This window comes from Sphingobacterium lactis, assembly GCF_051951495.1.
GTDB lineage: Bacteria > Bacteroidota > Bacteroidia > Sphingobacteriales > Sphingobacteriaceae > Sphingobacterium > Sphingobacterium lactis_A.
This window is the reverse complement of the sequence record NZ_JBNHAS010000001.1, coordinates 1730146-1787816: the sequence shown is the minus strand read 5'-3', so window position 1 is coordinate 1787816 and position 57671 is coordinate 1730146. Positions and strand designations below refer to the sequence as shown.

The 57671-nt window shown below is 37.3% G+C and carries 57 protein-coding genes and 1 tRNA gene (1 of these 58 running past the window's edge); 27 read left to right on the top strand and 31 right to left on the bottom strand.

Translation table 11 applies throughout. The features are described from left to right. Positions 1 to 60: 60 nt before the first annotated feature. Positions 61 to 133 (bottom strand) — tRNA-Phe (locus tag ACP6L2_RS07705). 186 nt (positions 134 to 319) lie between these two features. On the opposite strand from ACP6L2_RS07705, the gene mnmA reads away from it, so the two are divergent. After that, positions 320 to 1420, top strand: coding sequence for a tRNA 2-thiouridine(34) synthase MnmA (mnmA, locus tag ACP6L2_RS07700; protein ID WP_440508670.1), 1101 nt, complete (start codon positions 320 to 322; stop codon positions 1418 to 1420). A gap of 64 nt (positions 1421 to 1484) precedes the next feature. On the opposite strand, the gene gap is transcribed toward mnmA, so the two are convergent. The 3 genes from gap to pfkA are packed head-to-tail and all read right to left on the bottom strand — an operon-like array spanning position 1485 to position 4325. Further along, positions 1485 to 2483, bottom strand: a complete 999-nt coding sequence (gene gap, locus ACP6L2_RS07695) for a type I glyceraldehyde-3-phosphate dehydrogenase (RefSeq protein WP_440508669.1) — start codon at positions 2481 to 2483, stop codon at positions 1485 to 1487. A 5-nt stretch (positions 2484 to 2488) separates the two neighbouring features. Then, positions 2489 to 3337: a hypothetical protein gene (locus ACP6L2_RS07690; RefSeq protein ID WP_344673739.1), complete on the bottom strand. Its 849-nt coding sequence runs from the start codon at positions 3335 to 3337 to the stop codon at positions 2489 to 2491. Positions 3338 to 3341: 4 nt separating this feature from the next. Continuing rightward, positions 3342 to 4325, bottom strand: a complete 984-nt coding sequence (gene pfkA, locus ACP6L2_RS07685) for a 6-phosphofructokinase (RefSeq protein WP_440508668.1) — start codon at positions 4323 to 4325, stop codon at positions 3342 to 3344. Positions 4326 to 4465: 140 nt separating this feature from the next. Here pfkA and ACP6L2_RS07680 point away from each other — a divergent pair, with 140 nt between their 5' ends. The 7 genes from ACP6L2_RS07680 to ACP6L2_RS07650 all read left to right on the top strand — a co-directional run bounded on the left by ACP6L2_RS07680 (position 4466) and on the right by ACP6L2_RS07650 (position 13280). Next, the gene (locus ACP6L2_RS07680) at positions 4466 to 5128 is read left to right on the top strand and encodes an NUDIX hydrolase (protein ID WP_440508667.1); all 663 of its coding nucleotides are present in this window, start codon (positions 4466 to 4468) and stop codon (positions 5126 to 5128) included. A 148-nt stretch (positions 5129 to 5276) separates the two neighbouring features. After that, positions 5277 to 5879, top strand: coding sequence for a TetR/AcrR family transcriptional regulator (locus tag ACP6L2_RS07675; protein ID WP_440508666.1), 603 nt, complete (start codon positions 5277 to 5279; stop codon positions 5877 to 5879). Positions 5880 to 5883: 4 nt separating this feature from the next. Continuing rightward, positions 5884 to 7221 carry a TolC family protein gene (locus ACP6L2_RS07670; protein ID WP_440508665.1) on the top strand — a complete coding sequence of 446 codons (1338 nt, stop codon included), beginning with the start codon at positions 5884 to 5886 and terminating at the stop codon, positions 7219 to 7221. A 14-nt stretch (positions 7222 to 7235) separates the two neighbouring features. Continuing rightward, on the top strand, positions 7236 to 8294 hold the full coding sequence (locus ACP6L2_RS07665; protein ID WP_344673744.1) for an efflux RND transporter periplasmic adaptor subunit: 1059 nt from the start codon (positions 7236 to 7238) through the stop codon (positions 8292 to 8294). Positions 8295 to 8320: 26 nt separating this feature from the next. Beyond that, a complete protein-coding gene (locus ACP6L2_RS07660) occupies positions 8321 to 11491 on the top strand; it encodes an efflux RND transporter permease subunit (RefSeq protein ID WP_440508664.1) in 3171 nt (1056 codons plus the stop codon). Positions 11492 to 11650: 159 nt separating this feature from the next. After that, positions 11651 to 12235, top strand: a complete 585-nt coding sequence (locus ACP6L2_RS07655) for a hypothetical protein (RefSeq protein ID WP_440508663.1) — start codon at positions 11651 to 11653, stop codon at positions 12233 to 12235. Positions 12236 to 12305: 70 nt separating this feature from the next. Next, on the top strand, positions 12306 to 13280 hold the full coding sequence (locus tag ACP6L2_RS07650) for a YihY/virulence factor BrkB family protein (protein ID WP_440508662.1): 975 nt from the start codon (positions 12306 to 12308) through the stop codon (positions 13278 to 13280). A 78-nt stretch (positions 13281 to 13358) separates the two neighbouring features. Here ACP6L2_RS07650 and ACP6L2_RS07645 read toward each other — a convergent pair whose 3' ends face one another. The 3 genes from ACP6L2_RS07645 to ACP6L2_RS07635 are packed head-to-tail and all read right to left on the bottom strand — an operon-like array spanning position 13359 to position 17020. Then, positions 13359 to 14387: a glutathione synthase gene (locus tag ACP6L2_RS07645; protein ID WP_440508661.1), complete on the bottom strand. Its 1029-nt coding sequence runs from the start codon at positions 14385 to 14387 to the stop codon at positions 13359 to 13361. Between the two features lie 28 nt (positions 14388 to 14415). Next, positions 14416 to 16248 carry a flavohemoglobin expression-modulating QEGLA motif protein gene (locus ACP6L2_RS07640; protein ID WP_440508660.1) on the bottom strand — a complete coding sequence of 611 codons (1833 nt, stop codon included), beginning with the start codon at positions 16246 to 16248 and terminating at the stop codon, positions 14416 to 14418. Continuing rightward, a complete protein-coding gene (locus ACP6L2_RS07635) occupies positions 16232 to 17020 on the bottom strand; it encodes an N-formylglutamate amidohydrolase (RefSeq protein ID WP_440508659.1) in 789 nt (262 codons plus the stop codon). Before ACP6L2_RS07635 ends, ACP6L2_RS07640 begins: the two co-directional genes overlap by 17 nt. A 207-nt stretch (positions 17021 to 17227) precedes the next feature. Between ACP6L2_RS07635 and ACP6L2_RS07630 the strand changes: the two genes are divergently transcribed. Both ACP6L2_RS07630 and ACP6L2_RS07625 read left to right on the top strand, forming a co-directional pair. Then, positions 17228 to 18637 (top strand): alpha-L-fucosidase, encoded by a 1410-nt coding sequence (locus tag ACP6L2_RS07630; RefSeq protein ID WP_440508658.1) that lies wholly within the window; start codon positions 17228 to 17230, stop codon positions 18635 to 18637. A 96-nt stretch (positions 18638 to 18733) separates the two neighbouring features. Beyond that, positions 18734 to 19180 carry a DoxX family protein gene (locus ACP6L2_RS07625; protein ID WP_440508686.1) on the top strand — a complete coding sequence of 149 codons (447 nt, stop codon included), beginning with the start codon at positions 18734 to 18736 and terminating at the stop codon, positions 19178 to 19180. 86 nt (positions 19181 to 19266) lie between these two features. On the opposite strand, the gene ACP6L2_RS07620 is transcribed toward ACP6L2_RS07625, so the two are convergent. The 10 genes from ACP6L2_RS07620 to ACP6L2_RS07575 form a co-directional block, all read right to left on the bottom strand. Beyond that, positions 19267 to 21573 carry a multicopper oxidase domain-containing protein gene (locus ACP6L2_RS07620; RefSeq protein WP_440508657.1) on the bottom strand — a complete coding sequence of 769 codons (2307 nt, stop codon included), beginning with the start codon at positions 21571 to 21573 and terminating at the stop codon, positions 19267 to 19269. A 45-nt stretch (positions 21574 to 21618) separates the two neighbouring features. Next, a complete protein-coding gene (locus tag ACP6L2_RS07615; protein WP_440508656.1) occupies positions 21619 to 22467 on the bottom strand; it encodes a DUF3347 domain-containing protein in 849 nt (282 codons plus the stop codon). Between the two features lie 87 nt (positions 22468 to 22554). Beyond that, positions 22555 to 22869 (bottom strand): hypothetical protein, encoded by a 315-nt coding sequence (locus ACP6L2_RS07610; RefSeq protein ID WP_440508655.1) that lies wholly within the window; start codon positions 22867 to 22869, stop codon positions 22555 to 22557. A 182-nt stretch (positions 22870 to 23051) separates the two neighbouring features. Continuing rightward, entirely contained in the window at positions 23052 to 23261 is a 210-nt protein-coding gene (locus tag ACP6L2_RS07605) for a hypothetical protein (RefSeq protein ID WP_440508654.1), read from the bottom strand. After that, positions 23248 to 23862, bottom strand: coding sequence for a methyltransferase domain-containing protein (locus tag ACP6L2_RS07600; RefSeq protein ID WP_440508653.1), 615 nt, complete (start codon positions 23860 to 23862; stop codon positions 23248 to 23250). The genes ACP6L2_RS07605 and ACP6L2_RS07600 overlap by 14 nt, the downstream gene beginning before the upstream one ends. Positions 23863 to 24006: 144 nt before the next feature. Further along, positions 24007 to 24609 carry a hypothetical protein gene (locus ACP6L2_RS07595; RefSeq protein ID WP_440508652.1) on the bottom strand — a complete coding sequence of 201 codons (603 nt, stop codon included), beginning with the start codon at positions 24607 to 24609 and terminating at the stop codon, positions 24007 to 24009. Between the two features lie 5 nt (positions 24610 to 24614). Next, entirely contained in the window at positions 24615 to 25091 is a 477-nt protein-coding gene (locus ACP6L2_RS07590) for a GNAT family N-acetyltransferase (protein WP_440508651.1), read from the bottom strand. Between the two features lie 3 nt (positions 25092 to 25094). Further along, entirely contained in the window at positions 25095 to 26174 is a 1080-nt protein-coding gene (locus tag ACP6L2_RS07585; RefSeq protein WP_440508650.1) for a DUF695 domain-containing protein, read from the bottom strand. Positions 26175 to 26390: 216 nt separating this feature from the next. After that, complete coding sequence (locus ACP6L2_RS07580) at positions 26391 to 26795, bottom strand: DUF5606 family protein (protein WP_344673762.1); 405 nt, start codon at positions 26793 to 26795, stop codon at positions 26391 to 26393. A 15-nt stretch (positions 26796 to 26810) separates the two neighbouring features. Next, complete coding sequence (locus ACP6L2_RS07575) at positions 26811 to 27269, bottom strand: peptidylprolyl isomerase (protein WP_344673763.1); 459 nt, start codon at positions 27267 to 27269, stop codon at positions 26811 to 26813. A 152-nt stretch (positions 27270 to 27421) separates the two neighbouring features. Between ACP6L2_RS07575 and radC the strand changes: the two genes are divergently transcribed. Both radC and ACP6L2_RS07565 read left to right on the top strand, forming a co-directional pair. Next, a complete protein-coding gene (radC, locus tag ACP6L2_RS07570) occupies positions 27422 to 28108 on the top strand; it encodes a RadC family protein (protein ID WP_440508649.1) in 687 nt (228 codons plus the stop codon). Between the two features lie 87 nt (positions 28109 to 28195). Continuing rightward, positions 28196 to 28906: a pirin family protein gene (locus ACP6L2_RS07565; RefSeq protein WP_440508648.1), complete on the top strand. Its 711-nt coding sequence runs from the start codon at positions 28196 to 28198 to the stop codon at positions 28904 to 28906. Positions 28907 to 29210: 304 nt separating this feature from the next. On the opposite strand, the gene ACP6L2_RS07560 is transcribed toward ACP6L2_RS07565, so the two are convergent. Continuing rightward, complete coding sequence (locus tag ACP6L2_RS07560) at positions 29211 to 29474, bottom strand: hypothetical protein (protein ID WP_344673766.1); 264 nt, start codon at positions 29472 to 29474, stop codon at positions 29211 to 29213. 282 nt (positions 29475 to 29756) lie between these two features. On the opposite strand from ACP6L2_RS07560, the gene ACP6L2_RS07555 reads away from it, so the two are divergent. Next, positions 29757 to 30119 carry a single-stranded DNA-binding protein gene (locus tag ACP6L2_RS07555; protein WP_440508647.1) on the top strand — a complete coding sequence of 121 codons (363 nt, stop codon included), beginning with the start codon at positions 29757 to 29759 and terminating at the stop codon, positions 30117 to 30119. 677 nt (positions 30120 to 30796) lie between these two features. On the opposite strand, the gene ACP6L2_RS07550 is transcribed toward ACP6L2_RS07555, so the two are convergent. Continuing rightward, complete coding sequence (locus ACP6L2_RS07550; protein ID WP_440508646.1) at positions 30797 to 32209, bottom strand: alkaline phosphatase; 1413 nt, start codon at positions 32207 to 32209, stop codon at positions 30797 to 30799. 137 nt (positions 32210 to 32346) lie between these two features. Between ACP6L2_RS07550 and ACP6L2_RS07545 the strand changes: the two genes are divergently transcribed. Further along, positions 32347 to 33684 (top strand): OmpA family protein, encoded by a 1338-nt coding sequence (locus ACP6L2_RS07545; RefSeq protein WP_440508645.1) that lies wholly within the window; start codon positions 32347 to 32349, stop codon positions 33682 to 33684. 227 nt (positions 33685 to 33911) lie between these two features. Continuing rightward, positions 33912 to 34199 carry a hypothetical protein gene (locus ACP6L2_RS07540; protein ID WP_440508644.1) on the top strand — a complete coding sequence of 96 codons (288 nt, stop codon included), beginning with the start codon at positions 33912 to 33914 and terminating at the stop codon, positions 34197 to 34199. On the opposite strand, the gene ACP6L2_RS07535 is transcribed toward ACP6L2_RS07540, so the two are convergent. Beyond that, on the bottom strand, positions 34174 to 34743 hold the full coding sequence (locus ACP6L2_RS07535) for a lipocalin family protein (RefSeq protein WP_440508643.1): 570 nt from the start codon (positions 34741 to 34743) through the stop codon (positions 34174 to 34176). The two genes, ACP6L2_RS07540 and ACP6L2_RS07535, sit on opposite strands and share 26 nt — an antisense overlap. A 90-nt stretch (positions 34744 to 34833) precedes the next feature. Here ACP6L2_RS07535 and ACP6L2_RS07530 point away from each other — a divergent pair, with 90 nt between their 5' ends. Next, positions 34834 to 35295 (top strand): DUF4268 domain-containing protein, encoded by a 462-nt coding sequence (locus ACP6L2_RS07530; RefSeq protein WP_440508642.1) that lies wholly within the window; start codon positions 34834 to 34836, stop codon positions 35293 to 35295. A gap of 10 nt (positions 35296 to 35305) precedes the next feature. Then, entirely contained in the window at positions 35306 to 36097 is a 792-nt protein-coding gene (locus tag ACP6L2_RS07525) for a S1/P1 nuclease (RefSeq protein ID WP_440508641.1), read from the top strand. Between the two features lie 89 nt (positions 36098 to 36186). Here the strand turns inward: ACP6L2_RS07525 and ACP6L2_RS07520 are convergent, their stop codons facing one another. After that, positions 36187 to 36555: a hypothetical protein gene (locus ACP6L2_RS07520; protein WP_440508640.1), complete on the bottom strand. Its 369-nt coding sequence runs from the start codon at positions 36553 to 36555 to the stop codon at positions 36187 to 36189. Then, positions 36548 to 37210, bottom strand: coding sequence for a hypothetical protein (locus ACP6L2_RS07515; RefSeq protein ID WP_440508639.1), 663 nt, complete (start codon positions 37208 to 37210; stop codon positions 36548 to 36550). Before ACP6L2_RS07515 ends, ACP6L2_RS07520 begins: the two co-directional genes overlap by 8 nt. Before the next feature lie 108 nt (positions 37211 to 37318). Here ACP6L2_RS07515 and ACP6L2_RS07510 point away from each other — a divergent pair, with 108 nt between their 5' ends. Further along, entirely contained in the window at positions 37319 to 38533 is a 1215-nt protein-coding gene (locus tag ACP6L2_RS07510) for an MFS transporter (protein WP_440508638.1), read from the top strand. 653 nt (positions 38534 to 39186) lie between these two features. Further along, entirely contained in the window at positions 39187 to 41190 is a 2004-nt protein-coding gene (locus ACP6L2_RS07505; RefSeq protein WP_440508637.1) for a M13 family metallopeptidase, read from the top strand. Between the two features lie 115 nt (positions 41191 to 41305). Here ACP6L2_RS07505 and ACP6L2_RS07500 read toward each other — a convergent pair whose 3' ends face one another. The 3 genes from ACP6L2_RS07500 to ACP6L2_RS07490 form a co-directional block, all read right to left on the bottom strand. Then, entirely contained in the window at positions 41306 to 41722 is a 417-nt protein-coding gene (locus ACP6L2_RS07500; RefSeq protein WP_440508636.1) for a hypothetical protein, read from the bottom strand. Between the two features lie 239 nt (positions 41723 to 41961). After that, on the bottom strand, positions 41962 to 42294 hold the full coding sequence (locus tag ACP6L2_RS07495; RefSeq protein ID WP_440508635.1) for a YegP family protein: 333 nt from the start codon (positions 42292 to 42294) through the stop codon (positions 41962 to 41964). A 77-nt stretch (positions 42295 to 42371) separates the two neighbouring features. Beyond that, the gene (locus ACP6L2_RS07490; protein WP_440508634.1) at positions 42372 to 42752 is read right to left on the bottom strand and encodes a YchJ family protein; all 381 of its coding nucleotides are present in this window, start codon (positions 42750 to 42752) and stop codon (positions 42372 to 42374) included. Between the two features lie 173 nt (positions 42753 to 42925). Here ACP6L2_RS07490 and ACP6L2_RS07485 point away from each other — a divergent pair, with 173 nt between their 5' ends. Together ACP6L2_RS07485 and ACP6L2_RS07480 are read left to right on the top strand one after the other, a co-directional pair. Continuing rightward, positions 42926 to 43450, top strand: a complete 525-nt coding sequence (locus tag ACP6L2_RS07485; protein ID WP_440508633.1) for a lipocalin-like domain-containing protein — start codon at positions 42926 to 42928, stop codon at positions 43448 to 43450. Positions 43451 to 43558: 108 nt separating this feature from the next. After that, complete coding sequence (locus tag ACP6L2_RS07480) at positions 43559 to 45469, top strand: amidophosphoribosyltransferase (RefSeq protein WP_440508632.1); 1911 nt, start codon at positions 43559 to 43561, stop codon at positions 45467 to 45469. A gap of 132 nt (positions 45470 to 45601) precedes the next feature. Here ACP6L2_RS07480 and ACP6L2_RS07475 read toward each other — a convergent pair whose 3' ends face one another. Beyond that, the gene (locus tag ACP6L2_RS07475; protein ID WP_440508631.1) at positions 45602 to 46390 is read right to left on the bottom strand and encodes a murein L,D-transpeptidase catalytic domain family protein; all 789 of its coding nucleotides are present in this window, start codon (positions 46388 to 46390) and stop codon (positions 45602 to 45604) included. 66 nt (positions 46391 to 46456) lie between these two features. After that, on the bottom strand, positions 46457 to 47497 hold the full coding sequence (locus ACP6L2_RS07470; protein WP_440508630.1) for a L,D-transpeptidase: 1041 nt from the start codon (positions 47495 to 47497) through the stop codon (positions 46457 to 46459). A 151-nt stretch (positions 47498 to 47648) separates the two neighbouring features. On the opposite strand from ACP6L2_RS07470, the gene ACP6L2_RS07465 reads away from it, so the two are divergent. Next, positions 47649 to 48062 (top strand): NUDIX domain-containing protein, encoded by a 414-nt coding sequence (locus tag ACP6L2_RS07465; protein WP_440508629.1) that lies wholly within the window; start codon positions 47649 to 47651, stop codon positions 48060 to 48062. Positions 48063 to 48148: 86 nt separating this feature from the next. On the opposite strand, the gene ACP6L2_RS07460 is transcribed toward ACP6L2_RS07465, so the two are convergent. Beyond that, positions 48149 to 48739: an outer membrane beta-barrel protein gene (locus tag ACP6L2_RS07460; RefSeq protein ID WP_440508628.1), complete on the bottom strand. Its 591-nt coding sequence runs from the start codon at positions 48737 to 48739 to the stop codon at positions 48149 to 48151. A gap of 383 nt (positions 48740 to 49122) precedes the next feature. Between ACP6L2_RS07460 and ACP6L2_RS07455 the strand changes: the two genes are divergently transcribed. After that, entirely contained in the window at positions 49123 to 50334 is a 1212-nt protein-coding gene (locus tag ACP6L2_RS07455) for an MFS transporter (RefSeq protein ID WP_440508627.1), read from the top strand. A gap of 51 nt (positions 50335 to 50385) precedes the next feature. Here the strand turns inward: ACP6L2_RS07455 and ACP6L2_RS07450 are convergent, their stop codons facing one another. Further along, on the bottom strand, positions 50386 to 53280 hold the full coding sequence (locus ACP6L2_RS07450) for a heavy metal translocating P-type ATPase (protein ID WP_440508626.1): 2895 nt from the start codon (positions 53278 to 53280) through the stop codon (positions 50386 to 50388). Positions 53281 to 53412: 132 nt separating this feature from the next. Between ACP6L2_RS07450 and ACP6L2_RS07445 the strand changes: the two genes are divergently transcribed. Continuing rightward, complete coding sequence (locus ACP6L2_RS07445; protein ID WP_440508625.1) at positions 53413 to 54705, top strand: Gfo/Idh/MocA family protein; 1293 nt, start codon at positions 53413 to 53415, stop codon at positions 54703 to 54705. On the opposite strand, the gene ACP6L2_RS07440 is transcribed toward ACP6L2_RS07445, so the two are convergent. Together ACP6L2_RS07440 and panB are read right to left on the bottom strand one after the other, a co-directional pair. Then, entirely contained in the window at positions 54702 to 55304 is a 603-nt protein-coding gene (locus ACP6L2_RS07440) for a hypothetical protein (RefSeq protein ID WP_440508624.1), read from the bottom strand. The two genes, ACP6L2_RS07445 and ACP6L2_RS07440, sit on opposite strands and share 4 nt — an antisense overlap. Before the next feature lie 6 nt (positions 55305 to 55310). Next, the gene (panB, locus tag ACP6L2_RS07435; RefSeq protein ID WP_440508623.1) at positions 55311 to 56126 is read right to left on the bottom strand and encodes a 3-methyl-2-oxobutanoate hydroxymethyltransferase; all 816 of its coding nucleotides are present in this window, start codon (positions 56124 to 56126) and stop codon (positions 55311 to 55313) included. 119 nt (positions 56127 to 56245) lie between these two features. Between panB and ACP6L2_RS07430 the strand changes: the two genes are divergently transcribed. The 3 genes in view from ACP6L2_RS07430 to pyrF are tightly spaced (at most 2 nt apart) and all read left to right on the top strand, a layout consistent with a single transcriptional unit that may run on beyond the window. Next, positions 56246 to 56989 (top strand): RluA family pseudouridine synthase, encoded by a 744-nt coding sequence (locus tag ACP6L2_RS07430; protein ID WP_440508622.1) that lies wholly within the window; start codon positions 56246 to 56248, stop codon positions 56987 to 56989. A 2-nt stretch (positions 56990 to 56991) separates the two neighbouring features. Further along, a complete protein-coding gene (locus tag ACP6L2_RS07425) occupies positions 56992 to 57591 on the top strand; it encodes a TlpA family protein disulfide reductase (RefSeq protein WP_440508621.1) in 600 nt (199 codons plus the stop codon). 2 nt (positions 57592 to 57593) lie between these two features. Beyond that, positions 57594 to 57671, top strand: the beginning of a protein-coding gene (pyrF, locus tag ACP6L2_RS07420; protein WP_440508620.1) for an orotidine-5'-phosphate decarboxylase. Its footprint extends 756 nt past the window's final position; 78 of the gene's 834 nt are visible here — the first part of the coding sequence; it begins with the start codon at positions 57594 to 57596; its stop codon lies off the right edge, out of view.

The window sequence follows — 57671 nt, the reverse complement described above, 5'->3', positions numbered from 1 at the left end:
ATACTAAATACTTACTACTATATACTAAAAAAAGCTTGTCCTTAGACAAGCTTTTTTCTGTGGTGCCAGCTGGATTCGAACCAGCGACACAAGGATTTTCAGTCCTTTGCTCTACCAACTGAGCTATGGCACCTTTTAATTGCTAATCCGTTACCGGACTTGCGATGCAAATGTACCGTCTTTTTTTGAATTCCAAAACTTTTGAAATAAAAAATTTCCTGCTTAAGGGCAATGTCTTGATTTTGATTGAGATAAAATTACATGAAATAAACATTGGGAATAGCTAATTAACGGTATCTTTGCATTTCAATAAAATACTATGAGTAAAAAGGGAAGAGTTTTGGTAGCCATGAGTGGGGGAGTGGATAGCTCCGTTGCCGCAGTCATGCTCCATGAACAAGGATATGAGGTCATCGGGATAACGATGAAAACTTGGGATTATGCAAGTTCTGGGGGCTCTTCCAAAGAAACGGGATGCTGTAGCCTAGATAGCATTAACGATGCACGTATGCTAGCGGTAAACTATGGTTTCCCACATTATATTCTTGATATCCGCGATGAATTCGGTGACTTTGTGATCGATAATTTCGTGGATGAATATATCGCTGGAAGAACGCCTAACCCATGTGTATTGTGTAATACCCATATCAAATGGGAAGCATTGATGAAACGTGCCGATAAATTGGATTGTGAATTTATCGCAACAGGACATTATGCCAATATCCGTTTGCATGATAACGGTCGCTATGTGATCTCCAAAGGTAAAGATGAACATAAGGATCAGTCTTATGTACTTTGGGGAGTATCTCAAGAGAATTTAGCAAGAACCCAATTCCCTTTGGGAAGTTTCGCTAAATCAGAGATTCGGCAAATGGCATTGGATATGGGACAAAAGGAATTGGCCAATAAATCGGAGAGCTATGAGATTTGTTTTGTGCCAGATAACGACTATCGCTCGTTTCTAAGACACAAACGCCCTACATTGGACCAAGAGATTGGGCCAGGTAATTTTATCCTCTCAGACGGCACCGTAGTGGGTCAGCACATTGGGTATCCGTATTTCACGATTGGACAACGTAAGGGATTAGGGATAGCGCTAGGAAAACCAATGTTTGTTATTCAGATTTTACCGGAGAGTAATTCGGTGGTTCTAGGTGAGGAGCATGAACTGGAAAGAACCCAAGCTTTTGTGAGAAATATCAATTTGGTAAAATATGCTTCATTGGAAGAACCAATGGAGGCTATCACCAAGATTCGTTACAAAGATCCGGGAGCTCTTTCAACGTTGACCCAACAAGGCGATATCATGAAGGTAGATTTTAGCCATCATGTAAAAGGAATTGCCCCTGGACAATCAGCTGTATTCTATGAAGGCGATGATTTGTTAGGCGGAGGGTTTTTAATGAAAGAAGCTCTATAATCAGCTTATTACTAGAAATAAAAAAGGGGATTTCAATTGAAATCCCCTTTTTATGTTTTATAACTTAGGAAAGTTTTGCAACTTCTTGCGCTAAGTCGATAATTTTATTGGAGTAACCCCATTCGTTATCATACCATGATACAACTTTCACGAAGTTATCGTTCAAGGAGATACCAGCTTTAGCGTCGAAGATAGAAGTACGCGCATCACCTAAGAAGTCTGTAGAAACTACATCATCCTCAGTGTATCCTAAAATACCTTTCAATTCACCTTCTGAAGCGTCTTTCATTGCTTTCTTGATGTCTTCATAAGAAGCACCTTTTTCCAAACGTACAGTTAAATCAACTACAGAAACGTCAGGAGTAGGAACGCGTAAAGACATACCTGTTAATTTACCTTTCAATTCTGGTAATACTAGACCAACTGCTTTCGCTGCACCTGTAGAAGAAGGGATGATGTTTTGGTAAGCACCACGTCCACCTCTCCAGTCTTTCGCTGAAGGACCATCTACTGTTTTCTGCGTTGCAGTAACCGCATGTACTGTTGTCATTAATCCTTCCACGATACCGAATTTATCGTTCAATACTTTAGCGATAGGAGCAAGACAGTTTGTAGTACAAGATGCGTTAGATACGATGTTGTATTCTGCTTTTAATTCTTTATGGTTTACACCCATTACGAAAGTAGGGGTGTCATCTTTCGCAGGAGCTGACATAATTACTTTTTTCGCACCAGCATCGATGTGTTTCTGTGCTAATTCTTGCGTTAAGAAGAAACCTGTAGATTCGATAATTACTTCTGCACCTACTTCGTTCCATTTCAAGTTTGCTGGATCTTTCTCCGCTGTGATACGGATCGTTTTTCCATTAACAACCAAGTTACCATCTTTTACTTCTACGGTTCCATCGAATTGCCCATGCGTAGAATCGTATTTCAACATGTATGCTAGGTAATCAGGTTCAACTAAATCATTAATACCCACTACCTCAATATCACTGCGTTTTACGGCAGCTCTGAATGCTAAACGGCCAATACGGCCAAATCCGTTAATTCCAATTTTCATTTTGACTAATTTTTATTTAAATAATATTTTAATAGGTTTTGTACAGGTTCCCGAATAATCGTCCCGATCGTAAGATGATGATCTTTTACAATCTGTCTTAACCAGTCGGCATAATTATTCGCAACAGAGCCTGTAAAGTTGATTGTTGCATCTGGGTATGCTTCGGAAAGCGGTACCAGATAAGTTTTTACATAGATCTCCAACCCCTTCTTGATGATGCCCTCCATGTACGGATCGTCCTTGTTTTCTAAAATGAAATCCGCAAATGATGTCAAGAAGATATTTGGATTAGGTGTATTATATGTTTTATCTAATATTGTTTTACGGTCGATGTTATGTTTTCGAACAAATTTATCACGGAATCCTGCTGGCATGGCTTCTGTCAGGAAATCTTTTAAAATCTGTCTTGCCTGCCAGTTGGTGGATGCTTCGTCCGCCAGAATATAACCTAGCCCGTAATTGTTCTCCATGATTTTACGTCCGGTATAATAAGCTGCATTGGATCCTGATCCAATAATACCTATGATTCCCTTTTCATTGCCGAAGGTAGAGATAGCTGATGCTAATACATCGTGGCTAGCCTTTACCTTAGCGTTTTTAAAGAACTGATTGAATGCTTTCTCAATTTTCTCCTGTCTTTCTTTAGAAGAAGCTCCCGCACCGAAGAAATAGATCTTGCGGATGCGTTCGGCATTGTTGATCAGTTGGGTGTTTTTGTTCAGTAGTTGTTGGATAAAACGCTCATCCTGGATATATGGATTTATTCCTGTTGTTCTAAAACCATGAAGGATTCTACCTTTTTCAGCCAAACGCCAATCAGCGTATCTGGATCCACTAAAAACTACTGCTATCATAGACTTAAATGTTCATTACTTGGGAAATGGTCACGAGTTCCTCATCCAATTTGAATTCTTTTCCACGTAGCGCCTCTTCTAGCGTTGTAGAAATAATCTTACTTCCTCGGATGCCTACTGTTGCACTTCTGTTACCTTTTAATAGTTCATTAACGGCGAAATATCCCATTCGGGTGGCAAGCACTCTATCGAAACTGCTTGGGGAACCTCCTCGTTGTAAATGTCCTAATATACTAACTTTTGTGTCAAAATAATCAAATTTTTCGTTGACACGCTGTGCTACATGGTAGGCTCCACCATTCTTATCGCCTTCTGCAACAATCACGATCATGGAGGTTTTATTTTGATCCTTTGCCGTCTCCAGCATGTCAATTAATTCATCGATTGCGGTGTCTTTTTCAGGTAGAAGGATGGCTTCTGCTCCACCAGCTACACCGGCATTTAATGCAATACAGCCAGAGTCTCTTCCCATGACTTCCACAAAGAATAGTCGATTGTGAGAAGCTGCTGTATCTTTTATTTTATCAATCGCGTCAATGACCGTATTGTTTGCTGTATCAAAGCCCAAGGTATAGTCGGATCCATAAAGATCATTGTCGATAGTACCCGGGATACACATCACTGGGATATCATATTCTTTCGAGAAAATATCCGCACCAGTAAAAGTACCATCACCACCAATGGCTACTAAGGCATCAATACCTGCTTCTTTCACATTATCGTAGGCTTTCTTCCGTCCTTCGGGTGTGCGGAATTCAGGGCAACGTGCCGATTTTAGAATGGTTCCTCCTTTCTGCAGAATGGAACTTACCGAACGGCTAACCATTTCTTTAAAGTCACCTTCGATCATTCCTTCGTAACCACGATAAATACCAGTTACTTTAATGTCATTATATAGGGCAGTTCTTACCACGGCTCGAATGGCAGCGTTCATTCCTGGAGCATCTCCTCCAGATGTATATACACCAATCCGTTGTATTTGCTTCATTAGGTTCTTTCGTTTTTGAAATACGAATATAATGTGTATTTCTTACACTATTAAATTTTTTTGGTAAATTATTTGTTTAATTAGTAATATTGTTGATAAATTCATATTACTATATTAATCAGTTAAATTAAAGAAAAGCTTTGCAGACTCATTTTACGATTGATTGCGTTATTCTAACCTTTGATGAAGGGAAGTTAAAGGTTCTATTAGCGGAGAGGAATGAATATCCATATAAAGATTGGTGGGCACTTCCAGGATATTTTGTGAACAAATATGAGGAGATGGAAGATGCTGTTGCGCGTATTCTTTTTGAGATGACTGGTCTTAAAGACATCTATATGGATCAATTGGCGGCTTTTGCAGGGGTAAAAAGACACCCCGAGGGCCGTATTCTTACCGTCGCCTATATGGCATTGGTGCAAATGGAAGAGGTAAAGAATAAGATTGCATCATTTACCAGCTATATGCGTCAATTGAAATGGTTTTCCGTAGATGAGCTCCCAGAATTAGCTTTTGACCATCGTGAAATTATCGATCTATCCCTAGACCGATTGAAAAAAACGATTTCATTTTCTACCACACCTTACGAACTATTGCCAAACAAATTTACACTTACCCAATTGCAACAAGTTTTTGAAGCACTTCTGAATAAGAAACTGGATAAGCGAAATTTCCGTAAAAAAATAAATAACCTAGGCTACTTGAAGGAACTTAATGAAGTTCAAAAAGGAGTTTCCTACCGAGCAGCTAAGCTGTACTCTTTCGATAAGAAAAAATTCCAAAAACAATTTAGTCAAGACTAATGATCCTGTAAAAGATCTCATAAAACCATTTAGCTATGTTAAGAAAGTGTTAATTATCACTTTTTTGACATGGCTGTGATATTATTTGCTATCAATTCTTTACTTTTGAACAATTTTTAGAAAAAGTCAGAAATAATAAAAGTAAAAAATGGAAAATCGTAAGGATCAAATCATAGAGGTTGCCTTAAAGCGTTTTGCTCATTTTGGTTTTCATAAGACCACGATGAATGAGATAGCTGATGATCTACGGATCACCAAGGCGAATCTTTATTATTATTATCCGGACAAACCTTCTTTGATTTTAGATGTTTTGTGCAAGATTGCAGCTGATCTAAATGGTGGAGAGGTAAAAATCGTAAATAAGTATAAGGATGATTTATTAAAGACGATAAATGAGATTATCGATCTGCGATCAAAGTTTATGCGTAAATATTATGTTTTCCACATCAATGAGAATTTGGATTGGATAAAGGGCATTGATTTGGCAGAAACGGTAGAGCAATTTTATAAACGAGATGTAGAAGTGATCAAAGTTCTTTTAAATAAGGCAGTCACTTCCGGAGAATTAACAATTTCAAATATTGATGAAGCGGCAATATCCTTAGCGGAAATCCAAAAAGGTCTTGGCTTGCTACATACGGTTTCGGATGTAATCACAGGCATTCCAAACGACAGTAATGTAGACAAGATTGTTGCGAGCCAAAAGCGCGTGACAAGGTTAATATTTGAAGGTAAATTAAATCGCATTTAACACAATGAGAAACATAAAAGTAATCGCACTAATGGTATCCGGTATCTTTACCGGTTCCTTATTACATGCGCAGGAAACCTTGACTTTGCAGGAGGCGGTCAAGTATGCGCTAGAGAACAAAGCGGAGGCTAAGAAGGCAAAATTGGATGTGGAGAATTCCCAGTACAAGATTGACGAAGTACGAGCAGGCGCTTTACCGCAGATCAATGGCTCGGGATCATTGACTTATAATCCGTTGATTCAGAAGAGTGCCTTGGACGGAGCTTTGATGGGTAAACCAGGTGAAACCATTATGGTAGCCTTTGGTCAGCCTTGGCAAGCCAACGCAGTGGTTCAGGTGAGCCAACAACTTTTCAACCAGTCTTTATTTACTGGTTTAAAAGCAGCCAAGTCAACTCGTGAATTTTACCAAATAAACAATCAATTGACCGATGAGCAATTGATCGAGAAAGTAGCGAATGCTTATTACGAAGTTTATCAATCGGATATGCAATTGCAAACCATTGATAATAACTTACAAAATACAACCAAGACAAGAGATGTTTTAAAAGGAATGGTTGAGGCAGGGTTGATGAAAAAGATTGACCTTGACCGTACTGAAGTAGCGATCAACAACCTATTGGCACAAAAACAACAAATAGTAAATGCGCAAGAGCTTCGTGAGAATGCCTTGAAATTTGCGATTGGGATGCCTATTCAAGAGGATATCGTGTTGCCTAAGGAAACTTTCGATGTGAATGCTAGAATGATTGCGGAGGAATTCAATGTGGAGAACCGCACGGAGGTTAAGCTACAGGAAAAACAAATTGAATTGTTAGAATTCAATAAGAAAGCCATGATATCGGCATATTATCCAAGTTTGTCTATGACTGGAAATTTAGGTTATATGGGATTTGGTCAGAAGTTCCCAATCTTTAATAAGGATGCAAACTATGCACCTTATTCGGCAATTGGTCTTAATCTGTCTATCCCGATTTTCAATGGCGGATCGACAAAAGCTAAGGTAAATCAAGCAAATGTTGCCATTTCCAAAGCTCGTGTAGACCTGGAGGATTCCAAATTAGGATTAAACTTAGCCTCTGAAAATGCGAAATCACAAATCAAAAACAGTTTGCTAACGGTAGACAACAACCGTCGTAACGTTCAATTGGCAAAAGAAGTGATGGACAATACCCAGAACAACTATAGAAATGGACTGGCTACTTTAACAGAATTGTTAGACTCTGAGAATGCTTATGCAGATGCTCAGAACAACTTAAACACTTCATTATTGAACTATAAAGTAGCAGAAATTCAATTGATAAAAGCAAACGGAAATTTAAAATCTTTAGTAAACGAATAATTAACAGAAACCAAATGAAACGCGCAATAATTATTATCCTCGTTATAGGCCTAGCATTAGCTGGTATAGTCTATAAATTAAATAAGAACAAGGCAGAAGTAGCTCAAGAGACTGCTATAGTAGCAGAGAAGAATGCAGCTGTAACTGTTCGTATCGATACTGCTAGAACACAATCCATGAATTTAGCATATCAAGCAAATGGTACGTTCATGCCTAAACAAGAAGTAACTGTAGCTGCTGAAACTGGTGGACGAGTTGTTCGTGTATTAGTAGATGAAGGTTCAAGAGTTGGTGTTGGTCAAACATTAGCTATCGTGGAAGGCGATAAATTAAATGTAAATGTATCCAATGCTCAAGCTGCATACGATAATGCCCGCACAAACTTACAACGTTATGAAAGCGCACTAGCTACAGGAGGTGTTACACAAGCACAAGTAGATCAGATGCGTCTTCAATTTGAAAATGCAAAGAACAATTTAAAAAGCGCTAAGCTTACAGCTGGAGATGTGACTATCAAAACATCCGTTGCTGGTATTGTAAATGCGCGTAAGATTGAGCCAGGAGCTTATGTAAGCCCAGGTACACCTGCGTTTGATATCGTGAATGTGAGCACGTTGAAGTTACGTGTAAATGTTGACGAGAAGAATGTAGCTACTTTACGTGTTGGACAGAATGTAGAGGTTTTAGCAAGTGTTTATAGCGATAAGAAATTCTCTGGTAGAATTACTTTCATTGCTCCTAAATCAGATGGTAGCTTGAATTTCCCAGTGGAAATTGAAATTGCTAATAACCCAAATAACGACCTACGTGCAGGTATGTATGGAACTGCTGTATTCGGTGGTTCAGGTACTGCGAATGCTTTAGTTGTTCCTCGTACAGCTTTTGTAGGGTCAATTTCTGATAACAAAGTTTTCATTCTTAAGAATGGAAAGGCAATTGAAACAAAAGTACAGTCAGGTAGAAGTTTTGGTGACTTGATCGAAGTAATCAGCGGTTTACAAGCTGGTGATCAGGTAATCATTTCCGGACAAATCAACTTAATGGATCAGACTCCAGTTGAAGTTATTAAATAATTTGTGCTAAGTACGACAATTCTATTATGAAGATTACTGAAATATCGATAAAACGTCCCAGTCTGATCATCGTATTATTTATAATACTGACATTGGGTGGGATATTCTCATATTCCCAATTGGGATATGAGTTGGTGCCTAAGTTTGAGGTAAATGTAATTACCATTCAAACGGTATATCCAGGGGCATCACCAACAGAGGTTGAAAATACCGTAACCAAGAAAATTGAAGATGCGGTTTCCTCGTTAGAGAGTATTAAAAAATTGGAATCTACTTCCATGGAAAACGTTTCTGTGGTCATGATCACCTTAAATGATGGAGCAGATGTGAACTTCTTGTTGACAGATGCCCAACGTAAGATCAATGCCATCTTAAATGACCTTCCAGATGACGTAGATGCACCATCTTTGAATAAATTCTCCTTAGATGATGTGGCCATCATGAGTTTGGCTGTAACATCAAACCTATCAGAGAAACAACTTTATGACCTATTGGACAATAAGATCCAGCCGATCTTTGCACGTATCAATGGTGTAGCAAAAGTTGACCTAATCGGGGGTGAAGAACGTGAAATCCAAGTAAGTGTTGATGCCGAGAAATTGGAAGGTTATGGCCTTTCTATTGGTCAAGTGCAACAAGTAATTGGTCAATCGAACTTAGATTTCCCTACAGGTAATGTTAGTACTCGTGAGAACAGGACGACTATTCGTCTTGCTGGTAAAGTAACGACAGTAGATGAATTAAGAAATTTACCAATTACAACCCCAACAGGAACAACTATTTTCTTACGTGATATAGCAGATGTTCAGGACGGTATCAAGGAAATTGAGAAAATCGCACGTTTAGATCAAAAGAATACCATCATGTTACAGGTATTCAAACAATCAGATGCGAATGCGGTAGAGGTTTCCAAATTGGTAAAAGAAACCATTACAACAGTTGAAAAGGATTATACCAAGGATAATGTAAAAGTATTATTAGCGAATGACTCGACTGACTATACCTTGAACGCAGCAAATAACGTAATGCACGATTTGATGATTGCGGTTGCTTTGGTAGGTTTCATCATGTTATTCTTCTTGCACAGTTTGCGTAATGCTGCAATTACGATGGTGGCTATTCCACTTTCCTTGATTGCTACATTTATCGGATTATTATTGATGGGTTACACCCTAAACTTAATGTCCTTATTAGGTCTTTCCCTAGTGGTAGGTATCTTGGTCGATGATGCGATCGTTGTAATCGAGAATATTCACCGCCACATGGAGATGGGTAAAAATAAGGTTCGTGCAGCTTATGACGGAGCAAAAGAGATTGGATTTACGGTTTCCGCTATTACCTTGGTAATTGTGGTGGTATTCTTACCTATTGCGATGTCCTCAGGACTTGTAGCTAACATCTTAGCGCAGTTCTGTGTGACTGTAATCATTTCGACTTTACTTTCCTTATTAGTGTCATTTACCGTAGTGCCTTGGTTATACTCCAGATTCGGAAGATTGGAGCATATTAATCCTAAATCATTCTTTGGTCGAATTATCCATGGATTTGAAGCTGGATTAACCAAATTCACACATTGGATTACTGGTATCTTAGAGTGGTCATTAAAAAGCAGATGGACCAAATTAGGAACTTTAGGTATTGCCTTGTTCTTGTTTGTAGGTTCATGTAGCTTATTACCTTTAGGATATATCGGGTCAGACTTCTTCCCATCTTCGGATAAAGGTGAGTACTTAATGCAGTTGGAATTAGAAAAGGATGCTTCATTAGAGAAAACAAACTTTTTAACACAGAAAGCAGAAGCTATTATCAAAGGCAAACCTGATGTGGAGCGTGTTATTACGACTGTAGGGCAATCATCTGATGGAGTTATGTCTGTTGGAGGTTCTCGTTATAAATCGGAGATCCACGTCATCATGAAGGATGAGTATAAAGGTAACTCCAAAGTATATGCTGCCGTTTTACAACGCGAATTGGAGAAAGAACTAATTGGAGCAAAGGTAAAATTCGTTAGTATGGGTCTAATGGGCGCTGAGCAAGCACCATTGAAATTAACTGTAATAGGTTCAGATCTTAACGATGCTGCTGAATTTGCTGGACAAGCGGCTGATTTATTACGTAAAGTTCCTGGAGCTACCAACGTGAAGTTATCTTCTGAAGGTGGTAATCCAGAGATCAATGTGAAAGTGGACCGTGAGAAAATGACCTCATTAGGCTTGAACGTAGCAACCGTGGGTATGACCATGCAAACAGCATTCTCGGGTAACAATGATAATAAATTCCGTGCTGGTGATAATGAGTATGATATCAATATCCGTTTTGATGAGAAGAGCCGTTCCAATATTTCTGATGTTAGAGGCTTGAAATTCATTAACAATCAAGGAACAGCTATTTCATTGGAGCAGTTTGCAGAAATTGGATATAGTTCAGGTCCTTCCTTATTAGAGCGTCGTGATAAGTCACCGGCAGTTTCTGTTCAAGCTTCCATAGTAGGTCGTTCTTTAGGGGATGTAGCAAATGAATGGCAAGCAGAATTTGAGAAGTTAGAAGTAAAACCTGGTGTAGCTTATATCTGGGGTGGTAATATGGAGAACCAACAAGAAGGTTTCGGTACTTTAGGAGTGGCTTTATTAGCTTCGATCTTGTTAGTTTACTTGGTAATGGTTTCCTTGTACGATAGTTTCTCCACACCATTTGTCGTGATGTTCTCTATTCCATTATCCTTTATCGGTGCTTTATTATTATTGGCATTGACAGGACAATCCTTGAACATCTTTACCATCTTAGGTATCATCATGTTGATTGGTTTGGTGGCTAAGAATGCGATTTTATTGGTTGACTTTGCGAACCATCGTAAAGAACATGGCGATAATACGCATGATGCCTTGGTAGCAGCCAACCACGCTCGTCTACGTCCAATCTTAATGACTACGATCGCGATGGTATTCGGTATGATTCCTATAGCTATGGCAACAGGTGATGGTGCAGATATGAACCGTGGTCTTGCAATCGTAATTATCGGGGGACTATTATCCTCTTTATTATTAACCTTGGTTGTAGTACCAGTGGTTTATTCCATCTTCGATGGTATTGGTCGTCGTTTTGGTAAAAAACAAAAGACCGATTATGCAACTTTAATCGATGCAGATTATGTTCCTAATGAACATTATGTAGACGAAATGGAAGTAAAACATAATTAAGCATTTTACCTATGATTCCATAAATTGGGGCCATATTTTAATATAATTTTAGGGCTGGTCATGATTCATGATCAGCCTTTTTTATGGCATTAGGTTTACGATTGGAATTATTACATCTAGAAAAAAAATCTTATCTTTCGCTCATATTTACAAAGGCAAATGAAACCCTTACTAACTGTTGCTTGTTTACTCTTGCTTATGAGTTGTAACCAGCAAAATGAAAAGACCAATACCAATAAGCCAAAGCAGGAAGAGGTGGTAGCTGAAATGCAAGAAGAAGTAAAAAATACGAATAACACAATTCCTGAACTCGAGGAGCTATCCTTGAAAGAATTCCCCTTTGTAGATTCTACTAATTTCGATAATGACGATAATCAAGGTATTAAAGATGCTGACCTATTAAAGCGAATTCGCTTTGATGTAGAGGACGTGAATTTAAAACAAGTACGTCTCCGTTATAAATTAAACTATTCGCCAAACTATTATAGTGTCGTTCTAACCTATCCATTAGGAGAACATGAATTGATCACAACCTTGTTTAACATCAATAAAAGAGGTAAAATCCTTGACTTCTTGGATATTGCTTATGATGAAATAGCAGAATCTGCTTTCCGAAAAGAAAGTCTGTTGAAAAAGAATGAAGTTATCTTGACCGATTGGAATTACATGTCGGAAGAGCCAACCAAAACTGTCACCCGATATAGTATTAATGAACAAGGAAAATTTGAGGAAGTAGGAGAGTAATATCTATTTTCAAACCATTTCTATCCTTTTCTGTTTAAAATATTGGATTAACATAATTGATTAAAACAATATGGAAGAAAAGAAGAAAGGGAATTTCTTTAAAGACACATTTGCAATTTTAAAAAACTCAGTATTAGGTTTTATGAATGAGGATAGCATGAAATATAGTGCTTCCTTGGCCTATTATACTATCTTTTCCATAGGACCAATTTTGGTTTTAATGATTTCTCTTGCTGGGATTTTCTATGGTGAGGAAGCTATAAAAGGAAAAGTATTTGTGGAATTAAATGGATTAATTGGTCGAAGTGCCGCAAGACAGGTTCAAGAGATTATCAAGAACTTAGAGTTGTCGGGTAAATCCTCGATGGCTCTGATCATCAGTTTAGTAACCCTTGTTGTTGGTGCGACTACGGTATTTGGTGATATTCAAAATTCCATTAATAAGATTTGGCATGTTCGGGCAAAACCTAAGAAAGGTTGGTTAAAGTTGATCATGGATAGGTTACTATCTTCATCCTTGATTATTGGTCTTGGCTTCCTATTGGTTGTTACCCTGGTTGTGAATGGACTAATATTAGCATTTACAGACCGTCTGATGCGTTATTTTCCTGATGCAGCAGTTCATGCAGTCGATATCATCAACTTCCTTCTAACCTTCGGAATTACCTTTATTTTATTCTCGGTAATATTTAAGGTTTTACCCGATGTGGAAATACAATGGAAACCAGTTCGTGCTGGAGCCTTGTTTACAGCTATATTATTTGTATTTGGGCGCTTGGGCATAGGATTTTACTTGTCAAAATCGGATACAGCTACTACATACGGTGCTGCAGGATCGATAATTTTAATATTGCTCTGGGTCTATTATACGGCTGCTATACTTTATTTTGGCGCCATATTTACTCGTGAATATGCGACTTATAAGGGATACCCAATAGAACCGTCAACTTATGCTGTTCATGTTGAACTTAAAGAAATTGAAAGAAATGTAAAGGAGATCCCCCCAGCTCCCTTAAACAGCGATGACACGGTCATCGAGAAATAGAAAATTAATATAGCATAAAAAAGCCTTCACTTAATAATTTGTTAAGTGAAGGCTTTTTTTAGGATACGCTGTTTGTATTTACTTCTTTTGGGTTGATTTTTTGGCTCGATGAAAGGATCGTACTCTTTTTTCTAGATCTTCAATCACCAGATCGGAAAAGTCCACTTCGGTTATTTGGCTAATGTGTCTTAATGCACCAGGGCTAAAGACATTGATCTCCATAATTTTATCGCCTACAATATCCAATCCCACCAAGTACATATTATCGTCTCTTAATTTCTTAGAGACCTTTTTAATTAGTTTCAGAATATCCGGGGTAATTTCAGCAGGTTCAGCAGTAGCACCCTGATGTATATTGCTTCGTATTTCATCAGCCGATTGTACGCGTCTTAAGGCTGCGTATTTGCCGTCTTTCTCCAACGGGTTACCATTAATCAGGAAAAAGCGAATATCCCCTTTAACGGCTTCAGGTAGGTATTCCTGAGCAATAACATAACCATCACGGGCAATAGCTTCTACCGTTTGTTTTAAGTTTTGTGTTTCATTGGATTTAATGAGGAATACATTTTTTCCTCCTGATCCTTTTAGTGGTTTTAAGATTATTTTATCTCCTTGCTTCTTCAAGAATTTTAAAACATCCTCATGATTTCTGGTTACTAGGGTTTTTGGTCTGACCGCTTTAGGGAAATTCTCTAAATACAGCTTGTTATTTGCTTGGATAAGATTGTCTGGGTCATTAATAACAAAACCACCATTACGTTTTACTAATTGGGCAAATTGAATACCAGATGCTGCTGCCCAAGGTCTACTGATCATATCAAGCGTTGGGTCAAATCGCAACCATAAAACGTCAATATCTGCCATATCGGTAAGAACTTTCGAGCTTTCTCTTAGTTGTTTTAAAAATCGAGCAGCTGTAGGGAGTTTTTCTCCTGGTTCATACACTCGACAATGTGCTAAGACCGTCAGTTCATCTTGATATACAAAGTCCGCAAGACCGATATAAAGAACAGTATGCCCACGTTCTAAAGCTTTTAAAGCAAGTAGGGTCGTCGTGAATTTATCTTCTTCTTTGTGTGTCTGATTAATTAAAAATGCAATTTTCATATGTTGCTTTTGCTTTATAGAATGTGTTCTAATGTGTCAATTTAAAAATAGATGCTTTCGTCTTCACTTCTTTCCATTTCTCTAAATATTCTGGAAATAAATAGCGAGGTGTGATAGCAGGAGGGATGAGAATCTCCCTTTGTAACAGGTCTTTAATGATCGGTAAATAATCCTTTCGAATCTTTCCCATCATCAATAAATGAACATTATGGCCTTCGTGTAAATATTGAATTAATTCCATTATCCCTTTTAAATAAAGGGCATCTTTTGTTAATCCACCTCCTCGGTAAACACGCATAACAATTTGAAAAGCTGATTCAGGTCTAAAACCAAATTGATCGACTAACAATGTGAAGCATTCGGTGAAAGAATTACCCAATAACATATGTTGAACGGCAATAACTCGAGCAGCAATAATGCGAAGACGATTATTATTTAAGCCACCAACAATAAATTCCGATAATACAGCCAAACCTTCTTGTAGCTCCTCATAACCTGGTACTCCTAAACTAAATAAGTTCAAAGGTTGCATACGGCCATTAAAATAGGTAACGACATGGGTTCCAACCTCATGTTGTATCAATGCTTTAGCACGATTTAAAGTCAATTTATATTCTTTACTGATATTTAATGCGCCACGGTTAACCATGACACCAGAGATGTCCTCTCGAATACGAATTGGACAGTTAAATTCAGCATTTTGCTGTTGTAAGAATCGTACTTCCTCTCTTGCCATTTTAGCAAATTCGGCAGGGCCTATCCATTCTTCTGATTTATTGGACATATTTTCCGGCTCTGTCATCATCAAGATGGCCATGGCAGAATTATATAGCTTCTCTGACACGTTTCCAAATACTTGTAAACTCCCATGAAGGAAATCTTCCTTTCCTCGGTCTGCCAACATCGTAATCATAGAGTCTAATTCGGACCGTTTATCACGGAAGATATAAGCCATGGTTGGATCATATATATCTTCTATTCGAAGGTTGTATAAACGCCTTTTCACTAAATCCGGATCCACATGCATTGGTCTATAAAGGAATTTCGGTACTTTCCAATATTTGTCCTTTTTGAATTGCAACCAAGCTTCATGCGCATTCAATGGGGTTACCATTAATAGGAAGTCAAATTTCTTACTTTCTTGAGCTAAGGCTTGATCAATCTCATTCATCAAAGGTGTTAGCTCCTGCTGGAAATTAAGTTTCTGTGCTGTCGCATTCAAGTGCGTATAGACACGTAGAAATTCAAAGAATAGCCGAGACAGTGATTTTGCTAATGTTTCTCGGAAAGTACGCATCAGCAAGGGCAAGATATTCTCTTCATGGTCGTGATAGCGATCATTAATAGAGATGCCCATTAATAAGATTTGCTTATTCTGCAGGTACTTTTTTCCAAAAAGTGCGGGCATCTGGTCTGGCTTAGGGATATGCAAATCCTTTTCTATAGTTACAGATAGCTCTAGCGCCTCCATTCGGATGTTACGTTCAAGATATTGCGCCAAAGGTAAAATATCCTTTTGCCCAATATGGAGCATAACGTCGTGTTTTTGTGGTTTTTCAGCAACCCATACCTCAATTAATAAGCAGGCACCAAATTCTTGAGCCAAATGTTCGGCAATTGGCATAATCCATTCCTCAAGTGGAAAAGAGTCGGCTTTACAAACAATGCTTGCATTCTCTGTTTTTGCCAAGTCTGCAATCATTTTATCCTTTTTTCCAGAAGCTGGAATTCGGTAAATGAAAATATAGGGTACTATTTTATTGAAGATAAACTTCCCAACATTTGGAATTTGATAATGTATGGGGTTTCGTTTATTGATTGCATTTAAAATACGTAAAAGGGGTTTATTCTTTTCCGTCATAATAGAAATATTGATTTAATACTGTTAAGGCCTTCATCATTAATTGCTTGTAAGCTTCTACATGATGCGGCACAGGAATTCCTGTCCACTCATCCATAAAATCCTTTCGGAATTCTATGGCAAATACAGCACCATACTCTCCAAACAATTGATTGATGACCTTGGACAGATAGCCACCTTTGAATTTGATATTCTCGCGAATGTCCAAGGGTTCGCCATTTACTTTTTCCTTCCCTAATTCATACATGAGACGCTCCAATAAGGGATGCCATTTGGCATTTAAATGCAAGGTTCCAATATTAATTTGCGGATCGGTTTCTGTATTGATTTCCTGCTCAGGTCCTTCACGACGCGCATTGTAACTGTGGATATCTAAGATGACAAAGTATCCATATTTGGATATGGTCTGTTGAATATTGGATTCGATTATTGCATATATGGCTTCATGATCCAATCGTAATTGATTTACTAACTCTTCTGGTACATCCTTGCGCCATACGTCCAAACCCCATGCTTGATCAGGACGAAGATAAATGGCATCTTCAATTCCCCTATTAATATCCAGTTGAAACCTAGAGGTTTCCATGATGAAACGATTGCAAGGAAGTTCAGCTATCAGCGCCGTATAAGGGTCTTCCTCGCGCATGCGATCTTCCTCCTTCAATAGTTGATAGGGGAGCACTCGAGGATCGATATGTTGTCCGTCATGAATGGCAAATGTCCAGAACGGACTGTCTGCCAACTTCATGGTATATTTACTAAGTAATGGCATTGCTTTTATTTTTTGTGTTATCTTATTAACTAACAATAAATTGATCAAAAAGTTTGGTTTGAATCTTATGCTGCCGTGGTCGATAATTTATGATTGTAGGTCGTTTTTAAACCTAAAAAGCATGGTAAGTATTTGATGATTTAAGGATTAAACCTCTCCTAATCGGTTTATTTTTATTAATTTCCAAGATTATTAAAATTTAACCTAATGAACCCTAATTCCCTAAACCCTAATTTTAGAAAAGTGGGCTTTGCCCTATTAATCTGTATTTTATTTACTGGAAATTTATTCGCTCAATCAAAAGACTGGAAAGAGAAATCTATTGAGAACAAGGAAGACCGCATGCAATGGTGGAAAAATGACCGTTTTGGTATGTTTATTCATTGGGGATTGTATGCACTTCCTGCTCGACATGAATGGGTGCAACAGCGTGAGCAAATTGACCATGATATTTATAAAAAGAAGTATTTCGATTTATTCAATCCGGATTTATATCATCCGGAGGAATGGGCAGCGGCAGCTAAAGAGGCTGGAATGAAATATGTCGTCCTAACAGCAAAACATCATGAAGGATTCTGTTTATGGGATACTAAGACTTCTGATTTTAATGCTGCTAAAACACCCTACGGAAAAGATTTACTCAAACCCTTTGTAGAGGCTTGTCGCAAAAATGATCTGAAGATTGGTTTTTATTTTTCAGTTATTGACTGGTATCATCCCGATTTCTTGATTGATAATACCCATCCACTCCGTAATAGTAAAGATGCGAGGGCAAAAAACAAAGACAAAAATATGGATGTCTTTCGTAAGTACCTAAAGGATCAACTTCGCGAATTATTGAGCAATTATGGGAAGATCGATTTGTTATTCTGGGATTTTTCTTATCCAGGTGAGGACGGCAAAGGTCACCAAGATTGGGATAGTGAAGGCTTAGTCAAATTGGCTAGGACTTTACAACCAAATATTATCATGAATGACCGCTTAGACTTAAGCTCTGATGCTTGGGGATGGGATTATAAAACACCAGAACAATTTATGCCTCAAACATGGCCAACAGTAAATGGGGTAAAAGTACCTTGGGAGACCTGTCAGACGTTTTCTGGATCTTGGGGTTACCATCGCGATGAGAATACTTGGAAATCTAGTAATCAATTGATTGCCATGTTAATTGAGGTTGTTAGTAAAGGAGGTAATTTACTGCTAAATGTAGGTCCAACAGCCAGAGGTAATTTTGATGACCGTGCGATGGAACGTCTTCAAGAGATGGGAAAATGGATGCGCTTCAACAGCAAAGCCATTTATGGATGTACAGAAGCGCCTGCAGGATTTAATAAACCTGATAATAGTTTGTTGACCTATAATCCAAAAACAAATCGTCTCTATGTACATTTATTGCAGTATCCATTTAAGACGCTCTATCTGCCTGGATTCAAGGGAAAAGTTAAATATGCCCAATTCTTACATGATAATTCAGAGATAAAATATAGCTCGCGCAGTTCGGCTAAAGATGGAGAACATATGACGATTACCGCGGGCGAAAATGACCTGATTGTTGATCTTCCTGTTGTAAAACCGGATGTTCAGATTCCTGTTATTGAACTGATATTGAATGAATAATATTTTTAATTCTTGAAAAAAGAATGAGTAATTAACACAATATGAGCATGTTGTATTGCGTTGAGTTTATATAACCAATTTAAAAAGGAGGTCATTATGAACCTAATTCAACGCATTGAACATTGGGGAGACCATCATCATCCACGTTGGATTGATTTTGTTAGGATCGCGCTTGGTATATTAATATTTGCCAAGGGGGTCAGTTTTATTATGGATAGGGATTCCGTAGCAACATTAATTGAGCGAACGCATTTCCAACTTTCCATTTGGGGTGCAGTACACTATGTTGTATTTGCGCATTTGGTTGGTGGAATATTTATCGCACTAGGCTTTGTGACTAGATTTGCTTCTTTAATCCAGATTCCAATACTGATCGGAGCGGTATTTTTTGTCAACATCACCCAAGGTTTTAGCTTCTTAAATTCAGAGTTCTGGTTATCACTAGTCGTGTTACTATTACTTTGTTATTTTGTAATTGTAGGCTCGGGTCCTATGTCATTAGATAAAATGATGGATAAACCTGGATACAAACGAGATATTTAGGAAAATTTAAAGTTCTTGTTCTTTTAAATGATTAAGGCCTCCGAGCGGAGGCCTTAATTTTATTAATAGTTGTGTGTAAAGTGCATTTAATAATTGACGGAAAGTCCAATTCCATAACCCATATCGGAATCGTAATGTCCACGGATTCCTAGGTTTCTAGTCAAGATATACCGTAAATCCAGCATATATTCCTTATCTGTATTAACCATAAATCCTCCTCTTAATCTTTTTGATAAAGGAATGTCTTCACGCATTAATCCAAGTCGAACTGTACCATCGTGGTAAACTTCAGCTTGAAAACGAATTAACATTGGAAGGGTATAAGCAAATCCGGCACTGAATAATGCCCGTTCATCCTTGCTGTTCTTTTGACCAAACAAATTTTTCTCTACCTCATTATGCTCCATCTTTCGGTATCTCCAATCAAAACCAATGAAGGGCATGAACCATTGCATTTTATCCACATAACGACCTAAATGAGTTTCTACTTCATAACCATGCATGTTTTGATAACCCAATCGCCATTCAGAGGTCAGGCTCCATCGGGTATTGTGCAACATGAGTTCACCATCATTACCATTTGTAGCAAAATCATTTTGGATCATAAAATGCGGCATATTGCTTTCTCTTTGCAATTTCATATATGCCCATGCTTTGTCTGGTAAATGTGAATTAGGTGGTTGGTTTTCGGTGCTAAATACACGATTCATTCCCGCCATCATATGATATAAGATGTGACAGTGGAAAAACCAGTCTCCATCAACGTTAGATTCAAATTCAATAGTATCAGTCTCCATGGGCATGATATCCAATACATTTTTCAATGGAGCATATTCTCCCTGACCATTTATGACGCGGAAGTCGTGACCATGTAAATGCATGGGGTGCCTCATCATGGAATTATTATAAAGCGTAATTCGCAGTATTTCCCCTTTCTTGATAAGGATCTTATCAGACTCTGCCAGCACCTTATTATCCATACTCCATACGTATCGACTCATGTTTCCGGTTAATTCGAAATGGAGTTCTCGAACTTTGGCATCCTTTGGCAATGTCGTTTTCGTTGGAGAGCGTAACATGCCGTAATTTAAAGTTACAATATCAGCCTTTTGGTTATTGTTGCCAGCCATATTATGTTGTTCATGACCAGTATGTTCCTTGCTTGCTAATTTTTCTTGATGATTTTTATGTTTGGTGTTTTCCTTATTAGGCATTTCCATTCCCCCTTCATGTTGGTGCGATTCTTGACCTTCCATTTCCGGATACATCACTGTATTCATATCCATTTTCTGAAGACTCATTTTCATTCCCATATCATCGAGATCTCCATTCATCTTCATCATGTCATTCATCATTTTCATACCCTCAAAATATTTGAGTTTTGGCAGGGGAGAAACAAGTTGTTTAATTCCGTTACCTAGATAAATGGATACATGGTTGGTTCTATCTTCCGGAGTAGCCATAAATTCATAAGCAAAACCATCTTCAGGGATGGTGACTACAACATCGTAGGTTTCGGAAACTCCTACTAGCAATCGGTCAACTTCCACAGGTTCAACATCATTGCCATCATTGGCAACAACCGTTATTTTTCCACCGGCATAAGTAAGCCAAAAGTAGGACGATGCTCCAGCATTGATAACCCTAAGCCGAACTTTATCACCTGCCTTAAATTGAGAATGCTGTTGCTCGCTAGAGCCATTAATTAAAAAGCGATCGTAATAAACATCACTTACGTCCATGGCAAGCATACGCTTCCATTCATTGGTCAGTTTAGTTTTAAAATGACCTACCTTGATGGCCTCGGCATAACTTTGTGTTGCATTTTTCTTAATCGCGAACCAATCATTGGCATTGTGCAACATCCGATGCACATTATCCGGATCTAAATCAGTCCATTCACTTAGAACTAAAGGTATGCTAGGTAAGTCATCAATTCCCTTGCGATATGTAGGGTCATTTTGTTTTTTATGAAGTATGAATGCCCCATACATCCCTATTTGTTCCTGCATTCCAGAATGACTGTGATACCAATGGGTACCGTTCTGGATGATGGGAAACCTATAGACATAAGGCTCCTTTGGTTTAATGGGCATCTGTGTAAGAAATGGAACTCCATCTTCTTCATTAGGAAGGAATATCCCATGCCAATGTAGGGAAGTTCCTTCCTTCAATTGATTGTGCACATGGATTTCAGCCGTATCACCTTCCGTAAAATTCAAGGTAGGCATAGGTATTCCCCCATTAACAGCAATTGCAGGCTTGGTCTTTCCGCTATAGTTTACAAGTGTGTCTTTCACATATAAATCATAGCGAACAACCTGCTGCCCCTGTACCCATAGACAAATGAGTACGAATATAGCCGTCAGACTATATTTTAATTGATATTTCATGTTTTCCCTCTTTACTTTTAAAATAATTGCGTTGTGATTATGGTTTTAGATTTTCTCTACTACCGATCCACAAGTGAGCATTTTACTTCCGTAATAAGGGTTTTTAATATTTTCTTCAGTACTTAACCAATTAGCACCTTTGTTTTGATTAGCCATTGGACAATGCTGCCAATAAAGTATTTTACCATAATTAGCAACTTTGGAAAGAGCATACATGTTTTCAGATAGCTGAATAAAGGATTTCCTTTGGTTGTCTATTGACTTATCTTTTGAAATGGAGGAAGCTTGCTGTTCCAATTGTTTATAAACCTTCATCCATATCTGATGTTCTTTATCAGCTAACTTTTTCATGTCTACAGCTTGTATGCCTTTGGCTAACATTTCAGCGTGCTGTGTTGCTTGTTTAACATTGCTAGCTACCAAGGCATCCTTTACTGCCAAGTAATGGTCAAACAGGCTGTTTAACTCATTAGCTGCTTTAGCGTCCGAGCTATGGGAAGCTTGGTGATCACTGTGGTCAGTATGATTTTCTGCAGGTTTAGTAACAGGAGATTCATGATCTCTTTCATACAAACAACATTCATGTAGTTTTGCATATACATCATCAGGTGCACGGAAAGATTCATTATCATATCCAGCCTGGGCAATCTTTTTTAGAATTGCTTCTTCAGTTGTCTTATTGGGGTCAAAGTTTATAGTTGCGGTTTCGGAGTCTGCATTCCATACTACGGATGAAATGTTTTTTTCATTTCCTGCGTTTTCAATGGTTTTCTTGCACATACCGCAATTACCTTTCACTTTGGCAGTAACGGTCTTTTGATTTTTAATTTGGGCTTGGCCGTGGTTCATACCAAAGGCAAACAACAAACCCAATAAAAGAATGGATCTTTTCATTTTTATCTAAATAATAAATACATAAAATAGCAGCTTAGCTCTGGAAATAGCAGAGAAGCTTGAATAAATACTTTTTTGAGAAGGGTATTACGCTATTTTAGGAGGGATAAAAATGCTAAAGAATCCTGAGGCTATTAGTGCAGGACTTAAAGTCTGATAAACTTTCTCCTCTGTAGCTATAATAGTGGAGAAATCATATTCAAAGCTGATTAGGCAGCAGTTTAATACATGGGGAACAACACAACAGCAGGCTCCATTTTCTGAAGAGCATTTTCCCGCATGGTCTTTATGTTCTTTTGGATGATCTTTGCAACAAGCATGCTTATTCTCTTGTTGGTTTTGTTCATCTGGTTTATGACAACTTTTTTCTGTTGTCTCCAAGTGCTTTTCACAAGCTGACATTTGCTTTGGTGCGAATGAACAAAGCATGATGATTAGCGGTATGTAAAGCCATCTGAACATAGTAGTATAACCGCTAATTTACATAAATGTTTAATTTCTAAAAGGATAAAATGTGTTTTGCAGGTAAAAATGTTCAGATAGCTTATAAAAAAGACTAACTGTTATTCGATTAAAGGGTTCTTTTATTGTTCCCTTCTTCTTGGAGGAACCTCGCAGGAACCATTGGCTCCGCAGCCCATATTGAATAATGGTAATGCTGTAAACATTATTCCCAATCCTGTAATAATCCATTGTCCGGATTTAATACCTTGGATAGTGATAACAATTCCCATAACAAGTCTTAAAATGCGCATGATGCTCCATTGACTTAGATAATTTTTAATTCTGTACATTTTTCTTCTTCAATTTGATAAATAACTCAGAACCTTTTCGCTCAGGAATGCTATTACTGCTAGGTTCCATAATTTGAAGTTCAAATGATTTTTCGAAAGCTGGACGATACTCTTCTTCATGACCGCCGAAAGGAGGTCCAGGACGTTGGAAATGAATATTGAACAATACACCAGCCAAAAGGCCATCTTCTTTCAATAGGGAAGCTGTTTTACTGATGTAAGCCGGACGTAGGGTAGGATCAATTGCGCAGAAAAATGTCTGCTCCAGAATCAAGTCATAAGAACCCTCATGGTCAAAGAAATCCCCTAATAACACCTTGATATTTGCTTTGCCTTCCATTCTTTTTCTGACATCCTCCACTAATTTGGGTGCAATATCGATCAGCGTAATGTTGGTAAATCCTTGATCCAACAAATAATTGGCTTCATAAGCATTTCCACATCCAGGAATCAGAATGGCAGCATCCTTATTCTCGTAGCCATTCATGAATTCAACAATAGGAGTAGAGGCATATCCTATATCCCAACCCATTTGTCGATTTTCCCATCGCTCATTCCAATATGCTTGATTCAATTGTTGTTTTTCCACGTCCTTATCCATAAATCTTTTCCTTATGCTTTCTACTTTCCTTTCATTTGAATCTATTCAAAGATGCATGAATTAAAAGGAAGTACTTGTAACTTGTGTAACAGAGAAGTTTATTATTCGTACTTATTAACCGCAATTCTCATCAACAAGAAGTTATTAGTTAATAGGATGTGCCTCTTCTATTAATTCTAACTTAATGTTATGTACTTTTCCTCGTGCACTAGATATTTTCCCATCGTAATATCCTCCAGAAAGAACGTTATTAGGATTACTTCTTCGACCAGAATATACATTTACTGATACGTCAAAATCTCTGTTTTCCAAAAGGTCTAAATCTTCTTTGGCGATTTTCATTCCATGCACAATGGCAAAATCCTCTTGCAATAATTCTATATCCTGACTAGCTAATGCTAGCTGACCATCGTTTTTATAGGCTGAGGAATTCTTATCGGCCGGAACACCCAACAAATAGGTGCTAATGATAACCGACTCTTGTGTTTCTTTGATTAGCTTTTTAGATTTTTCTGAAAACTCCAGTTTAATGGCAAATTCAGGAACTTCTAATGAGTCCCCTAAATCTTTCCAAGCCGTATCTAATTTTAGTTCCGTAATATTTGAGTCTACCTGTTTTTCAGGTAAAGAATCTGTAGTCGAATCCGTTTCTTTGGTTTTACCGTTCTGTTGACAGCTGCTACCAAAAATTAAGCTTGCTGTACCTATTAATCCAATTGATAGGATTTGTTTTTTTGAAATAATCATAGTTTTTAAATTATGGGTTGGAATTCCATACTTACTAAATCATAGCCTTCTGCCCAATAGTTTTTTTGACGATCAAATTCTTGGAAGCCATGTTTTCCATAGAACTGATCAGCGAATTGCGAAGTCCTTACGGTGATTTTCTTAATCGAAGGCTTACTTCGAATACAAGCTAACCTATGGATCAATAATCGAGATCCTAATCCTTGCTTGTGGTACTCTGGATGTACGATATCCCAACTTATTTTTGCGGTATGTCCATCCTCATCATAGTTAATTCCTCCTGAAGCAAGTAAATTAGAATTTACCGCTAGTACGAAATAATCTTCAATCTCCTTGTCAAGATAATTTGCTAAATCTTCCAGCTCATTAGGGTGAAAATAGGTTGGAATATTTAAACGAAGCAAATTTAATAGCATCTCTTTATCCTTATTTTCATAAGGCCTAATTTGAATATCCATGGATTTTAAATCTTTTATTTCCATAGTTTAGAAATTAAAGCGCTCAAGTGCTTGCCAATATTTATCCTTAAAGATATCGATGGTGATGTTCAATTTATCTTTATATTCTGCTTCTATCCAATCGGCAATCTTTGAAGCCATTCGGTAATCTTTACAAGCATAATAAATATCACACTGTGAATCTCCTAATTCACGTCCTAAGTAAATGTTTCCTTCCAATATAGGAAGTAATTGATAGGCTTGATTATCTAAGTCACTTAAAAGATTATATTCTTTTTCAGTTGGAAAGCCGACTTCATTTACTTCTTCAAAATGCAGTGTTATAAAAAACATCCAAGGGTGTGAGGCTTTATGGTCCCATTTCATTGCTCCTGTATTGATGGTAGAGATAATTGGAGTTCCATCTTCTAATGTAGCTTCATACCCCGCGAATTGTTCCTCAGTAGGGTCAAATGTTATATCTTGATACTTTTCTACAAATTCTTTTTCTCGCCAATCAATATAATCTGGTAGCTTTTCAACAGGAATCTCCTCCGGGATATCATCACCAGGACCTCGAACCTCCAAGCGGTCTATTCGATCGATCATAGTTTCCTCACCTAAGAAGTTATCTAAGAAGATAAAAACACCATTGGTAATTTCATCTGCAAACTCTTCTTGAAAAGGGCGATAAATCATGACCAAATCGATTTCATCTGGATAGGAGGGGTTAATTCTAGGGTAAAAGCTTATTTTGGCCTTATCAAACTCCAAGTCTAACATTCGAATGGAAAATGAACTAACATTGGTTGGCGGTTTCAAGGCCGAGAAGCTCCAATAAGGAACTTCAGGTGCTGTGGCAACCAGTTCTTCAGCAAGATATACCTTGCGGACATTGCCATCCGGTGTGAATACCAGTTTAGCCGAATTCTCTTCTAAACCTATTAAAAAATATAGCCCTAAGTCAAGTTCATTGACTTTAGGGGCTAATAGCGATATTAAATCCTCTTCGACCAACTCGCCTTTCTGCAATGTCTCGTAAAAATCTTGACTATGTTCTTTGAACCAATTCCAAAAAGCTTGGTAATTGGCTTTTTCTAATAAAGGCAGTTCGTAGTTTAAACTCATAGATGTTTTAGAATGTTTTTTAAGCTGAAATGGATTGAAATACCAATTTTCAGCTATTCCCTAAATATAACAAATGCTAACCGAAAAACTAAAGGCTATCTGTGCTATATTAACAAGTCTGGAGGTAAATGTTTTCCTGAAAAATAAAAAAGCCCCATCAATTTGTGATTGATGGAGCTTTTCTATGTTTTGTTTGGTTGTGTACCGTTTCAGTAATTATACTAAAGGTGCCGGAGCTTCTTCGTCAAATAATGGAAGTTCCTTAATGATATTGTACCAAGTAATAACTTTTTTAATATCAGATGAATATACACGATCTTCATCATGACCAGGAGCAACCTCACGGAAGAAGTTACGTAGGGTAGTACCGTCAGCTTTAGGATCAGGAAGTTCTGTAGAATTGGTTTTGATAGTCTCAAAAACATCTAACAAACGGATTTCTTCCTCTTCACCATAAATAGTGATATCTTCTAAAGTAGCCATTTTTGTTGTCGAAAGATTAACTACTGACTTCAATTTAGCCGCATCTAATGTTTCTAAAACAAACCCACCTTTATTCTGTCCAATTAATTTATATAATCCTGGTTTTCCAGTTACAGATACTAATCCTCTTAAATTCATGCTTTCTGTTTTTTATTAATCCTCGATTACTTCAATTCCTAAAATGCGGTCTCCTTGACGAATATCATCAACTACATCAACATTTTCTACAACCTTACCAAAGCAAGTGTGGTTTCTGTCTAAGTGAGCAGTATTATTACGGCTATGGCAAATAAAGAATTGAGAACCACCTGTATTGCGACCAGCATGTGCCATTGACAATACACCACGGTCATGGTATTGGTTTTCTCCTGTTAATTCACAGTCAATCTTGTAACCTGGACCACCAGTGCCTGGTACACCTGTAGCACCTTCGCGTGTATTTGGACATCCACCTTGAATTACGAAGTCATTAATTACGCGGTGAAATGTTAAACCATCGTAGTATCCTGATTTAGCTAATTTAATAAAGTTAGCCACGGTATTTGGAGCATCTGCGTTGTAAAATTCCACAGTCATGTCGCCTTTTTCTGTCTTGATAATTGCTTTACTCATAATATTCAAACCTTTTTGAAATGTTTACAAAGATAAGGTTTCTGTATAAAATCTAAAATGATGTCGTTAACATATTGATAATGAGTTTTGTATATGCTTTTTTCTTGTTATTTTTAAGTAGAAATTGAAGAATAAGTAAAAAAGGTAATTATATGGAAAAAATGGTCATTCGCGAATGGGCAGAAGCTGATAGACCTCGAGAAAAGCTCTTATTACACGGACGAAGATCGGTATCTGATGCCGAATTATTAGCCATTTTAATTGGCTCTGGAAATAGAAATGAATCCGCAGTAGAATTATGCAAAAGATTGCTTGGAAGTGTAAGTCATAATTTGTTAAGACTTTCCAAGTTAGAAGTAAATGATTTATGCCAATTTCGTGGAATTGGTGAAGCTAAAGCCATCAGCATCATCGCAGCCTTAGAGCTAGGTAGAAGAAGACAAGACTTTCAAGAAGAAATTAGAGATGTATTAAACAGCAGTAAGATTGTATATCAATACCTAAAAGATCAGCTCCAAGATCTCCCTCATGAAGAATTTTGGGCAATTTATTTAAATACCGGTTGTAAGGCCATAGACCGGCAAATGATAAGTAGAGGTGGTCAAGATTTCACCCCGGTAGACATCCGAATCATACTGCGCTACGCGCTAAGCAATAAAGCGCATTCGATTATATTGGCGCATAATCACCCCTCAGGGACGCTCCGAGCAAGTGAACCAGATAAGCAATTAACCAAGAAAATTGTTCAAGCTGCTCAACTCATGGATATTCAAGTATTAGATCATTTGATCTTTACGGATTCTGGATATCTGAGTTTTAAGGATGAAGGTCTTCTTTAGCAACAGTTTTCTTATCCTACATCAATGCTGAAAGAAACATTTCTTTTCAACTTTGTGTTATAACTAAATAGGAAGGAAAATATTAAGATGGCAAAATACAGTTTACACCTAGCAGATACGCGTGGAGATGCAAACCACGGTTGGTTACAATCAAAACACTCATTCAGCTTTGCTGAATATTATGATGCAGAGCGCATGAACTTTGGTGCTTTACGGGTATTAAATGATGACCAAGTAGCTCCTGGAATGGGCTTTGGACGTCATCCCCACAGCAATATGGAAATCATATCTATTCCTTTAGAAGGTGAATTAGCACATACCGATAGTATGGGTAATTCATCCGTTATCAAAAAAGGGGAAATACAAGTCATGAGTGCAGGTACTGGTGTTGAACATAGTGAATACAATCATTCTGAAAGTAAGCCTGTAGAATTTTTGCAGATATGGATTATTCCTGAGGAGCAGAATGTTGAACCTCGATATGATCAACAAAAGATTGATTTTGACCAAGCTCATAATAATTTCCTGCAAATACTTTCACCAAATGCAGATGATGACGGCGTATGGATCCATCAACATGCTTGGATTCATTGGGCTGATTTTACAGCTGGCTTTTCTCGGGAATATGTTTGGAAGGACAAGAAAAATGGATTATATGTATTCGTAATTCGTGGTGATGTAGAAGTGGGAGGACAAAAGTTACAAACTCGAGATGGATTGGCCATAGTTGGTGAACAACATGTAACCATTAAAGCCGATACCAAGGCAGAATTTATTCTGATTGAAGTGCCAGTTTAAAACAGGTCCTCTATTTAGAAATCATCTTTACCTTTTCAGTAAGAAAGCATGAAGAATCTAAATTTTTTATATCGACACATTCAATAAAAAATGAAGACCATAAGATTTAATTATAGTACTAAAAGCTGTCTAGAATCCTAGTACAGCTTTTTTATTTAGTGGATACTTCATTTAGAAATATAGCTTTATATGGTAATTTCCACTACATCCAGATATGATAAATTGAATAGAAACTTTATCCCAAACCAATAAAAAAGAGCTGAAAGGATTTTCAGCTCAAGAAAAACAGATGACAAAAAAAGGTTTAGGTATTTGCATTGAGGACTTTTTGTTGTTTGAGGTTTTTATTGTTCTTGACAATTAAGAGCAAACCATTTTCAATCTCTAAAAAACCATATTCATAGCAGAAGAAATATGTCTGACCTTTGTTTGTCAGAATGGTATGCGTATGAAAGTCGAGGGTGAACCCTTCAGTAAGAAGCTTGAATTTATTCACCTTGATCATTTTCTCTTCGCCAAGATATTCCTGAAGAATATTTCTGTTTCTACGGAGTTTGCGATTAATCATTCGCAAAACATTATCCTGGCTACTGTTTTTTCTATTGTTATAGGCATTTCGGCAATTGTCATCACAAAATCGTTTATCTGATCGCCCGCGAATTGTTTTTTGGCATTCATTACATGTTTTGTCCGGCATAGTACTATTTCTATTGTTTTAATCATTTATAATCACTTATAATCACCTATAACCAATTGGTATACGAATGATTTTTAAGGAACTACTGAACTTTGAATTGTGTTTAGAAGCCCTATGGTGGTTAATATAATAAAACAAGATAAAGTTATGATTATGAGTTCATTAAGAAATTCTGTGCAATTGCTAGGACGATTAGGTACAGATGCACAGGTAAAAGTTAGTCAAAATGGTGTTGCCTATTGTATAATAAGGTTTGTGACGAACATCACCTACCTAGATAAGGACAACAAGCAAGTAACCAACTCCCAATGGCATACCCTAAGTGTCTGGGGAAATTTAACAAAACATTTGGAAAAGAAAGGGCAGAAGGGAAGCCTATGGTTAATTCAAGGAAGGCTAGTACACTCCAAATACACAAATAGAAATGGAGAAGAAAAGCAAAGTACTGAAGTTCGCGTAGATCGATTATTATTTCTTTCTGCAAAAGGAGAAAACAGTCCGGCTATGGCTACTTAAATGGATGTTCATAAAAGTTTTCAAAAGAATCAATATTACTTCAAATCTGTGTAATTATTATTCCTTTGATTATTTAATATGGAAGCAGATTAATTGCTGTATGGTCTTGGGCATACAGCAATTTTTTATTATTTGATAAATCGCTTAATTAGCCAAATCACAAGAATCAAGAGAACTAAATCCAAGATTAGATTAATTGGCGTAAAAGATAATGAAAAGCCTGAATTTATATCCGAATTAAAAACAGCACGTTGAAAATAAACCTTAGGAAATCCAAATAAATTGAATTTTCCATTAAGTATACTACTTGTGGGGCCTAGAAAAATAATACTGAATAGTATGTACAAGAAAATCTTAAAAGCCTTCATATTATTAGGATTTGCATTTTATAATTGGTTTTTTTTTCACTTATCATAAGTATTAGCATGAATGGAAAACATCATTCATCCTGTTGAAAATACGAAAAATAACAATCTCAATTTAGAGCATTTGATTAATATTAAAAAGAGAATTTTTAATCCTTCCTAATTGGAGAAAGAATTCTTATCGGTTATATATTAAACTTGTTTAAGGTATATTTATTCAAGAAATTATAAATAAAAAAAAGACATGATTTCTCATGCCTTTTTCGGTCAATGAATATGAATATAAAAACATTAATGTTTACAACCCTTGATTTAAGGCATATTCCATCCAGCGATTTTTGCAACAGTCCTAGGGATATCAACATTATCCATTTTATGGTTAAATTGATCTGCACCTACTCCAATAGCAAAAACTGGAATATAAGCTGCTGAGTGGCCTCCTGAGGCCCAGCTTAATGAACTTACTTTATTTACTGCATGTACTGCCAAAGAAGCGATTTTGTCGTTTGTAGCATATAAACTCTTCTCTGTTTCGTTTTGATGATTTACAAAACTCTTTTCATAAGCTGCGAAAATTTCTTTTTCTTCTTTCTCTGCAACCTTAATAGCTTTCCATAATCCTGTATGTTGGCTTAAAAGCTCTTTCACTTGATCCCAGCTTGCTGAAGGATTCTTCGTTCTGAAATCGTTAATAATAGCTGATAAAGCTCCTTGAGATATTTTTTGATTGGCAAGATTATTCAATCGTAAGGTTGAACTACCATTACCTACTGCCAAACCACCAGTTTCATGGTCAGCAGTAACTATAATTAAGGTTTCTTCTGGATGCTTCTCATAGAATTCATATGCTTTGCTAACAGCCGAGTTGAAGTCTAGAACCTCTTGAACAGTAGTTGCACCATCATTTGAATGACAAGCCCAGTCAATTTTACCACCTTCAACCATTAAAAAGAAACCATTTTTGCTGTCTTTTAATGATTCAATTGCAGCTTCTGTGATTTGAGTTAATGTAAGGTCACCAGGTTTTTGATCAATAGCATAATTTAAGGATACTGCATCAGCACCTTTGTTATTCATCAAGATGGTTTTTGCTTGTTTGTTTTTAGCTTGTTTGTATTCATTAATTCCATGGAAAAACTGATAACCTGCTTTTTCTAATTGAGGAAGTAATGATGCAACTTCTTCTTTTTTAGCATTGGTGGTTGGTTTTAAGAAACCAGATCCGCCGAAGAAATCGAAATTTGATTTGATGATATCTAGGCCAATTTCATAATACATATCACGGTCTGGTTGATTGGCATAAAACGATGCTGGCGTGGCATGGTCAATACTTACCGAGGTGGTAATGCCTACCTTCATGCCTTTTTCCTTAGCCAAATAAGCAATGCTTTTATAAGGTTTTACGCCGGCACTATCCATGGCAATAACACCATTTTTTGTTTTGTAACCAACAGCTAAAGCCGTACCACCAGCACCAGAATCAGTTACTCCATGCGAGAGCGAATAGGAGGTCGCAAAGGTAGCATGTGGAAATTTACTGAATACTAAAGGGACGATAGCATGTTGCTTTTTTTGTGCCGCTAGGAATAGTTCCGCTGAATTTACTTGGCTCAGACCCATTCCATCTCCAATTAAAAAGAAAATATATTTAGGCTGTTTCTGTGCGTAAGCAAAACTTGTAAATAAGGCTAGGGCTAAAAATAATAAAGATAACTTTTTGTTCATTTTAAAATATGCTGTTTGATATGCTCTGTTACAAAATTAAGGTTATCTTGTTAAGATAATATTAATTTAATTATAAGTGCAATTGCAAACAAAATATTACATCGGTTGTTTGTTGAATATCACTAATAGCACATATTATGGAAAACCGATTGCTAAACGCTGCCCGCTCCTTGATTACTGGAGAAAGCATTGACCGCCTAGCGGCAAATGAGGGTATGACAAATGAAAAAGTACAACAAGGCCTTGATGCCTCACTACCTTCTTTATTTTTAGGCTTGCAACAGCAACCTGAAGGAGCACTTCAAGGCATATTAGATCGTTTCAAAGGTATGTTTACCGGAACGAATGAACCAGGACAAGATATTAATGTCCCACTTGACAGCCCTAATTCAGGTTTTGGTGAGCAAGTACAAGGAATCATCGGACAATTGTTCGGAGGTAAGCTTGATTTTGTTCTTGAAAAACTTTCTGGATTCTTAGGAACGAATTCCGGGTCGGTCATGAACATTCTAAAATCAGCGATTCCATCCGTTATTTCTGCGATTACCATGAATGGTGTCAACTGGGATGCTAACCGTATTGCTGGAGAATTAAACGAACAAAAGTCTGGATTTTTATCCGCTCTACCTGCTGGCCTTTCCCTAGGTTTGTTCGGAGATGCTGCTTCCAATGTTGGACATGCTATCCCGACACATACAGAACCAGTGGTAGACCCAGTTAAGGATGTTCTAGTGGAAGACTCTGTGGTGCCAATGCGTGAGCGTGTTGATCCCGTTGGACCAATCCGTAATCCGAATGAACCAGTAGTACATCAAGAAGAACGTAAAAAAGGTGGAGGCCTTTGGTGGCTTTTGATACCATTGCTGTTATTATTATTATGGTTTCTTTTCGGAAAGAACTTCCGAAATGACGATAAAGATAATGCAGTAGACTCTACAGCTATGATGACTCCTTCGGATACAATGGCCGTTGATAATTCTGCCGTTACATCTGGAACTCCGGTAAGGGAATCCATTATGGTGACATTGCCAGATGGCAAAACACTGAATGCTTATAAAGGCGGTATTGAAGATCAATTGGTACAGTTCGTAAATGCAGGATATAGCAATATGACTGAAGAAGATCTTAAAAACCGTTGGTTTGATTTTGATAACTTGAATTTCGAAACAAACACTTCGAATATCCTTCCAGAAAGTCAAGTTCAGGTGGAAAATATCGCTGAGATATTAAAAGCTTATCCAGATTTGAAAATTAAAATCGGAGGATATACCGATAAAACAGGTGATGAATCATACAACAAGAAACTTTCCAACGAGCGCGCAGTTGCGGTTAAGAATGCTCTTGACGCAAAAGGTGTAGGTGGTCAGGTAATTGAGACAGAAGGCTATGGTTCTGAATTTGCGAAATTTGATGCATCTGCTCCAGAATCTGATCGTGTACAAGATCGTCGCGTATCGGTATCTGTTCGTAAATAAGCTTGGTTAATTGAAAAAACCTAAAGCGTTTTAATTAGACGCTTTTATATACAACCATAACGCTAGACTTCGTGTTTAGCAGATTAGGGATAGGAAATCAATCGAATTGATGGACTATCCCTAATTCTTTTGTATAAAAACCAACTTACGCCTTCCATAGAAATGGATGTTAAAATTAAGATAAGCTTTAGTACTTTTGTGACATGCTAAATCCTGTCCAAAAAAACATGCTTCAAGATGACTTTGAGAAATTTATAAAGGCACTTCCACAAAAGGGGAGTAATTTAGATTTTTCCTTATTTGGAATCTACGCAGGATCTATCCTAAACTTCTATGTAGGCAGTGCCGTCATTGCTGCGGAGGATAAACAGGAAGCAGCACTGCAATTGTGTCATTTGTTTAATGCTGGCCTAGGCAATGTGATTAGTAAGCCTGATCTTAAAGAAATGGCAGAAGCCATTTCTCAAGATACGACCTTAGACTATTCTGTTATTCAACCGGTATTTGGCCTGTAGTTTCGAGGATATCCCCCTGTTCAGTCCACGTTAATTTTGAAACATCATAGCCACATGCAGTAGCATAATCTAAATATACTTTTTTGCGGTCCTCTGAAAGTTCCTTTGATCTCGAAAGAATCCATATGTAATCCAAATTGTCCCCAAATATTAAGGCATCTTCATAATTTGGGTTCAGCTGAACAATGTTATATCCGGAATAAAATGGCCCAAAAAAAGATACTTTTAAAGCGCCTTCCGTTTCACTTCCTACAAATTTTGCTTTTCCGATACTTTGCTTTAATTCGCCAGTGTTTTGGTCAATGCCCTGATTGATCACTTTTACCGTTCCATTATCGTTGAATTGGTATTCAGCAGATACGTTCCGTAAATTTTTCTCGTGTTTGAAATCCAGTCTGGCAATCTCATACCAATTTCCTAAATATCGTTTGATATCGAAGTTGCGAACAACTTCCACCTTGGATTTTACGGGTTTTAAATAATTATAAATTACCGAGCCTATGGCTACAGCAGAAAGGGCGATCAGTGATTTTTTCTTATCCATTGTAATTTTTTAATATAAAACTGTATATAAAACAACGTAAAGGCCAGAAAAGTTTAAGGAGATTCCTAGCTTTGCCTTAAAATTAGTGAATTGTACTCAAGAGAAGAAGCGAAAAGGATAAAGGAAAATTTTTGGACAAGCTTTGGGCAGTATATGTCCGTCGTTCCAAGTTCAGATGGTACTAAGGTAACCTGGGTAAATTACAAAACTGGAATACGCTATCTTTTTTTCCGTATGGAAGCTAGCAATAAAGTCGCACAAATAGCTATTGAGATTGCCAATCCAGATGAAGGTATTCGTGCCTTGATATTTGAACAGTTTCTACAATATAAAACGATCCTAGAAGATGAACTAGGAGAGGAGTGGATCTGGGATTTGGATTTTTATGACGAATACGGCAAGGCAAAAGCAAGAATATTTACCGAAATCCGAGGAGTATCGGTTTTCAAACAAGAAGATTGGCCAAGCTTAATTTCGTTCTTTAAACCAAGAATCATGGCTTTAGACAGTTTTTGGTCCACAGCACAATATGGATTTGATATCTTTAAATAATAAACAGTATATGAAATTAGTAGCTAGAATCCTCGTATTCTTTACCTTCTTGACCGCTAGTCAGGATGTATTAGCTTGGGGCACAACAGGGCATCGTGTCATCTCGGAGATTGCCGAAAAACACCTTAGTAGAAAGGCAAAAAGAAACATTGAAAAACTTATTGGCCATCAAAAATTAGCCTATTGGTCGAACTGGGCAGATTTTATTAAGTCCTCTCCTGACACACTAATTAACCGAACAGGCACTTGGCACTTTTTAAATACGCCAGGGAATTTGACCTACGAACAATTTCTTGTAGCATTACAAAACTCGCCAGAGGAAAACCTATACAAAGCTTATAAACGTGTTAGGCAACAAGCAAACGATAAAAACCTAAGCCTAGAACAAAGGCAACAAGCTTTATATTTTGTGGTTCACCTTTTAGGAGATGCTCATCAACCCATGCATGTGAGTAGAGCAGAAGACCTTGGTGGAAACCGAATCCCTATTACTTTCTTTGGTCGTGAGGGCAATATACACCGTGTTTGGGATAGTGATTTGGTGGATAATGAAAAATGGTCTTATACCGAATATGCTCGAGTATTGGACTATGAAAAAGAATTCTACAAACAATACAGCAATTCAACTTTTGAAGAGTGGTTGTATGAATCGCATAATTTGGCGAATGTAATTTATGATGATGTAGCGAAAAACAATAAGCTATCTTACGACTACATCTTCAAATTTAAGGCTCCAATGGAAGCTTGTCTTTTGAAAGCTGGCTTGAGATTAGCGAAAGAACTTAATGAAATATTTGGTTAATTTATTGATCAAAATATAAAATAAAAGCGCCATGAATAACATTTCATGGCGCTTTTTTAGGTATTTTATATAAGTGCTATTACAAGAAACTAATTGGATAATGTCCAATCAAAGTATCCGCCTATAGCCCGGAGTATTCCATTCTGAAACTGAAATTGAAAATCGATATAATCTGCAGTACAGCTATCGGTGTCCGAACAGCAAAATCTTCTATCGATTAAAAACTGCAGACGAAAGGAACCCTTTTTATCTATTTCATGATATTTAAAATGCTTAATTTCAATATCGGCGACTTCAGGGCTTCCATCTTTATCCTTTAAATTATCAAAAACAAAGTTTTGTAAGTCCTTGATGACTTCTTTATCAATTAGTTCTGCTAACTGTTGTGGGTTTTCGGGATACCCCTTTAAGGCGTCCTCATTAACATTAAGCTCAAATCTAAACTCTTGACTATCCATGGTCTATAATCCTTTCTATCTGTTGTTCCTCTGCAAAATATGCTTGTAAAAGTTTTATCGTTTTCGTTCGATCATTAAATAAACTTAAAATAGCCTTGCAGACGATGTAATCATTTATCCGCTTCGGAAATTGTTTGTTGTTTTTGTTGAATGTAAGGTCGGAATTCTCCTTTTTTAAACTAAAATGCTGTCTTTGCATTTTCCGAAAATGAATTTCTCCAATTAACACATTCAATTCTTCCTCCCAATAGGAAACGCGATGCTGTATAAATTGTTCAAATAAATAATCAGCTATTTTTTTCTGAATGACATCATTCCCCATATCCATTCGATTTGGGAGACTACAAGTAGCCATATCTCCTTTCCAGAAACAGGAAAATTTTGGTGCCCTCGCTATCTTTACAGCAACCTTACTATCAAATATATTGAGTTGTAAGAATTCAAGGTGCGATACAGAGGAGGTATGAACAAACGGATTTGGTTTCTTAAATGCCCTGACAAAGGATTTTACCTGATCTATACTTTGTAAGGGATGAGCATAGATAATAGGAAGTTCAGGATTCTTAAAATCAAGACTAATACCCGCTTCTGAGGAGCTGATTAATTCATAGCCTTGGCCATCGATTTCCAAATACATATCCTGCAAATTAACCATTTTTAATCATAATATTTATCATGCCTATAAATCTTATATTTCACCTTTTAAGCGATTTCTTCAAATTATGTTCTATTTTTATCAAGACTATTAAATAAAGGTACCCTTATGATTTTTAGCCGTTACGAAGCCATTTTGGTTGCTATGTTGACCATTGTTCAGTTTACTGTAGTTCTAGACTTTGCTGTCATGGCACCCTTAGGTTCCCAATTGATTGATGCTTTAGATATTAGTACCCACCAATTTGGGATATTGGTTTCAGCCTATGCCCTGAGTGCTGGTGCATCAGGCTTTCTTTTGGCAGGTTTCATCGATCGGTTTGATAGAAAGAAGATCCTTTTGATGATGTATGTCGGATTTTTAATTGGCACCATCTTTTGTGCTACTGCACCCAGCTATTATTTCTTAATGGGAGCGAGGGTAGTAGCCGGTATATTTGGTGGAGTCATGTCAGGAATTACCTTTGCTATTGTGACCGATTATTTTCGATATGAAATCCGTGGAAGGGTAATGGGATTTATACAAATGGCATTCTCAGCTAGTCAGATTCTCGGCATTCCTCTAGGCTTATACTTAGCCCATAAATGGTCCTGGCATGTACCTTTTTACCTGGTTGTCAGTATTGGGCTTGTCAACCTCATCATGATCAAACGGTATATGCAACCTATTCCTTCTAAATATAATCCTGAATTATCAAAATCTTACTTTCAGGTTATCAAGCGGATATTTTCAAATAAAAAATACTTGGTTGCCTTTTCCACTACATTCTTTTTAGCCACTGGAGGCTTTTTATTACAACCCTATATAACTCCCCATTTAGTTTTTGATTTGAATTATTCGGAGGAGCAATTACCTTATGTGTTTTTTAGTGCGGGTATTGCTACTCTTATTGGTTCGCCTTTCTTTGGAAAACTCAGCGATTCTTGGGGAAAATATAAACTCTTTGTTTTAGGGAGTATCATGGCAGGGATCTTTATGTTGTGGTTTGTCAATGTTCCTGCAGGAAATATCTTTATGGTTGCCGTGGCTTTTAGCTGTATGATGTTGTTTGTTTCCTCACGGATTATCAGTGCAACAGCAATGATTACAGCCATACCTGAGCCTCAGGAGCGTGGCGCTTTTATGAATGTAAACTCTGCAATTCAACAATCCAGCGGAGGAATTGCTTCTATATTAGGTGGAGCGGTTTTGGTAGATGCTGTGGACGGAAAGGGGTTTCAAAATTTTAACCTGCTAGGCATTATAACCTTTATTAGTATTTTAATCTGTATAGGCCTAATGTACCGTGTTCACCGTATTGTTCAACAAAAAGTGGTGAAATAGATTTGATTTTCAACTCTAATCATAGGGGATATCATGAAGGCAGACAAAAAATAAGCCCCCTTTTCCTTTATCCCTAACACCAATTTTATTAACATATAATTATATTCTGAAAAAGCTGTCCTCAAATCCTTCCACCTTTCTTATAAATTTCTTAAAGGATAGCTCGAATTCTCCAATCACTTGATGCTAAAATCTGTTGTCTTTTGTCTGTAGTCACATCGTCTTTCCAAGGGGTTTGCTAGGGGTTGGATTCGAGAACCCTACGGATCTCCTTCGGAACTTGTTCGGAACTCCTTCGGATCTCGTTCGGTTCCGACCGAACGAGATCCGAACAAGATCCATATTAGATTCGTAAAAATTCCCTTAGAGTTTCGAAGCAAAATGGAGCATATAGCATTCGAAATTAGTGCTGAATTTATACTGCACGTAGCATTATGCCTTGTTAAACTAATTATAAAATTACCTTAGTTATTTTGGATATGATTAGGAGATTGTTGCTGCATCCGTTTTTTTAAATAGGGGGGTGGATTTTTAGGATAAATTTGCATTTCTTTTTTATATATAAAATAGTTACTTCTTGTTATTTCCTAGAATCCTTATGTTTGCATAGGAAATTCTAATTTCTAGATTATTTTTTTACTAATAAGTCTATTATGAAGCAATATGTATTTATGGCTGCCTTGCTTGCTGGTACGAGTTTAAGCTATGCGCAAGAAAATCAGGCCATTAATCTGTCTTATATGGATAAGACGGTTCGTCCGCAAGACGATTTTTACAATTACGTGAATGGTAATTGGATGAAAACTGCACAGATTCCTTCGGATAAAGCGAGCTGGGGATCCTTCAATCAATTGGGCGAAAATACCGATGAAGCAAGTTTGAAAATATTGAAAGAGTCCCTTACCAAGAAGTTTGAAAAGGGTACTGACGGTCAAAAAATTGCTGATCTATACCGTTCGTATGTAGATTTTGATACGCGTAATAAGTTGGGTGTAAAACCTATTCTCCAGCAACTGAGTGATATAGATAAGGTTCAGGATTTGGCTGGACTTTATAATTATTTCTTAAAATATGGTCCAGTAGGTGGAAATCCATTCTTCGGTGGTTATGTATATGCCCACATGAAGAATAGTAATATGAATGCGGTTTATTTAGGTGGTGGTGGATTAGGTTTAGGACGTTCTTATTATCAAAAAGTGGATGAGAAGAATACAGAAACCTTAGGTAATTACCAGAAATACATCAATACTTTATATAGTAAAGTTGACCAGAAGACTCGCGATCTTAAGGGACCGAAAGTTGTTGCATTTGAGAAGGAAATTGCTTCTTTTTTAAAAACTGTTGAGGAGCAACGTGATGCTCAAAAAAGCTATAACCCAGTTGCTGTAAATGATCTGGGTAAGATGGTGAAGAACATGGATGTTGCGAAATATCTTAAAACTGTAGGTTTCAAAGCGGATACGGTTATTATTTCCGAATTGAAGTATTACCAAAACTTAGATAAGATCCTTAACAAAGAAAACCTTCCTGTTATCAAGGAATACTTAAAATTCCATGTTATGGATGATGCGACAGGCTATTTGACCAAAGAACTGGATGAGTTATCATTTGATTTTTATGGTCGTACTTTACGTGGACAAAAGGAACAACGTGCATTAGATAAACGTGGTTTAGCCTTTGTAAACAGCAATGTTGGTGAGCTTTTAGGAAAATTATATGTTAAGGATTATTTCCCAGCAGAAGCAAAAGCAGCTTGTGAGGAATTGGTACAATACTTAATCAAATCATTCCGTGTTCACATTCAGGAATTAGCATGGATGTCTCCAACAACTAAAGAAAAAGCTTTAGAGAAATTATCGAAATTTAAAGTGAAAATCGGATATCCAGATAAATGGAAGGATTATTCGACTTTAGCGATTGGTAATTCATTAATTGATAACATCCACGCAATGCAGTTATGGAGCTTCCAACAAAACTTAGCGAAACAAGGGAAACCAGTAGATAAATCGGAGTGGGGCATGTCGCCACAAACGGTAAATGCATACTACAGTCCATTATTCAATGAGATTGTATTCCCAGCTGCGATTTTACAACCTCCATTCTATGATTACAAAGCAGATGCTGCGGTGAATTTCGGTGGTATTGGTGCTGTAATCGGTCATGAATTATCACATGGTTTTGATGATTCAGGATCACAATATGATGGAAATGGTAATTTGAACAACTGGTGGACTGAAGCTGACCGTGAGAAGTTTGAAAAAGCTGCCGATGCTTTAGTAGCACAGTTTGAATCTTACGAGCCAGTACCAGGTGTATTTGTAAATGGTCGTTTTACTTTAGGTGAGAACATTGGTGATTTAGGTGGTACTTCCGTAGCATTTGACGCTTTACAAATGTACTTGAAAGACAAAGGTAATCCAGGTTTAATTGATGGATATACACAAGATCAACGTTTCTTCCTTTCTTGGGCAACTATTTGGAGAACAAAAACTACAGATGAGTATGTAGTGAATCAGGTGAAAACCGATCCGCACTCTCCGGGTCAATACCGTGCTATAGGTCCAATCATTAATTTGGATGCTTTCCATAAAGCATTTGATACCAAAGAAGGCGATAAACATTATTTACCGAAAGATAAACGTATTGTTATCTGGTAATCAATGATAAAAAATAAAAAGTCCCGATCAACATTTGGGACTTTTTATTTTTTACTGGTAAAGCTAGCTTGTTCAAGAAAATTTTGAAACGGTATGAGCTTACAAGTACCTCCTGTTACTTATTGGCACTTTCCTCTAAATAGTGGACGACTTCGATTACAGGTATAGCGAAATATCCTGCTTTTTCCTCGTCGAATGCATGTTTCCAACGTACATAACCAAATTCATAATCAGGTAAATCACAACGATCATTCTTTATGCTCGTAATGCTTTTTAGTAAGGCAGCTTCTGTGATGGGAATATGAGTGGCTTCTGTTAGGAATTCATCAGGGAATTTAGGATGCTTTACTTTTAAATCTAAAATGGAAATATGTATGATTTTCCCAATGTTTTCATACTGTTCGATCTTAACGATTTTTAAAGTTGAACTTTCTTCAAGTTTACGAGTTTGATAATGCCATTCCTGACCAACTTGTATTGTTGATACACTGTCTTCCTTTTCTGGCTTATTAAAAAAATTAAATAGACCCATAAGACGTAATTTAAATAGGTTATTAGCGTTAAATTGGTTTTTACGTGTAATTCTTATTGAATAAAGATAAAATGAAATACCATGATTTTGGAGTATTCGTCTATCTTAAGATAAGTTAGGAATAAACTTAGGAATTAATTTGGGGAAAATAAAGCAATTGAATGAGGTTCAATGGTATTGGTTGAGATGTTCTTTAATTAAAATAAAAAGTCCCGAATGTGGTTCGGGACTTTTTATGTTTAAACTGTGGTATCTTCTACGGAAGCATCAGGGGCGTTTTCATGCACGGATTTTATTCCATTGGCACGTCCAGAATCGCTTTCGTACATTTCACTGGTTCCGATTATTTGACCATTGCCAGCTTTTAGGTTGAAATAGAATTTTCCATTTTTTGCTGTCAACTTGTCGAATTTGTTCACATCAACAGCATTCTTCTTCACAGAAGCGATACCATTTTCGCAGGCAGCTTTGCTTGAATAACCTTCACTACTTAAAATCACCTGTCCATTGGAGGCTTTTAAGTTAAATTGAAATTCTCCATTTTTTCTGGTAGAGATTACAAATTTTCCCATAATTGTTTTGTTTTATTGTCAGTAATCTAATTTACTAAAATTCAATAAATAGCTAACTATGATTATGAAATTATTAATTAAAGAAATAGTTTTCCATCTACATAATACCAGTTCCCATTCCATTTTTTGAAATTGGATTTTTCATGATGTGTTTGTAAATCTAAGTTTTGATCGAGATAAAAAGCTTTGAATTCTACAGTTGACTCGGTTGTTTTAACAATTTCCAATCCTTGCCAATGTGAATTTCTACTCCAATTTTCGATATCAGATCGTTTTTGAAACCTTCGGGTTTGTGGATGGAAGGTTTGATAAATAAAATCAATGTTTTGTAACACGAATGCCGAATACCTAGCCCGCATTAATTGTTCTGCTGTTTGTGCATGGCTAAGATCAGTATGTATAGGTTGGCAGCAGAAGGAATAGGTACGCGTATTTCCGCAATAACAATTATCACTCATCATCAAGGGGTTAAATTATATTAAATTGCCATGACCAAAATTGGTCTGGAACTTGTGTAGCGAAGATATAAAGGATATTTCTGTCATGGAAATATCTATAAAAGGAATGTTACACAGGATTACAAACTATTAGAGAAATTTTGCCGTTATTGAGGTAAACAACATAACCCTAAATGACTACATTGAAGAATGAATTAATCGGCACTTGGTTGCTGTTATCATATATAGAAGTTCCAGTAAATGGAATTGATTCCAATTTTCCAATGGGAAAAAGCCCGAAGGGTAGTTTAATTTATGGACCAGATGGACACATGTCTGTTCAAATATCAAGTTCAGAGCGTTGTAATTTTAGTTCCAATGATCGCTATTTGGCGAATGATGAGGAATTGATATCATGTGTCAAAGGATTTATTGCATTTGCTGGTTCTTATCAAATTGATAATTCCACTGCCACCGTGCAGTATTCCATCCACACCTCATCATATCCGAATTGGGAGGGACAGACGCAAGAAAGAAAGATCGACTTTGAGGGGGATATCTTATATTTAAAATCTACAGAGCCTATTTTGTCAAATGGTCAATATGTGAACAGCTACATGACTTGGCAAAGGGTAGAAAAGGTGGAGATGCAATCGCGACGCGATCGATTTATAAATTACAGCAATCAGAAACAAGCCGAAGGAGCTTGGGAGGATTAGATATATGGACCCGCGAATAGCGGGTCTATTTTTACGATAATTTTTTACACTAAGATGTATCGGAGATTTTTTTAAAATTCCGTACCTTTGCAGCATCAATTCAAGCAAATGAGTGACGCTATAAAACACGAGTGCGGAATTGCACTCATCCGACTGTTAAAACCCCTGTCTTATTATCAAGAAAAATACGGAACGCCTTACTACGGGATCAACAAATTGTACTTGCTTATGGAAAAGCAGCACAACCGTGGTCAAGATGGTGCTGGTATTGCGACGATTAAATTTGACGTAAAACCAGGTAACCGTTACATCTCTCGTTACCGTGCGATGGGTTCATCTGCCGTATCCGAGATCTTTGAGTATGTACAGAAGAAGTTTGCAGCCGTGCAAAAAGCCTTCCCTGAGGAGTCTAAAGATACCCAATGGTTGAAGGATAATGTGAGTTTTACCGGAGAAGTGCTTTTAGGGCACCTACGTTACGGAACTCACGGAAAGAATAGTATCGAGAGTTGCCACCCTTTCCTTCGTCAGAACAATTGGATGTCCAGAAACTTAGTGGTTGCTGGTAACTTCAATATGACGAATGTTGATGAGTTATTGCAACAATTGTACGACCTTGGTCAGCATCCTAAAGAGCAAGCTGATACCGTTACGGTATTGGAGAAAATTGGTCACTTCCTGGATGAAGAGAACCAGAAATTATTTGATAAGTTTAAACTAGATGGCTACTCCAATATTGAGATCTCTGCGCAGATCGCCAAGAATTTGGATGTTTCCAAAATATTAACCCGTTCTGCTAAGACTTGGGATGGCGGTTATACCATCGCCGGAATCTTTGGTCATGGCGATGCATTCGTAATGCGTGACCCTGCAGGTATTCGTCCAGCATTCTATTACCAAGATGATGAAGTCTTAGTTGTAGCTTCTGAACGCCCTGTAATCCAAACTGCTTTTAATATTCCATTGCAAGCAGTTAAGGAGATTAAACCTGGACATGCCTTAATCGCAAAGAAAGATGGTACTGTATCAGAAGAAATGTTCCGTGAACCAGTAGAGCAAAAATCTTGTTCATTTGAACGTATTTATTTCTCGAGAGGTTCTGATGCTGATATCTACCAAGAGCGTAAGTCTTTAGGACGTTTATTATGCCCACAGGTATTGGATAGCATTAACCACGATATTAAAAATACGGTATTCTCCTTTATTCCAAATACAGCAGAGGTTTCTTACTATGGTATGATGGATGGTATCAACGAATACGTTCGTAAATGCCAGAAGGATATCCTATTGAAACGTGCTGATAAGGTAACTGATGAGGAAATGGATGAAGTATTGAGCATGACGCCACGCTTTGAAAAATTAAACGTTAAAGATGCTAAATTACGTACCTTCATTACACAAGATGCAGATCGTCAAGATATGGTGCAACACGTTTATGATACGACATACGGTATTGTGAAGAACCATGAGGATACCATTGTAGCGATTGATGATTCAATTGTACGTGGTACAACCCTAAAGCAAAGTATTTTAACAATCTTGGATCGTTTGCATCCTAAAAAGATTGTTATTGTATCTTCTGCACCTCAGATTCGTTATCCTGACTGTTATGGTATCGATATGTCTAGAATGGGCGAGTTCGTTGCATTTGAGGCTGCTATTTCCTTATTACGTAAGAATGGCTTAGCACACATCATTGATGAGGTATATCAAAAGTGTTTGGCTTCTACGACCATGCCTAAGGATAAAATTGAAAACTACGTAAAAGCAATCTATGAACCCTTTACGGATGAAGAAATCTCTCAAGAGATTGTTCGCATCATTAAGCCTCATAATTTGAATGCAGAATTAGAAGTTATCTTCCAAAAATTAGATAATCTACATATTGCTTGTCCGAACCATAAAGGGGATTGGTACTTCTCTGGAAAATACCCTACTCCAGGTGGAAACAAAGTAGTTAACCGAGCATTCATGAACTGGATGGAAGGTAAAAATGTGAGAGCATATTTCAGCAGTTAATAGGAATAGCTGAATAACATATTAGTAAAAAAGAAAGGCTTGAATCATGTGATTCAAGCCTTTCTTTTTTGATTAGACACTTGCCAGTCTATATCTTATGTTTTGTCTAACCTTTTCGGTTAGTTAAACTTATTAGTTCATAATCGCTTTGCCGTGTGAAGCTTCTTCTTCTTGTTGGGCAGCAATCATTGTATTCTCCGGTTGATTAGGAGTAATCTTTTTGATCATTTTACTGCTGGCGATGTATTCTTTATTCTGCGAATAAATGTACAATAATGTACCATCTTTAATGCTGTTGATGATAGGCTTAGTCAATTCACGAGGTAAAGCAGGACAGCCATAGCTTCTTCCTAAACGACCTGTTGACTTAATAACATCTGTACTGCAATAATCCGCACCGTGGATTACGATAGCACGAGGTCTAGCTTGATCATTGATTCCTTTTTCTAGTCCATTCAAACGTAATGAGAATCCATTTCCACCATTATAGGTTTCTTGAGTTATATAGAAACCAAGAGAGCTTTGGAAAGATCCGTGTTTGTTGGAGAATGAAGTCGCGTATTTCTCACCAGAATTTCTTCCGTGTGATACGATGTTATGGAATAACAATTTCTTAGCTTTTAAATCGAGTACAAACATACGCTTCTCAGTAGAAGGTAATGTGAAATCGATTACAGTAATGATGTCTTGATTCTTAGGATGAATTTGATTGTAGCCTTGCATTGCTTGTTCAAAAGCTTCATACTTTAAGACACTAGACAATTTCATTTCATTATAAAGCTCCCTAATAGGATCTTTAGTTACCTCAGTTTTCGAAATGTTTTCTTTTTTTGTTTCTTTAACAATAGTGGGTTGGTCTAGGTTTACACTTAATGCAGATGTTGCAATCGCCCACAGAGAAAATAACAATAGTTTGTTCATAAGCACTTTTCCTTTTCGTCGGATACAAAATTAGGAAAAAATTGACAATCAAAGTGTTAAAAAACATTAATCGATTACTACGACCACCGATTGGAAGGGTTTGAAATTGTCATAAACATACTTGGCATGTGAGCTGGCATTTCTCACACACATGTGGGAGCGGGGAGTAGTACCTAATGACCAACTATATTCGATGATTTTTCCTTTCGGGTTATTCACCGGAACACCATGAATATAGGCTCCATTAGTGAATCGAGTGGCATATGGGGCAAATCCTTCAATACTTGTTGTGCCATCTTTATAGTAAAACATCTTCGCTTTTTGCTCTTGAACAAAGAACATTCCTACCGGAGTTTCCATCGCATGTGGAGGTTTATGACGGCCGGATGTGGCCGGGTTCATGGAGCGAATTTTCCACTCATTTTCACCGGTTCTTTCTACAACACAAATATTTTGGTTTGTAACATCTACAAAGGCTACATGCTCTATTTTTATCGAATCACCCTTTGGTTTTACATATCTTTTTGGTACAAACCACGTTCCCTCAAAGGAGATTCCAGTTACTTTAACCATATCCAACGTGTCTGCACTTTCGATTCTCACTAAAGATCCATCACGACCATAGATACTTGGTTTTTTACTATTTTCTTCGCGGTATAAGGGAGCAGATTGATAACGCTCGTTTCCAAGTGTGTCTGAAACCCTTTTATAGGCATTTCTGACATAATTTTCAACTACGGGAGCTTCACGATTACGGTTCTTATAGTTTTGCAATACCCCGTAATTGATTTTTTGCGCTTGGAAGGTCTCGATATAGGCTAACCTTTCCTTTATTTTATCAAATTGGAATACGCGAGTGGTGTCCTCATAAGGATAAGTATCCTCAAGGTTATATTTTTCGAATTTGATGTCTTTATCTAATTTGATATCTGCTGCAGTCCTAGGTCTAGTCCTTTCAGCTTCACGGGCTTCTTCTTCAGCTTTCTTAACCTTCTCTATGGAATCTTGTTTCCTACGTTCGGCAGCACTGGTGTTTTTAGACGTGTTTTTACAAGCGACTGTCAGCAAGATTGCAAACAGGGGCAAGAAGAAAGCAATTTTTCTCATCTGTTTATTCTGAAATTTCTATAGGGTTTTATATCAAATAGTTTCAAAAATATCAATTCTTTTGATACTTTATTCATATATATCTATTTAGATAGTCTTAAAAATCATTCCAAGATTCTTAAATTAGCTTAAAATACCCTTTTTTGTAGTTATGGAGCTATCACAATACATCAAAATTGCTGTTGCTATCATTTTAAATGAACAAAATGAACTATTAACAGTACGGAAGCAAAATTCCATTTATTATCAATTACCAGGAGGTAAGATTGAAGGTGAGGAACGCCCGGTGGATACCTTGCTGCGCGAGCTAGAGGAAGAATTGGGATTAAAGCTTAATGAAGATCAATTTGAATTTTTAACTGTTCATGAGGCGCAAGCAGTGAATGAATATGGGAAAACCGTGCGTGGTTATGTATTCAAAAGCAAGCTGCCTATTATATTAAATGATCTTCAGCCAAAAGCAGAGTTAGAAGAGGTGAAATGGGTGAAGGAGTCTGAAGTGGAAAGGGTTAATTTAGCCAATCTACTAAAACAAGTCGCCATACCTATCTGGCTGACGGTATAAAAGATCTGAACTATCATTTATAATAAAAAAGGCATGGTCATTCAATTTGACCATGCCTTTATATTTAACTTTGAATCTAGAAACGATTAAAAGTGGAAAGTTACACCTACTGTTGGAGTTAATGAACTAGCGTTTAATCCGTAAGTGCTAACGGTAGTTTTTTCACCACCTGTTGGCTCAGCATTGCTGCTGTTAAAGTAAAGACCTTTTACTCTGAAGTCGATACCGATGTTGCTAGTAGGGAAGAAAGCTAAACCTGGAGCTAATTCAACGCCATATTTAGCAGTAGTTCCTGTTTTGTCACCATCAACTTTAGTAGTACCCCAAGACATTGGAACGCTTAATTGACCGTAAAATTTAACTGGTCCGTCGTTTTGTGAATAGATACGACCAAATGGTGCTAATTGAAATGCATTGTTTGTGTTTTTAACTCCTGCATCACTTTCAGTCTCTGCCCAGTTGTAACCAATACCAGTACCTAAAGCAATGTTATCTGCTACGAAATATCCTAATTGAGGAACAATAGAGAAACTATTGTTTTTTGCATCGCTATCTTTAATAGTAGATCCATCGTAACTAACTGAACCACCTACTAAGAATGTACCTTTTGAAGTTTGTGCATTTGCTGCTAATGATAAAGCTGAAACAGCTGTTAGAGTAAGTAATAATTTTTTCATGTTATAAATTTTAATATTTGACTTAATTGTCATGTACGGTCAAATATTCAATACCTGTGCCAATTATATATGCCAAACTTTGGAATACAGTAAAAGAAAAAGTGAAATATTGGTATAATGTTGGTTTGTAATGAGTTAATTTCTGCTCTAGTTAATCTTACCTTAATTTAATGACATTATACAAACAATGGCTAAATGGCACGACTGTCTTAGGAATATTTATTTCTTTAAAATTAGTCAAGTTGTCAGTACTATATTGTCTTAAAACCTGCCATAAATGAAGTTAATCTGCCAATATCATGGTATAAGGGGATATTAATTCTTGGGAATTGATGTTTAAAAAGAATTCTCTTTACTACCTTAGTCGCGGAATCAAACTAACAATGCAAATTGATCAAGGAGCAAAATTAACGAAATCGGTACTGTGGTTAATGACACTAGTATCAGGTATTGTTGTAGCTAACAATTATTATAGTCAACCATTATTGGCCATGATAGGTGAGGAATTGGGTATATCCGAATCTGCAGCCAGCAGTATCACGGTATGTACGCAAGTAGGATATGCGGTTGGCCTGCTGTTTATTATTCCTTTGGGGGATAAACTTTACAAAAGGAAATTGATATTGACCGATTTGATCTTGGTGTTTTTGGCTTTGATCGGCATGGCACTTTCAAAAAATTTGTATTTGATGTACTTGATGAGTTTTTTGATTGGCTGTTTTTCGGTTATTCCACAGTTGTTTGTTCCTATGGTTGCTGCCTTGGCAAGACCAGAGGACAGAGCGCAACAGATTGGTATGGTCATGTCGGGTCTTCTGATGGGTATTCTGTTGTCGCGCTTTATAGGAGGTATAGTAGGTGATCTATGGGGTTGGCAAAGTATTTATTGGGCAGCTGCCTGTTTCATGGTTATTTCCTGGGCTTTTGTTTATAAGATGTTACCTGAGGTTCGACCTAATTTTAATGGGAGCTACCAATCTTTAATGGCTTCAGTTTTTAATCTGGCTACTTCACAACCAGTCCTTCAATTGGCTGCTTTTAGGGGCGCTATGGGTTTTGCATCTCTTTGTGTGGTTTTTACGACTTTACCTTTCCATTTGGAAGAAGCCCCTTTTCATGCAGGACCTTCAGTAGCAGGAAGCTTTGGGTTGATTGGGGCAGTGGGAGCTTTAGCTGCTGCATTAGTAGGCAAGGTGGATAAGATGATGAGTCGTAAATCCATCATCATGTTGGGGCTCTTGTTTATTCTGTTAAGTTGGGTATTTATCTATTTTACTGGGAATACCTATTGGGGGTTGATCGTAGGGATTATTCTGATTGATCTCGGATTGCAATCTTCACATATTATGAATCAGGCAGATTATTTTGCTATAAAGACAGATGCTACTTCTCGTTTGAATACTGTCTATATGGTATTGTATTTTATTGGAGGCTCTTTAGGCTCTTTATTAGGTGGCTATGGTTGGCAACATCATGGTTGGTTTGGTGTCTTTCTATTTGGGGCTGGTTTTGCCCTGTTAGGATTGCTTGCGCATCTACTCTTCTATAATAAGGTGATGAAAGCGCAGCAGCTTTTGGATAAGAAGCATAAATAAAAAAGGGTTGAGTGCAAAACCCAACCCCTAAGATTATCAAACTTATCTTCTTTAAAGCTTCACGGTATTTAATCGTAAAGAGTTAACAATTACCGATACAGAACTTAAGCTCATTGCGGCGGCTGCAATCATAGGTGACATTAAAATCCCTAAGCTGCCATACAGAATTCCTGCAGCAATTGGAATTCCAATAACATTATATAGAAATGCAAATAGTAGGTTTTGCTTAATATTACTGATCATAGCCTTACTAAGGTGATAAGCTTTATGAACCCCTCTTAAATCGCCTTTTACTAAGGTTATTTCAGCACTTTGAATTGCGACATCGGTTCCTGTTCCCATAGCTACACCAATATCAGCTTGGGTTAGGGCAGGAGCGTCATTAATACCGTCACCTACCATGATTACCTTTTTGTCTTCAGCTTGAAGTTTTTTAATCCCTTTCAATTTATCTTCCGGTAATAAACCGGCATGAACATGTTTGATTCCAGCTTCTTTTGCGACTAGATTAGCTGTGTTCTCATTATCTCCAGTGAACATGTAAACTTCAATGCCCTCATCTTGGAACTTTTTAATGACTTCAACACTGCTCTCCTTTAATGCATCAAATGCAGCTACAAGACCTGCGAACTGATTATCTATTGCCAAGACAGAAACAGAGTTTCCTTTTTTCTGTAATTCTTCGATTTGCTTCTCTTGTTCTTGACTAATTTCAATGTTCTGTTCCTTCATCAAACGTGGAGTACCTAAAAGTGCCTGCATATGAAATATCTTACCCTTAACACCTTTTCCTGAGATATTCTCAAATTGGGTGACATCCAACAGCTGTAAGTTTTTCTCTTTGGCTTTATCCAACATAGCTTGCGCTAATGGATGGGTGCTATTTTTATTTACTGAAGCAGCAATTTGTAAAATATCATCTTCTTTAAATTTTGGATTATCAGTAGTCACCTCCGATACGCTAGGTTTTCCTTCTGTAATAGTACCTGTTTTATCAACAATAAGCACATTAGCTTTCTCCATCTTTTCCAATGCTTCTGAATTTTTAATGAGAATACCATTTTTAGCTCCTTTACCAATTCCGACCATCACAGACATGGGCGTGGCTAGACCTAAAGCACAAGGACAGGCAACAATTAATACTGCAAGCATATTAGAAAAGGCCATGGCTGTACTGTTTGGAATATCCATGAACATCCATACGATAAAGGTAAGGATGGCAATGGCGATCACAGTAGGTACAAAGATCTTTGAAACCTTATCTGTCAACTTTTGAATAGGGGGTTGAGAACGACTGGCATCATTGACCAATTGAATAATCTGTGCCAATAAAGTCTCACTACCAATTCGATTTGCCTTCATTAATATCTCATGATTACCATTGATCGTTCCTGCAATCACCTGGTCTTCCGGATTCTTCTCAACAGGTATCGGCTCACCCGATATCATAGACTCATCAATTGAAGTACTACCTTCTGTGACTTCTCCATCCACCGGTATCTTATCACCTGCGCGAACTCTTAGTATATCACCAACCTTGACATCATGAATAGAAACTTTTTTCTCTTGGCCGTCTTTCACTAGAATGGCTTCAGCTGGAGTTAATTTTATAAGTTCCTTGATAGCAGAATTGGTTCTGGAATGCGCCTTTGCTTCAAGCACTTGACCTAATAAAACCAAGGTTAAGATCACAACAACCGATTCAAAATAAAGGTGTACTTCGCCATGGTGACCCCTCAATTCTGCTGGGAATATTTGAGGAAAGAAGAATGCCAATAGACTGAAAATAAAAGCCGCTGCAGCACCTAAGCCTATCAAGCTAAACATATTTAGGTTCCAAGTCTTAAAAGAAGTCCACGCACGCTCAAAAAACATCCAACAGGTATAGAATACCACAGGTAAAGTCAAGACTAATTGAATCCAAGCATTGATGTGGTAAGGGATGATTTTACTGACCGGTTGCCCTGGAAGCATATCACCCATGGATAAAATGAATACAGGTACAGTACAAGCTACTGATATCCAGAATTTACTTAGTAAATCCCTATAATGCTGATCATCTTCCTCACTGACTTGATTAGCGACTAATTCCATTCCACATATCGGGCAATCTCCAGGATGATCCTGGACGATTTCCGGATGCATGGGACAAGAGTATTTTACTTTTAAACTCGTGTCAGGGATTTTTTCGAGGTTCATTCCGCAGACAGGGCATGATCCAAATTTATCATAGACCTTATCGCCTTCACACATCATCGGACAGTAATACTTACCCGCATTTTTAGCTGTTGGTTTTGGTGCTTCCGCATGTTGCTGATGGGAGGGTGCATCAAAATCTACCTTTTCTACAGGTCTCAAATGCATGTTGCAGACAGGACATCTTCCTGGTTCATGATAGATCTTATCCTTTCCTTCACAAAACATGGGACAGATGTATTGACCACTTTCGGATATTTCAGGTTCCTTACTCGTATGCTGATGCGAATGGTTTGATTTGCTATTACGGGACTTAGAATGAATATGGTAATGACCACCCAGTTCAGTTAACTTCTGATTCAACAGGTCCTCTGTTGGCTGTTCCTTTGCATGAATAGTAGCTTCTCCTTTTTCCAGATTGACCGCAGCATGAACGCCTGGGATCTCATTTAATTTCTTTTCTACATTCGTGCGGCAACCGTTACAAGTCATGCCATGCACTTCATACTTATACTCTTGAGGTTTAAGATCAGCATCCTTAGATTCAATCTCATAATGCTCCCCAAGCTCATTTAATTTCTCTTGTAGGATTGCATCTTCCGGTTGATGTTCAGCATGAATGCTTGCTTCAGCCTTTTCAAGGTTTACTTGTGCATGTATACCTGGGATTTCGTTGAGTTTTTTCTCTACGTTGGTCCTGCAACCATTACAAGTCATGCCATTAACTCGATATATATATTCTTTGCTCATGGTTTCTCCTTCAATTTATATACAAATGTCGGCTTTGTAGGGTTTGAAATTGTTACACAATTTCCATAATAAGTTATAATATTATTGGATTTGGTCTATTAACTTTAGTATTTTAGTTCTAAACCACAAATTATGACACTTTCGAGAAGGGATTTCATCCAAAAATCAGCTTTACTAATTCCAGCATTACATTTTGGCTCTTTATATGCCTCCAATAGATCCTCTGATGGTAAAATCAGGATTGGAGCTATTGGTATTAAAGGTATGGGATGGTCCAATTTGAACTCCCTATTGAAGAATCAAGATGTCATTTGCACGGCAATTTGTGATATCGATGATCAGGTTATTGCAGAACGGTTAAAGAAACTTCAAGAAATGGGGCAACAGCCCAAAGTTTATAAAAAGCATGAGGATTTATTAAAGGATGATCAAGTGGATGCTGTTATGATCGGTACACCCGATCATTGGCATTGCCTCATGATGGTTGATGCGGTCAAAGCCGGAAAAGATGTCTATGTAGAGAAGCCCATTGGTAATTCTATTGTGGAATGTAATGTTATGCTTGCTGCTAAAGACAAATATAAGCGTATTGTACAAGTAGGACAGTGGCAACGATCGCAAAAGCACTTTAGAGATGCCATTGATTTTGTCCATTCCGGGAAATTGGGAAAGATACGTTTAGTAAAGGCATGGGCCTATTTAGGATGGAAACAACGTGTGCCAGTAGCACCTGACGGACCAGTTCCAGCAGGAGTAGATTATCAAAGGTGGTTAGGGCCAGCAAAAACGCAGCCTTTTAATCCCAATCGTTTTCATTATAATTTCAGATGGTATTGGGACTATGCAGGTGGCTTGATGACCGATTGGGGAGTCCACTTACTGGATTATGCCCTAATGGGTATGAAGGTTTCCGATCCGAAGTCTGTTATGGCAGCAGGAGGTAAGTTTGCTTATCCTGATGATGCTGGTGATACTCCGGATACCTTGACTACGGTTTATGAGTTTGATCAGTTCAATTTGCTTTGGGAACATGCAGCCAGTATTTCAGGTGGGCCTTACAACCGAGAACATGGAATTGCATTTATAGGGAATAATGGAACGCTTGTCGTAGATCGTAATGGTTGGGAGGTAATTCCGGAAGGGAAGAAGATGGAAGCAGTACCTTTGCAAAAGAAAAAAGATGTTGGCTTGGACCTGCATACCAAAAACTTTATTGAGGCTATTCGAGCAAAAGATGCTAGCGTTTTAAATGCTCCTCTAGAGGTTGGAAGTCATATCGCTAAATTATCCCAAATGGGAAATATTGCATACCGAACAGGGAAGAAAATCTATTGGAATAAAGAGAAACAAAATTTTAAAGAACCTGAAGCCAATAAACTGCTAGCAGCAGAATACCACAATGGTTATAAGATTCCTAAGATTTAGATTAAAGGAAATAGTGTAGTTTTTCCTTTAATGCTATAATTGTCTTTCAAGGTTTTAAAGAACCTATTATTGACTTGGTTCTCCTCTATAATCAATGGAAGAAACAATTGGTTATTATGAACGATGATTTCATAATAACCAAATTGTACTTGATTATTTTTCTGAACAGCTTTTACTGTTCTTATTTGTTGAATATCTCGAAGAAGATTAAACTGCACTTTCTGACCGCTTAACCATTCCACTAAAACATTATTATTAGCAGGATTAAACCAAACCTGTTGATCTTTGGTGTATTTCAATTGATTATTTAGTAGAAATAACTGTCCTATTAAGTATAGGCTTATAGGCAACATGATTAATAAGATCTTTACTTTCATTGCCAAAACTAAGGTAATAACCAGCAAGACCACACCAATTCCAACAGAAAAGAGGGTGTTCTTAATGACCTTGTTGACAACTTGAGACCCAGCATCAACTAATATATAGCCTTGTTTGGCTTGTTTTTGAACAGCTAAGCTTTTCCCAACTGCCTGGAGCTTCCTAGATATAAAGTAAATCAAGACACCCACCAAAAGCAGGATCAACAATAATTTCTGCATGTACGATTAATATTGTTCCGATTCATTTGGATAATCACCCGACTTCACATCTGCTACATAAGCCTGTGCAGCTTTGGTGATTTCATCAAATAAATTGACGTATTGACGTAAGAATTTTGGTTTGAATTCTTGCGTAATTCCTAACATATCGTTTACGACTAAAACCTGACCATCACATCCATTACCTGCGCCAATCCCAATAGTTGGGATATCCAATGATTTAGAAACCTCAGTTGCCAAACTAGCCGGGATTTTCTCCAACACGACAGCAAAACATCCGGCCTCTTGAAGAGCTAAGGCATCAGCTTTCAATTTTTGAGCTTCAGCATCTTCTTTCGCACGAACGCCAAAATCACCAAATTTATAGATAGATTGTGGAGTTAATCCTAAGTGACCACAAACAGGGATACCGGATTGAACAATCTTTTTGATGTTATCAATAATTTCCTCACCACCTTCCATTTTCAAGGCATGCACCCCAGATTCTTTCATCATACGAACAGCAGCTTTATAGGCATCATCTGTGGCACCTTGGTACTCACCAAAAGGTAAATCGGCAATAACCATAGCGCGATGTGCTCCTCTGGCTACAGCAGAAGCATGATAAATCATGTTGTCCAACGTGATGGGCAAAGTGGTTTCAAAGCCTGCAAAGACATTTGCCGCCGAATCACCAACCAATAAAATCTCTACACCTGCTTGATCTAAGATTTTTGCTGTGGAGTAATCGTATGCCGTAAGCATGCTGATTTTCTCTCCTCTATGTTTCATATCACGAATGGTAGATGTCGTGATGCGTTTGATTACCTTGTTTACTGACATGGGTTAAATGTTTGTTACAAAATTAACTTTTTTTGTCCGAGTATCAACCTGAATGTTAACCGATTGCTTAAATGGTGCTGAATCATAGAAAATTAGCCTATAATTCTTATTTTTGCAAGATGATTCAACAAGAGCAAAATCTTTTTAAATACCCGAAATTCCAAGATTTAATTATTCACGAAGATGATAATTTAATCGTGATTAATAAACCACCTTTTATTCCATCCCTTGATGCACGTGAAGGAGGAGAGGTTAATATTCTGCGTTTAGCAAAAAAATATACTCCTGATGCGCAAGTTTGTCACCGCTTGGATAAGGATACTTCCGGTATCTTGTTGATTGCTAAAAATCCGGAAACCTATCGCTTAATGTCGATTGAGTTTGAGAAAAGAAGAGTAGATAAAGTTTATCATGCTATCATTGCAGGGACTCATGTATTTGAAAACCTGTTGGTAGATCTTCCAATCTTGAACCAAGGGAATAAGAATGTAACCATCGATCGTTATAATGGTAAACCTTCGGAGACCATCTTCAATAGCATTCGCTATTTTAAACATTATACCTTAGTAGAATGTAAACCTATTACTGGTAGAATGCACCAGATTCGTATCCACTTAGCTACCCAACATGCAGCTATCGTCGGTGATACCATGTATCGCGGTAAACCAGTTTACCTTTCTCAGATAAAAAAGAGAGGCTATACCTTAGCAAAGGATCAAGAGGAGCAACCAATCATGAAACGTTTTGCGTTGCATTCCAAGTCTGTTCGATTCACATTGAACGGTCAAGAGTTCAGCTTTGAGGCCGATTATCCAAAAGATTTCGGTACTTTGTTGAAACAGTTGGAAAAATTTGACTCCTAAACATGACAGAAAAAAAGAAATCAAAGAAGAATCTTATCTCCAATATCATCTTTGTTGTCCTCATTGGATTATTGATCTGGCCTACTAGCCGTTCATATATCCACCAAGGGATGATGAAGATTGGCTTTTTTCGCCCCAATGTTGAAAAAGGACAATTGAAACCTGAAGAGCTATCTTCTATGGAAGCAAATCCTGAGAGCATGCTCCTTACAGATGCACAAGGCAAACAAATCAACACAGCTGATCTGAAAGGAAAGGTAGTATTTGTAAACCTATGGGCAACCTGGTGTGGTCCTTGCCGAGCAGAGATGCCTACCATTCAGAAGTTATATGATAAGTATAAGGATAATGATAAAGTTGCTTTTGTGCTCCTGGAGATTGAAGGAAATAAAGAAGGTGGGATGAAATTCATGCAACAAGAGAAATTGTCCTTACCAATTTATTTTCCGGCAAGTGAATTACCTAAAGGTTGGACCAGTGACCAAATTCCTGTTAGTTTAGTATTGAACAAGAAGGGTGTCCGTGTTTTTAAACATGTGGGAATGGCCGACTATTCCACCAAAGATTTTGAAGAATACATCGTTAAGTTAATCAACGAATAATAATGACCAAACAAGAACTGATTGAACAGATCAAACGCAAGAAAAGCTTTTTATGTGTAGGCTTGGATACAGACCTTAAC

What these genes read in the sequence shown, in the direction of transcription:
- ACP6L2_RS07635 (WP_440508659.1), bottom strand. Translation starts at nt 17,020, where the DNA reads ATGCCATTACTTAGTAAATATACCATGAAGTTGGCAGACAGTCCGTTC.
- ACP6L2_RS07665 (WP_344673744.1), top strand. Translation starts at nt 7,236, where the DNA reads ATGAAACGCGCAATAATTATTATCCTCGTTATAGGCCTAGCATTAGCT.
- radC (WP_440508649.1), top strand. Translation starts at nt 27,422, where the DNA reads ATGGAAAAAATGGTCATTCGCGAATGGGCAGAAGCTGATAGACCTCGA.
- ACP6L2_RS07645 (WP_440508661.1), bottom strand. Translation starts at nt 14,387, where the DNA reads ATGAAAATTGCATTTTTAATTAATCAGACACACAAAGAAGAAGATAAA.
- ACP6L2_RS07485 (WP_440508633.1), top strand. Translation starts at nt 42,926, where the DNA reads ATGACTACATTGAAGAATGAATTAATCGGCACTTGGTTGCTGTTATCA.
- ACP6L2_RS07430 (WP_440508622.1), top strand. Translation starts at nt 56,246, where the DNA reads ATGATTCAACAAGAGCAAAATCTTTTTAAATACCCGAAATTCCAAGAT.
- ACP6L2_RS07470 (WP_440508630.1), bottom strand. Translation starts at nt 47,497, where the DNA reads ATGAGAAAAATTGCTTTCTTCTTGCCCCTGTTTGCAATCTTGCTGACA.
- ACP6L2_RS07505 (WP_440508637.1), top strand. Translation starts at nt 39,187, where the DNA reads ATGAAGCAATATGTATTTATGGCTGCCTTGCTTGCTGGTACGAGTTTA.
- ACP6L2_RS07620 (WP_440508657.1), bottom strand. Translation starts at nt 21,573, where the DNA reads ATGAAATATCAATTAAAATATAGTCTGACGGCTATATTCGTACTCATT.
- ACP6L2_RS07690 (WP_344673739.1), bottom strand. Translation starts at nt 3,337, where the DNA reads ATGATAGCAGTAGTTTTTAGTGGATCCAGATACGCTGATTGGCGTTTG.
- pfkA (WP_440508668.1), bottom strand. Translation starts at nt 4,325, where the DNA reads ATGAAGCAAATACAACGGATTGGTGTATATACATCTGGAGGAGATGCT.
- ACP6L2_RS07455 (WP_440508627.1), top strand. Translation starts at nt 49,123, where the DNA reads ATGCAAATTGATCAAGGAGCAAAATTAACGAAATCGGTACTGTGGTTA.
- ACP6L2_RS07460 (WP_440508628.1), bottom strand. Translation starts at nt 48,739, where the DNA reads ATGAAAAAATTATTACTTACTCTAACAGCTGTTTCAGCTTTATCATTA.
- ACP6L2_RS07510 (WP_440508638.1), top strand. Translation starts at nt 37,319, where the DNA reads ATGATTTTTAGCCGTTACGAAGCCATTTTGGTTGCTATGTTGACCATT.
- ACP6L2_RS07670 (WP_440508665.1), top strand. Translation starts at nt 5,884, where the DNA reads ATGAGAAACATAAAAGTAATCGCACTAATGGTATCCGGTATCTTTACC.
- ACP6L2_RS07565 (WP_440508648.1), top strand. Translation starts at nt 28,196, where the DNA reads ATGGCAAAATACAGTTTACACCTAGCAGATACGCGTGGAGATGCAAAC.
- ACP6L2_RS07520 (WP_440508640.1), bottom strand. Translation starts at nt 36,555, where the DNA reads ATGGATAGTCAAGAGTTTAGATTTGAGCTTAATGTTAATGAGGACGCC.
- panB (WP_440508623.1), bottom strand. Translation starts at nt 56,126, where the DNA reads ATGTCAGTAAACAAGGTAATCAAACGCATCACGACATCTACCATTCGT.
- ACP6L2_RS07465 (WP_440508629.1), top strand. Translation starts at nt 47,649, where the DNA reads ATGGAGCTATCACAATACATCAAAATTGCTGTTGCTATCATTTTAAAT.
- ACP6L2_RS07575 (WP_344673763.1), bottom strand. Translation starts at nt 27,269, where the DNA reads ATGAGTAAAGCAATTATCAAGACAGAAAAAGGCGACATGACTGTGGAA.
- ACP6L2_RS07605 (WP_440508654.1), bottom strand. Translation starts at nt 23,261, where the DNA reads ATGTACAGAATTAAAAATTATCTAAGTCAATGGAGCATCATGCGCATT.
- ACP6L2_RS07515 (WP_440508639.1), bottom strand. Translation starts at nt 37,210, where the DNA reads ATGGTTAATTTGCAGGATATGTATTTGGAAATCGATGGCCAAGGCTAT.
- ACP6L2_RS07480 (WP_440508632.1), top strand. Translation starts at nt 43,559, where the DNA reads ATGAGTGACGCTATAAAACACGAGTGCGGAATTGCACTCATCCGACTG.
- ACP6L2_RS07580 (WP_344673762.1), bottom strand. Translation starts at nt 26,795, where the DNA reads ATGAATTTAAGAGGATTAGTATCTGTAACTGGAAAACCAGGATTATAT.
- ACP6L2_RS07450 (WP_440508626.1), bottom strand. Translation starts at nt 53,280, where the DNA reads ATGAGCAAAGAATATATATATCGAGTTAATGGCATGACTTGTAATGGT.
- ACP6L2_RS07675 (WP_440508666.1), top strand. Translation starts at nt 5,277, where the DNA reads ATGGAAAATCGTAAGGATCAAATCATAGAGGTTGCCTTAAAGCGTTTT.
- ACP6L2_RS07525 (WP_440508641.1), top strand. Translation starts at nt 35,306, where the DNA reads ATGAAATTAGTAGCTAGAATCCTCGTATTCTTTACCTTCTTGACCGCT.
- ACP6L2_RS07540 (WP_440508644.1), top strand. Translation starts at nt 33,912, where the DNA reads ATGCTTCAAGATGACTTTGAGAAATTTATAAAGGCACTTCCACAAAAG.
- gap (WP_440508669.1), bottom strand. Translation starts at nt 2,483, where the DNA reads ATGAAAATTGGAATTAACGGATTTGGCCGTATTGGCCGTTTAGCATTC.
- ACP6L2_RS07500 (WP_440508636.1), bottom strand. Translation starts at nt 41,722, where the DNA reads ATGGGTCTATTTAATTTTTTTAATAAGCCAGAAAAGGAAGACAGTGTA.
- ACP6L2_RS07550 (WP_440508646.1), bottom strand. Translation starts at nt 32,209, where the DNA reads ATGAACAAAAAGTTATCTTTATTATTTTTAGCCCTAGCCTTATTTACA.
- ACP6L2_RS07610 (WP_440508655.1), bottom strand. Translation starts at nt 22,869, where the DNA reads ATGTCAGCTTGTGAAAAGCACTTGGAGACAACAGAAAAAAGTTGTCAT.
- ACP6L2_RS07440 (WP_440508624.1), bottom strand. Translation starts at nt 55,304, where the DNA reads ATGCAGAAATTATTGTTGATCCTGCTTTTGGTGGGTGTCTTGATTTAC.
- ACP6L2_RS07535 (WP_440508643.1), bottom strand. Translation starts at nt 34,743, where the DNA reads ATGGATAAGAAAAAATCACTGATCGCCCTTTCTGCTGTAGCCATAGGC.
- ACP6L2_RS07600 (WP_440508653.1), bottom strand. Translation starts at nt 23,862, where the DNA reads ATGGATAAGGACGTGGAAAAACAACAATTGAATCAAGCATATTGGAAT.
- ACP6L2_RS07660 (WP_440508664.1), top strand. Translation starts at nt 8,321, where the DNA reads ATGAAGATTACTGAAATATCGATAAAACGTCCCAGTCTGATCATCGTA.
- ACP6L2_RS07555 (WP_440508647.1), top strand. Translation starts at nt 29,757, where the DNA reads ATGAGTTCATTAAGAAATTCTGTGCAATTGCTAGGACGATTAGGTACA.
- ACP6L2_RS07475 (WP_440508631.1), bottom strand. Translation starts at nt 46,390, where the DNA reads ATGAACAAACTATTGTTATTTTCTCTGTGGGCGATTGCAACATCTGCA.
- ACP6L2_RS07650 (WP_440508662.1), top strand. Translation starts at nt 12,306, where the DNA reads ATGGAAGAAAAGAAGAAAGGGAATTTCTTTAAAGACACATTTGCAATT.
- ACP6L2_RS07655 (WP_440508663.1), top strand. Translation starts at nt 11,651, where the DNA reads ATGAAACCCTTACTAACTGTTGCTTGTTTACTCTTGCTTATGAGTTGT.
- ACP6L2_RS07445 (WP_440508625.1), top strand. Translation starts at nt 53,413, where the DNA reads ATGACACTTTCGAGAAGGGATTTCATCCAAAAATCAGCTTTACTAATT.
- ACP6L2_RS07495 (WP_440508635.1), bottom strand. Translation starts at nt 42,294, where the DNA reads ATGGGAAAATTTGTAATCTCTACCAGAAAAAATGGAGAATTTCAATTT.
- ACP6L2_RS07585 (WP_440508650.1), bottom strand. Translation starts at nt 26,174, where the DNA reads ATGAGTTTAAACTACGAACTGCCTTTATTAGAAAAAGCCAATTACCAA.
- ACP6L2_RS07425 (WP_440508621.1), top strand. Translation starts at nt 56,992, where the DNA reads ATGACAGAAAAAAAGAAATCAAAGAAGAATCTTATCTCCAATATCATC.
- ACP6L2_RS07595 (WP_440508652.1), bottom strand. Translation starts at nt 24,609, where the DNA reads ATGATTATTTCAAAAAAACAAATCCTATCAATTGGATTAATAGGTACA.
- ACP6L2_RS07545 (WP_440508645.1), top strand. Translation starts at nt 32,347, where the DNA reads ATGGAAAACCGATTGCTAAACGCTGCCCGCTCCTTGATTACTGGAGAA.
- ACP6L2_RS07640 (WP_440508660.1), bottom strand. Translation starts at nt 16,248, where the DNA reads ATGACGGAAAAGAATAAACCCCTTTTACGTATTTTAAATGCAATCAAT.
- ACP6L2_RS07490 (WP_440508634.1), bottom strand. Translation starts at nt 42,752, where the DNA reads ATGAGTGATAATTGTTATTGCGGAAATACGCGTACCTATTCCTTCTGC.
- ACP6L2_RS07560 (WP_344673766.1), bottom strand. Translation starts at nt 29,474, where the DNA reads ATGATTAATCGCAAACTCCGTAGAAACAGAAATATTCTTCAGGAATAT.
- mnmA (WP_440508670.1), top strand. Translation starts at nt 320, where the DNA reads ATGAGTAAAAAGGGAAGAGTTTTGGTAGCCATGAGTGGGGGAGTGGAT.
- ACP6L2_RS07590 (WP_440508651.1), bottom strand. Translation starts at nt 25,091, where the DNA reads ATGGAAATAAAAGATTTAAAATCCATGGATATTCAAATTAGGCCTTAT.
- ACP6L2_RS07615 (WP_440508656.1), bottom strand. Translation starts at nt 22,467, where the DNA reads ATGAAAAGATCCATTCTTTTATTGGGTTTGTTGTTTGCCTTTGGTATG.
- ACP6L2_RS07625 (WP_440508686.1), top strand. Translation starts at nt 18,734, where the DNA reads ATGAACCTAATTCAACGCATTGAACATTGGGGAGACCATCATCATCCA.
- ACP6L2_RS07630 (WP_440508658.1), top strand. Translation starts at nt 17,228, where the DNA reads ATGAACCCTAATTCCCTAAACCCTAATTTTAGAAAAGTGGGCTTTGCC.